This window comes from Bacteroidota bacterium (assembly GCA_013360915.1).
Taxonomy (GTDB): domain Bacteria; phylum Bacteroidota; class JABWAT01; order JABWAT01; family JABWAT01; genus JABWAT01.
Window position 1 is genome coordinate 1 of the sequence record JABWAT010000001.1, and the last position, 57671, is coordinate 57671.

The window sequence follows — 57671 nt, forward strand, 5'->3', positions numbered from 1 at the left end:
GAACGCTCAGGATATCTATGTAAATGGTAACTGGGCCAACACCGGAGGTACTTTCAACGCAGGAACCGGAACTGTTTACTTTGTAAGCTCAGGAACGGTTAACCTGAATGCCAACACCTCTACGAATACATTCAATAATGTTGACATATCGAAATCAAGCGGGGGTCAGGTTACCCTTCTGTCAAACATCAACGTGAATGGGAATCTGGTTGTGACCAGCGGAACGCTGTTTGCAAACGGAAAGACCATCAACTTTGGTGATGCAGCTGCAGATAACTTCACCATCGCTTCGGGTGCTACCATGAACGTGGATGGAGGCTCCTTCCTGAATCTTTATGGCGGAACAACCAATAACGTTAATGGTACCTTCCAATTGGTCGGATCAAGTGCTTCGAATCGTGCTACGATTTCACGGCGCACAACCGGAAACTACACTGTTAATTTCAACAACGGTTCAACTGGTAGATTCCAGTTTGCCACAGTTGACCAGACAGGCGGTAACGGTCTGATCTTCAATACAGGTTCAACCATTGATCCTGCCTATAACTTTGCAACGACCACCTTCCAGAATGGTACTGGTACTGCTTACGTGACTCTGAACAGCAATCAGTCCGTTACCCTTACCGGAACAACCTTCCAGACTGGCCCGACTTACAATGCACAGACGACCAGTGGAAGCGGAGCCTTTGTATTTAATAATTACAAGGGAACAATGGGTGGTGCACGTTTCGAAAATGATGTCGCAGGAAGTCTTGGTCGCGGACGCATCCGGTGGACATTTACTGAAACCCAGGCGATTGGAGCCAACGGTTCGTATACATTCGGAAATGATCTTATTCTGAATTTTGTTGACCGTGGGTCTGTTACCAGTGCAACCGTTCAACTGGTGGATGATTTCCATGATCCGATTAAGAATCAGACCATGATCAGACATTACATCGTGAATGCAACAGGTACTGCAACCACGCTGACTGTTCGCCAGCACTATGGTGTTCATGATCAGAATGGCCAGACCGTTGATGCTACGCTCAATTTCTGGCGTGCAACCGGTAGTGGTTCTCCTTACACCTACTACGGTCCTTACGGAAATACGGCTTTCGATGCAGATCCTGCAGATCGTTATGCGGAATTGGCCTTCGATGGTGTTTCCGGACGCCCGACACCTGCTTCACTTAACGGTATCTGGTTCCTTTCCAACGCTGACACTGAGTCCTCTTTGCCTGTTGAACTTGGTAAAACTGAACTGGTAACCAAACGCGGTGGAGTTGAAATTCTTTGGGAAACAGAATCTGAAACCAACAATGCCATGTGGAGAATTGAGCGCTCTATCTCTATGCCTGGTGTTGAAGAAGAGTATGCTTCTGTTACCACGGTAGAAGGTAAAGGAACCAGTTCATCCAAATCCATCTATAAGTACACAGATAAAATGGTAACCGTTGGTCTGACCTACAAGTACCGTCTGGTTAGCATTGACTATGATGGATCTGAATACTCGTTTGACCTTGAGAGCATTGCCTACGAAGCACCCAAGGACTTTGAACTTGGTTACAATTATCCGAATCCGTTCAACCCGACAACCACCATTCCTCTTGATGTTCCACGCGAACAAAAAGTTACCATCATTGTTTACAACGTGATGGGTCAGGAAGTCAAGACGCTTGTGAATGATGTCTTGAAACCAGGATTCCATGATATCCGTTGGGATGGCAAAAACGGATCGGGTGTTCAGGTTGCCTCCGGTCAGTACTTCGTCCGGGTCATTACTGATGGATTTGTAAAAGTCCGTAAGATGATGATGCTGAAATAAGCACCTGACGATAAAGTAATATGAAAAGGGGTTGCCACAAGCAACCCCTTTTTTATTTGTCTGATTGTATGTACTTAGGGCATTCCGTATTTTCAGGGTCAAAATTTTTCTTATGAATACAACCATCGATCAACTGAAAAATCATGTTGGCCAGACCGTCACGTTGAATGGCTGGCTTTATAACAGCAGACACAGCGGTAAACTTGTTTTTCTCATCCTCCGGGATGGTTCAGGGTTATGTCAGTGTGTGGTTTTTATTAAGAACGTCACTGAGGGTGAGTTTGAACAGGCAAAGTCACTTACACAGGAGAGCAGCGTTTCTGTTACAGGTGTGGTGAAGGCAGAGCCCCGATCACCGGGCGGTTTTGAACTGGATGTTCAATCAGTCCGTATTCATCAACTTGCACACGAATACCCGATCACACCAAAGGAACATGGCGTTGAGTTTCTTGCTGACAGACGGCATTTGTGGGTCCGGTCTCAGCGTCAATGGGCGATTCTCAGAATCCGTCATGAAATTATCCGTTCCATCAGGACCTTTTTTGATGATCGGGGTTTCACCCTTTTTGATGCTCCCATTTTTACACCGAACTCAGTGGAGGGGACGACCACCTTATTCGAGACCCCCTATTTTGATGAGGGATTTGCCTACCTGACACAATCAGGGCAGCTTTACGGGGAAGCAGGGGCCATGGCTTTCGGTAAGGTGTATGTTTTTGGTCCGACCTTCAGGGCCGAGAAGTCAAAAACACGTCGGCACCTGACCGAATTCTGGATGGTGGAGCCCGAAATGGCCTACTATGATCTGAATATGAATATGGACCTGATGGAAGAATTTGTTGAATACATTGTTCAGCAGGTCTTGAAGAACCGCCTTCCTGAACTTGCCATACTTGAACGTGACCTCTCTAAGCTGGAGGCGATCCGCAGACCATTCCCCCGGATATCCTATGATGAAGCCGTACGGATAATCCATTCCAAGGGATTGGAGTTTGAGTATGGGAATGATTTTGGTGCTCCTGATGAAACGGCCATCGGTGAAAATTTTGATAAACCGGTAATGGTACACACATGGCCCAAAGAAGTAAAAGCCTTTTATATGAAACAGGATGAGAATGATCCTACAAAGGCAAAGGGTGTGGATATGCTGGCCTCGGAGGGATATGGAGAAATTATCGGAGGAGCCCAGCGCGAAGACAACCTGGATCTGTTATTGGAAAAAATCAGACACCATGGTCTTCCTGAGGCCGCCTATGACTGGTATCTTGATCTGAGGAGGTATGGGTCAGTGCCTCATGCTGGTTTTGGAATGGGAGTTGAACGAACGGTTTCCTGGATCTGCGGCTTGCACCATGTCAGAGAAACCATTCCGTTCCCCCGGATGATGGGAAGATTGAATCCATAAGTATAGTATGACTAAGTATAATTTTCGTGAGATTGAACCCAAATGGCAGAACATTTGGGAAACAAAGGGTTTTTTTAAAACATCCTCAGCCCCCGGTAAAAAATATTATGTGCTTGAAATGTTCCCTTATCCCAGTGGGGATCTTCATGTCGGGCATCTTAAAAATTACGTGATTGGCGATGTGGTTGCGCGGTACAAAAAGCTACATGGATACGATATTTTGCATCCGATGGGGTTTGATGCTTTTGGTCTTCCCGCAGAAAACGCAGCCATCGAACGAGGCGAAAGTCCGGCTGGTTGGACCTACCGGAATATAGAAACCTATAAAAAAACCATGTCCCTTTTAGGTTTAAGTTATGATTGGGACAGGGAAGTGGTGACGTGCCGTGAAGATTACTACCGGTGGACACAGGCACTTTTCCAATTGTTTTTTGACATGGGTTTGGCATACCGGAAAAAAGCGCTTGTTAACTGGTGTAATGACTGCCAGACGGTTTTAGCAAATGAACAGGTAGAGCAGGGTGTTTGTTACAGGCACGGAACCCCGGTCACCAAAAAGGATCTGGAACAGTGGTTCCTGAAAATCACTGCCTTTGCAGATGAGTTGATTGATGATTTGCAACTTCTGACCCATTGGCCCGAACACGTTAAAAAACAGCAGTTTGACTGGATTGGGAAATCGAAAGGTCTCGAAATTTCCTTTAAACTGAGCAATCCGGAAGCTTCATTGGTGGTATTTACTACCCGGCCCGATACCATTTATGGAGTTACCTTCGTTACCATCTCCCCTGAACATCCTTTGGTTGAAAAAATCAAGGAAACGGTTCCGGCAGAGCGCAGAGAACAAATCGAATCCTATCAAAGGATTACCAAGACCAAGTCAGAAATTGAAAGAACATCAACCGGGGAAAAATCGGGAATATATTCCGGTGTGGATGTAATTCACCCTTTAACTGGTGAGTCTGTTCCATTGTGGATCGGCGATTATGTGCTGGCCTCGTATGGAACAGGGATTGTAATGGGAGTTCCGGCTCATGATGACCGGGATTTTGAGTTTGCCAAAAAGTATCATCTTCCAATAATTGAAGTAATCAGCGAAAAAGGACAAACAGCTTCCAAACCGCTTGAAGCTGCATACACCGAGCCTGGAATGGTCATCAACTCAGGGTCATATTCAGGAATGGATTCTGATTCCTTTAAAGCGGTTATTTCCAAAGTGGTAACAGAAAAAGGGCTTGGACGGGAAACCATCAATTACCGTTTACGGGATTGGTTGATTTCCAGGCAGCGATATTGGGGCGCCCCTATCCCAATGATTCATTGTCCGTCTTGTGGGGTGGTGAAAGATCCCACCCTGCCGGTCCGGTTACCGGATGAATCGTTGGTACAGTTAAAGCCCCAGGGAAAAACTCCCCTTGAAACTGCAGACAGCTGGATTCACACAAAATGTCCCTCCTGCCAGGGTCCGGCCAAACGGGATCCCGATACCATGGATACCTTTATGTGCAGTTCATGGTATTATCTGAGATACGCCGATAATCTAAATGACAAACAGGTTTTTGACTCTACGAAAGTGAATACCTGGTTACCCGTGGATCAGTATATCGGGGGTGCAGAACATGCAGTACTTCATTTGCTGTATTCCCGGTTTTTTACCAAAGCACTGAAAAAAGCCGGATTGGTCAATTTTTCAGAACCCTTTGCTAATCTGTTCACCCAGGGAATGGTTACCATGTTTTCAACGAAAACTGGTAAAGTTGAAAAAATGTCAAAATCCAAGGGAAATGTGGTTCCTGTTGGTGATTTTGTTCGTGAGTGGGGTGCCGACACAGGTCGTGTCATGATCCTTTTCGCAGCCCCTCCCGAGCGGGATTTTGAATGGACCAACGAAGGGGTTGCCGGAGCCAACCGTTTTCTGAATCGCATTTACAATTTCGTAATGGATCATCAGGATCAGCTGGTTTCTGCTCCATTGATCAGTCAGTTTAATCTGGAATCCCTGACGGGTTCCGGCAAATTCATATACCAGCGCACCCATCAGATCATTGAGAAGGTTGGTATTGATTTGTCCGAATTCAAATTCAATACTGCTGTTGCCTCCCTCATGGAGCTGATGAATGAGTTTTATAAGTGGGAAGAGAAGGATCGGTATCCCGGGTTGCTGAAGCATTGTGTGGTCAGGTATCTTGAAATTTTCTCTCCCATTGCGCCACATCTGGCTGAAGAGTTGTTAAATCAGATTGGATTGGATGGGTCCGTTTTTGATCGTTCGTGGCCATCTTTTCACCCTGAAGCCACCAAAACGGACACTGTTACGATTGTCGTTCAGATCAATGGGAAATTGCGTGGTCGGGTAGAGGTGAATCGGGACGCTGATGAAAACCAGGTCCGGCTCATCGCTGAGGCTGATGAAACAATCGCAAGATTTCTGACCGGTACCCAGCTGATCAAGTCGGTTTTCGTTGCAAACAAATTGCTTAATCTTGTTGTGAAGTAAGGAGTGACTGATGAAAAAGTATGGTGAGTTGGTGTTGGAAGAAGGTTTTGCAACCGAAGAACAGATCAGAACGGCGCTTGAGTACCAGAAAACCAGTGACACTCTGCTTGGCAAAGTACTGGTTGATATGGGTATCATTACTCTTGAACAGCAATATGATCTGAATCATTTACATAAACTTCCCGATAATCAGGGCAAGCGTATTGGTGAGTTGGCAGTCCTGAACGGATTTGCAACTGAATCCGACATTGAAAGGGCATTGGCCTTTCAAAAGAAGGTAAAAGGATTCCTTGGTGATATCATGATTGAACTTGGTTATATCACCGCTAAACAGCATGAAATAATTCTGGCGATGCAACGTGACTAAACAAACTGGTGAACCGATAACCTATAAAATGGCCGGTGTGGATATTGATGCCGGCGAAGAAACAGTAGAGCGGATCAAACCGCATGTAAAGAAAACTTTCACTCCATCAGTCCTGAGTGATCTTGGAAGTTTCGGGGCCTTGTTTGATGCCCGTTTTCAGGGGTATCATGAACCTGTTCTTGTATCTTCGGTCGATGGTGTGGGCACTAAATTAAAAGTGGCTCAGGCCATGGGGATTCACTCCACCATTGGACAGGATCTGGTTAACCATTGTGTCAATGATATTTTGGTTTGTGGTGCAAAGCCACTCTTTTTTCTTGACTATTTTTCCACAGGAAAACTGGTTCCGCAGACAGCCGAATCGGTTATTGCAGGCATGGCCACCGCCTGTAAGGAAAATGGGTGTGCACTGATCGGCGGAGAAACCGCCGAAATGCCAGGCATTTATGACGGTGAAGATTACGATCTCGCCGGCACCATCGTGGGTCTTGCTGAAAAGCAGCTTCTTCTGAAAAGGGAGCGGGTCAAAGAAGGGGATGTCATGCTTGCAATCCCATCAACCGGATTGCATACCAATGGGTACAGCCTGGCCCGTCGGGTGGTTTTGAAAAAACATGAATTTACCGATTATGCTCCCGAGTTGGGCACTTCATACGGCGAGGCACTACTGGCTGTTCACCGTAGCTACTTCCATTCCGTTTTCCCGCTTGTCGAACAAAAACTGATCAATGGAATGAGTCATATCACTGGTGGCGGGCTGATTGCCAATACACGCCGGGTGATTCCGGATACACTGGATCTGGATGTGAATTGGAATTCCTGGGAGCGTCCTGTTCTGTTTAAAGTGATTCAGGAGTTGGGATCGGTACCGGAGGAGGACATGCGCCGTACCATGAACCTTGGAATCGGTCTTGTGCTGATTGTTGATCCGCAAAATGCCGGTCGCGTTCAATCCCATCTTGAAAGCGTGGGAGAAAAAGTATTGCGGATTGGCCAGATTACAAAAAAATAAACCAGACAAGAGAGAACCACCATGGCAACATTGGCAATTATCGCAATTCTGGCTTACCTGCTGGGGTCATTTCCCACCGCTATCCTTGTAGGAAAGTGGTCCAGAGGAATAGATATCCGGCAACACGGCAGTGGAAATGCCGGGGGCACCAACGTATTCCGGGTGCTTGGCTGGAAACTGGGCGTGTTTGTCATGCTCGTTGATATGCTAAAGGGACTGGTTGCCACAGTATTTCTTTCTCAGATTTCTCTTGGAGGGGGAACACCCGAACTCAGTGACACCATTCTGAAAATCGTAGCAGGAACCTTTGCCATTATAGGCCATATCTGGACCGTATTTGCAGGATTCAAAGGAGGTAAAGGGGTTGGAACGGCCGCAGGATTTCTGTTCGGACTGATTCCTCTGGCAGCAACAGTTGGCCTGATTGTCTTCTTTACTGTTTTCCTTTTGACCCGGTATGTCAGTCTTGGTTCAATGATTGCTGCCATTTCCATACCATCCACTTTATTATTTCAGCGATTTTTCCTCGCTGAATCGGTTGATCCTATCCTGATTTCAATAACCGTTCTTCTGGCAGCATTAATCATTTTCACTCATCGCTCCAATATCAGCAGACTGATTAAAGGCACCGAGAACCGGATTTCAAACCTGAAGGGGGGAAGCCAGTGACTGATTCAACCAACCGGGCAAAGCTTACTGTATTGGGTGCTGGTTCCTGGGGAACCAGTCTGGCCATTCTGCTGGCGGAAAAGGGATATGAAGTTCAGCTGTGGGAACGAAACACAGAATGGGCAGAAGAACTGAGGACCACTCGTAAAAATGAGCGTTACCTCGGTTCAGACGTAACCTTTCCTGCGCAATTGGAAATTGCCACATCCCTTGAAAGTGCAGTTCAGGATGCAGAGATGATTGTTCTGGCCACACCGTCCCATACCATCAGAAGCCTGAGTTCACAACTCAAAGGAAAATTGTCTGATCGGGTGATACTGTGTAATGTGGCCAAAGGAATTGAGATGGACACCTTTCTGACCATGTCGCAGGTAATCCGTTCAGTTCTCCCCGAAATACCCGACTCCAGAATCTCAGCACTTTACGGACCTTCACATGCAGAAGAAGTAAGCAGGGGACTTCCTACCACCATTGTTGCCGCAAGCCGTGATCTTGAAACATCCAGAAAGATCCGGGATTATTTTACCACACCACGGTTCAGAGTATATTCAAATTCTGATCTTCTAGGCGTCGAAATCGGAGGATCGGTTAAGAATGTGATGGCCATTGCGGCCGGAATCTCGGATGGTATCGGATTTGGTGATAATGCCAAAGCAGCCCTGATGACCAGGGGCATGCATGAAATAACACGACTTGGTATTGCGCTTGGGGCACAAAAAGAAACGTTCGCAGGTCTGACCGGAATTGGTGATCTGATCGTTACCTGTATGTCCCGACATTCCAGAAACAGGCATGTTGGAGAGCAGATAGGAAAAGGGAAGACACTGAAGGAGGTTTTGGATAGTATGATCATGGTGGCTGAAGGAGTGAATACAACCCGGTCAGCCTATGGTCTTGCTAAAAAACTGGGAATTGAAATGCCGATAACCGAAGCAGTTTACCAGATCCTGTTCGAAAACCAATCTCCCAGGGAAGTGGTCAAGGCCCTCATGACCCGGTCTGCCAAGGATGAGGATTGGGGAAATTGATTTAAGCCTCAGAAGGTTGTAAATTTAATAATTACAATCTCTTAATCCCCTGACACCTTTTTTAAAGGGCAACTGAATGTTCAGATTGTTTGTTTTATCCGTTTTTATTCTTCTGATTTCCACGATTACGCTCTCTGCACAAGAGACCGAGTCGCCGATAACCACTACAGTTGTTCCTACCGAAGTAGACACACTTCGTCCACAAATCAACAATGGTCTCAGAATCGCCAAAGAAAAACTGGGTCTCATAGACCGCATGCTGTCGGGGGTTCCTATTCCGGTAGACACCACCGCAACTGGTGAACCCATCCCGCAAAAAGATCTCAGAACCTTAATTAAAGAAGCAGACTCTGTACTTTCTGTACTGAGGCTCCGCATCGAGTTATTGCCCCGTGATGACGATTACACAAAGGCGAATAAGACAGAAATCCAACAGTTTCAGTCTGTTTCAAAATTGTATCTGGTAAGATCATCCGATGCCCACTCACCTGTTTCAAAATTACAGGATGATACCGACAACAAGTTGATTCTTGCACTTAGGATTATTCAGGGAGAGGACACCACAACACAGTCATTGAGTAACCAGGAAAAACTTCAGTTGGCGCGTGGTATGGTTCTTGAAGCAGATTCTCTGCTGCGCAGTTCGGAATTGGCCATCCCCGCACTCGATTCTGCCCAGCGGGAAACGGATTATCTCAGAGAACGACAGATCCGATTGACCCTTTTTATTGCCGATCTCAAAAATCTGACCGCTTCCGCTGGCATGAACTCAACTGTGGCAACCCGGAAATTGATTGAACCAGGTGCGCCCTGGACTTTTGATTCAAAGCCTGCCCTTACCACCGATCCGAGAGTCAATCCGGTAAAGGCTCTTCTTGAACAATCCCTGAACGAGTATGATGAGGTGTTCAAGACCGTGCAGAAGGATACCATGGTGTGCCAGTTCCAGGTTCCGGATAGCTGGTTGGGTTCTGAAAAGTTTAAGGGCACTGTCATTTCATACCGCAGCCCCAACGATAAAATTATCCTGACAATCAATCAACTGACCGCCAGTGTGGATTCCCTCCAATTCTGGGCCAACATTTATGAAGCCTCCTCTTACGGAAAGAATCAGCTTTTAGGGAACTATACTAAAATTCCGGCCCAACGGCTTCAATCTCTCGGCGGAGATCAATCCTACCTTGCCAAGTACCATTTCAGAGACAAAGAGGTTGCCACTCTTTTCATTCAGAAAAATGAACGGATCATTTCAACTTTTGTGGAATATCCGAATGGCAGTCTGACCGAAAAAGAAGCGGATCTGATCAATGTGATTATGAATTCCGTCCGCTTTAAAGAAAGCCTCTGAATCCTTTCCTTTCATGAACCTGTCCGAAGCCACTCTCTCCCGGTTGATACAGCAGGGAGAGGGGGTCAGTCTTGAATTCAAGCGAAAAATAAACCATACCCGCAAAATCGCAAAAAGCATCATTGCGTTTGCAAACACCATTGGTGGAATGCTCATTGTCGGAGTAGATGACAATGGTCGGATCTATGGGGTGGATGATGAAAAATACCCGGCTGACACAATCAGGAAAATGGCTGCTCAGGACTGTTTCCCTGCGGTGAATTGTACCATATCATCCCTGAAACTGGATGGTAAGTATATCATACTGATCAATGTCCCTGAGAGCACCAATAAACCCCACTATCTTCTGGATCGGTCCACTGGTCCGGGGCCTGCGTTTATCAGACTTGGAAGTAAGACCATTGAAGCCAGTCCGGTACAGATTTCAGTGATGCGTCAGAGTAAATCACCAGGTGTCAGCATTGATTATGGAGATGCAGAAAGGCTCTTGTTTGATTATCTGCGGCAGTACGGGACTATCCGGTTTGATAAGTTTGTTCTTCTGAGTGGATTGTCAGAGGAAGAAACCTCACGGCGCCTGGGTCGGTTGATACTGATCGGTATGATCCGCTCCGTCTTTGTGGAATCCAAAGAGTACTTTACACTGGCCTGATCAGTCAATCCTCTTTTGACAGCAGATCTTCATAAATCAGAAGATAACTTTCATATCGTCTCACCGAAATCTCACCATTTTCAACGGCTGCTTTGACAGCACATACCGGTTCATGGGTATGGCTGCATTTGGAATATTTACAACCATCGAGATAAGGAACCATTTCTCTGAAGAAATGGCTGAGTTCCCAGGCTTCAACATCGTGCAGGGCAAATTCACGCAATCCAGGCGTATCAATAATATCGGTTCCTGGGGCCACTTCATGAAGTTCAGCAAAACTGGTGGTATGCTTGCCCTGATCCCATTTAACCGAGGTAATACCAATTTTTACTTTGCTTTCCGGGATCAGTTGTTTGATGAGCGTCGATTTTCCCACGCCACTCAATCCCGTCAGCAGGCTCATTCTTCCTTCAAAAAGGTTTTTAATGGAAATTGGCAGGGGAGAGGACACAAGGTTTACCAGATGAATGGAATCGGCAGACTGAAGGTAGCTGTCCTCAATTTCATCTTGAAGGTCCTGCAGGTTCTTAACCAGATCTGTTTTGGTGAAAATCAGATGAACCGGGATGCGGAATGCTTCAGCACTGACCATACAGCGATCAATAAACTGGTAGCGTATGGTCGGACTCTTAACTGAACTGACAATGACTAACTGATCAATATTTGCAGCCAGGAGTTGTTCCTGGTTTTCATTTCCAATCGCCTTTCTGCTGAATTTATTCTTGCGGTCATGGACCGCCGAGATGGTAAGTACCTCATCATTATCGAGGTCAACCCAATCGCCAACCACCACAGGGTTGGTGCTGGAGCTTTCCAGCAGACGTAATTTTCCACGTAACTGGGCATGTAGAATGCCTTCATTGGTACGGATCGAATATTGGCTGCCGACCGACCGGACAACGAGTCCTTGAATAAGTGTCATTGGTTTACTAACATTGTCAGAATCACTCAGATCAAATACAGATTAACCGGAGAATACATGGCTAAAATTCTTGTGGTCGAAGATAGCATAACAAACCGTAAAGTAATAGTCTCCTATCTGCAGGGACTGGGACATCAGACCGTGGAAGCAGGGGACGGTATTGAAGGAGAGGCCGTGGCTCTGAAAGAAAAGCCGGATTGCATCGTTCTGGATGTGGTCATGCCCAACCGAAACGGATTTGAATTGCTTCGTGATCTTCGAAAGACGCCTGGATTTGAGAAAACGCCGATCATCATGCTTACCAGCAAGGATCAGGACAGTGATAAATTCTGGGGAATGAAACAAGGAGCCAATGATTACCTGACAAAACCATTCTCAGAAGAGGACCTTGGTAAAGCAGTCGGGAAATACGTCAAGTAATAATGCCGGATTTTCCGGCTTATTCATACTTTACATAATATATATTATATGGTATTCAGCGGACCAATGTAAAATCGTATTTTTGGATTTTATTGTATTTTTTATTATTTAAGTCCACCAAACAAATGATAGGAACTGATTATGTCGGTTGTTTTTTCCCGGTCCTGTGAGTATGCACTTCAGGCGGTTATGTATATTGCCATGCAGCCTCCCCGGCAGATGGTATTATTAAAGGATATTGCTGAAAAAGTAAATATTCCAAAACACTTTCTGGGCAAGATCCTCCAGAAGTTGGCGAAGGCTGGATTGCTGGACAGTCAGAAGGGACCCAATGGTGGCTTCTCTCTGATAGATTCTCCCAATCAGATTACCGCCCTGATGATTGTGGAAGCCATCGATGGGACTGAATTGATAAATCACTGTGTGGCTGGCTTCCCAAAATGCGATCGTGAACACCCATGTCCTTTCCATGATGAGTGGTATCCGATCAGGGAAAGCATCAAGACCATGCTTGAACGCGAAACCGTTGATAAGCTGATGATTGATGCAAAAGCAGGTAAACGGGTTCCATTTCTGAAACCAGGATATTTTTCCTGATTATGTAAAGTAATTCACCGGTTATACAAATTGCGGATTCTATTGTAGTATGGATCCGCAATTTCTTCCCAACTGAATTCAGTTTCTCCTGCACGCCACATACCATTCCCGGTCACTTTTCCGATTTCCATACAAGGCACATTGTGCTCGATAAAAAAGCTTCGGACTGAATCTGCCTGAGCAGGAGTTACCTCAATCACCACCCTGCCCTGATCCTCGCTGAACCAAAAGGTAGCCGGCTCCATCGTACCTTGTTGACTCTCGAGTCCGAGTGATCCGGTTTGACGGTTAATGAACATATCGGCAAGACACATAAACAAACCACCATCAGAGACGTCATGTGCCGATTGAATCAGACCTGCTGCTATGGCTTCGAGCAAGGTCTCATGCAGTTTCTTTTCTTCCTGAAGGTTGATATGAGGCGCATCACCCGCCACAACTCTATGTACCACTTTCAGGTACTCGCTTCCGGTGATGGAGGCCTGTGGCCTTCCAACCTGGAATAAGACATTTCCTTCTTTCTTCAATGCAAGAGTCATTGGCGGAGTGGCCTCGACATTTTCGATCAGCCCCAACATGCCGATGGTCGGTGTCGGGTACACAGCGGCTTCAGGACTTTCATTATAGAAACTCACGTTGCCGCCGGTTACCGGTGTATCAAATACCCTGCATGCTTCACCCATACCAGCCAGGGCCTCTGAGAACTGATAGTAAACCTCTGGTTTATATGGGTTACCGAAGTTCAGGCAATTGGTTATGGCCAGGGGGCGTGCACCTGTGCAAACCACATTTCTTGCGGCTTCGGCAACTGCAATCTGACCGCCTTTTCTTGGATTGAGAAAGACATAACGGCCATTACAGTCAGTTTTAACGGAAAGAGCTTTTCGGGTTCCCTTAATCCGGATCACTGAGGCATCAGTGGTTCCGATTTCGGTCATTGTATTTGTCCGGACCATAGAGTCATACTGGTCAAATATCCATTTTCTGGATGCCAGATTCGGACTTTCGAGTAACTGAAGGGCCTCCTTACTGAAATCGTTCAGTTTGTAACCAGAGAGGTCGGCTTTCTGGATGGTATCGAGCCACTCCGGACGTTTTCTTTCGCGGACATAAACCGGAGCTCCGCCTCCCAACACGAGTGAGTGAGCCGGAATATCTGCTTTTTTCGTTCCATCCCTGTAGATTTCAATGCGACCGGTATTCGTTACCTCGCCAATGATAACCGCGTGGAGGTCCCACTTGTCGAAAATCTGAATAATCGAATCTTCCCTGCCCTTTTCAGCAACGATCAGCATTCGTTCCTGTGATTCGCTCAGCATCAGTTCGTAAGCAGTCATGTGGGACTCTCTGGCAGGCACTTTATCCAGATCTATTTTCATGCCAACCGAGCCCTTTGCGCTCATTTCGGAGGTTGAGCAGGAAATCCCGGCAGCCCCCATATCCTGAATTCCGATGACATTGCCGGTAGCTATGGCCTCCAGAGTAGCCTCGAGAAGCAATTTCTCGGTAAAAGGATCGCCTACCTGAACACTGGGACGTTTCGCGTCTGACTCTTCAGAAATTTCCTCAGAGGCGAAGGTGGCGCCATGAATTCCATCCCGACCGGTCGCCGAACCGACGATAAGAACCGGATTTCCTTCACCGCGTGCGATGGCGCTGGCGGTTTTCCCTTTCTCGACAATTCCGACCGACATGGCATTTACAAGCGGATTTCCCTGGTAACAGTCTTCAAAATAAACTTCACCAGCAACGGTAGGCACACCAAAGGAGTTACCGTACATGCTGATTCCCTTAACCACCCCTTCGAGAAGAAAGCGGGTCCGCGGATGATCCGGATTCCCAAAACGAAGAGAGTTAAGCGATGCGATGGGCCGTGCTCCCATGGTAAAAATATCACGGTGAATTCCACCGACACCAGTTGCTGCTCCCTGGACCGGTTCTACCGCGCTGGGATGGTTGTGGCTTTCAATTTTAAAGGCCACGGCAAGGTTATCACCAATATCAACCAATCCGGCATTTTCCTCACCGGCATCAACCAATAACCTTCCACCGCTTCTTGGAAGTTTTTTTATCTCCAGAATCGAATTTTTGTAACTGCAGTGTTCGGACCACATGACCGAAAAAATTCCAAGCTCAGTAAAGCTTGGCGTTCTTCCCAGAATGGAGAGAATTTTTTGGTATTCTTCATCGGTTAAACCGTGTTTTTTAACCAGTTCCGGGGTGATTTCGGGTTCTGTAAAGACTGAGTGACTCATAGGGAGTTCCGTTTGCGGGATAATTGAATAAGATGTGCGGCCGAAGCAATAACTGCAAAAATACGAATGAGGATGGTGATGGTAAAAACCAACAGAATATTGGATTCCCTGTCAGGGCTCCAGGATTCGGTGACAGCGCCCCCGAGCCAGGTTCCCAGAAAATAGGCCAGACCGGATGTGGTTGCATAAACTGCAATCCTGATGTTCCTGAAAGGTTCAGACGGCTTTCCCAGACTGATGGTAGCATTGGTCAGCAGAAAACCGCTGTAACAAACGCCGATCACCACCGCATCAAGAAAAAACAGCCACAGCGTTGATTGGTTGATGAATAGCCAGAGAAAGGATGAAGTCAGCAATCCACTCAATGAGGATAAAAGGCTCACATGGACTCCGAAACGATCCAATATCCGACCGAAAATTTGGTAGGAAATGATGCCGATACCCAAAATCAGGGATTGATACCATGCGAAGGTTGAATAGGAAATTTTTTGCTCCTCAACCATATAAATCGGAATAATCATAATGACCATCCCGACGGATAACAGTCCGGTCGAAGACACAAAAACCGTTTTCATAAACGGGCGATCGGCCAGTACCATTCTGATACTGGCTAAATTGAGGGGCTCCCTGCTCGTTTCCGGTTGTTCCCGATGGGTTTGCCTGGAAAACAGAAAAACCGTTATCAGGCCAAAAAGCACGCTGATGGCAAGCAGAGTGGCATAGCCTGCGGACAAATCGCCATTGGAAGTAAACCGGTCGAGAGTCCAGCCAATCAGCACATGGTAAGCTGCAGACACCATTGCTGTAATTCCCTGCCGGAATCCGAAATACTTACCTCTTACACCCGGGACAACCAGATCGCTCATCCAACTGTTCCAGCCATGTGCAAGGAGCTTATCCAGAATAAAATAGGAAGTGAAAATGAGGACAAACAGCCAACCCATCGAAGCCGGATTTCCAAACAACAGAACCCCGATTGGGATGAGCCACAGTGACCGTGCCAGCAAGGCGAGAACCATCACCCATTTTTTACGGTCAATGCCCCTGTTCAGAATCCAGACATTCACGAAATAAAAAATCTGAAACAGGAAGGAAAAGCTTGAGAGGATGGAAACGGTTGTTTCTGATAGTCCGAACAGGAAACCAAGTCCCATCAGCCAGGCATTCTGCAGCAATAAATACTGGAAATTTGCAAGAACACCTTCAAGCGTCGAAATCTTCAACCCTTGCCGGATGGAGTCGGATGAATGCATGGAAAGTGGCAACGGTTTTGTTACCACTGGTTTGCGGAGAGACAACTGATGGCTATCAGTTAACCGGGGTCGGTGAAATAACCTTTGATTTTTCTTCCGGATTCTTATAGTGATGGAGAAACTCGAGACGATCTTTCAGATCGGAGGCTGGTGTCATGAGTTTCTCCTTGCCGAAAATGGCAGAGTCCCGGTTATTGAACACAATGTCATATTCTTTGCTCATGACAATGGCTTCTTCGGGACACACTTCTTCACAATAACCGCAGAAGATGCAGCGGAGCATATCGATTTCGAAGACCTTTGGAAACCGTTCCTGATTGCGGCTGGTTTCATCGGCTTCCACATAAATGGCCAGAGGTGGGCAGGCACGGGAGCAAAGCCCGCAGGCCACACAGCGTTCAGTACCATCTTCTTTCTCTACGAGCACGGGACGGCCTCTGAAAACAGGAGGGGCAATCCATTTTTCTTCAGGATACCGGAGGGTGACTACCGGTTCAAACATCTGACGGAACGTATACCACATTCCCTTGATGATTTCAGGCAGGTAGATTTTCTCGCTGAAAGTGAGGCGCTGGTCGATGTTTACGGTTTTGTTCATGCCCGATTCCGGTTTTTCAAAAGAATAAACTGTGAGTTCTGTAGTTGGGTTCCGCGAATATCCGGAAAAGCACCGGATCAGTCAATTGAAGATGGGGGTAAAATCTGGCTAACCAGAAGGTCCACGGTTTTATCAACTTCGTTTTCTGGGACCCTGGTGCTTCCAGCACCTTCATGGCCGCCTCCACCCAATGATTTAAGTAGGCGTCCCACATGCAGCTTAGAAGACCGGTTCAGAATACTTTTTCCAAGGCTGATTTTAACAAGGGAGGGATTCAGCCGATCACGGGTCAATTGCAGCTGAATATTGCACGGTTCAAACATGGCAAAAGGCAGAAAGCGGTTCGAAATCCACTCTCTGTCATCCACATTCCGAAAATCAGTAATCAGGAGGTGGTCCTTCATGGAAGAATGAGCAAGAATCGCCTGCCGGTACTTTTCCTGTGAGTTCAGAAAAAAGGCAATCCGATTCATGACTTCCTGATTTTGCAGGCAGGTTTCAGGTTTTCCCGAATCAAGCAAGTCGATCAGGAGATTCCAATACTCATAATCGGTAGATTCCCGGGAAGGAACAACGGTAAAGGAAACCAGGACATAGTCTTTTGGTGAAAGGATGTCATCCCTGTCCAGTAAGGCACCATCGATTTTATCGGTTTCCCGGGTCAGATCGTTAAAGCGTTTCAGTGAAGGGACGGTGGATTTAAAGGCTTCCCAGATAAGACCTGCTGCAGAGGGAGCCACTTCAAAAACCCCTCTGAATTCATCTGGAATGTCATTGGATGCATGGTGATCGAACCACCAGGAGCACGCAGGATGATAAGGAAGGTTTGCGATTATGTCGGATGGCAGCACCGGGAACAAACCATCCTGAATATCCTTTGGTTCTGCGAACAGTACGGACTCGATGGGAAAGATGTGTTTCAGGTAGACCGCGCAAACCAGACCGTCAAAATCGGGTCTGATAATCAGTCGTGGCATCAGCCCTGATTATCCAGATTTTTTTCGGTAACCATATCGATAAACTCCTGAATCAGGCGGGGATCCCAGCTTCCCTGTTGAGTTTCCTTCAGCATAATATCAAAGGTGGTCCGACGGTCAAGTGCTTTCCGGTAAGGTCTTTCCGTGGTAAGTGCATCGTAAAAATCGACGGTTGAAACGACCCTTGCCACCAGGGGAATTTCTTCACCTTTCAGTTTATCCGGGTATCCTGAGCCATCCCAACGTTCCTGATGGTGTCTGATACAGGCAAGAACAGGTTGAAGCGTTTTCAGAGGAGAACAGATTTTCTCGCCTTCTTCCGGGTGAGTCTTCATCACCTCGTATTCCTCAATGGTAAGACGCCCTGGTTTCAGCAGGATTGAATCGCTGATGGCTATTTTGCCAATGTCATGGAGAATACCACCACGGATGACAATTTCAATTTCCTGGGTGGACAAACCGATGCGTTCTGCAAGCAGCCGGCCGTAGTATGCTAACCGGTCGCAGTGTCCTTCTGTATATTCATCTCTGGCTTCAACCGCCCGGGCCAAAGAGAAAATCACCGTTTCTGCATTTTCAAGCTGGTCGGTGAAATACTTGGTTTTCAGCAGGGACCTGACTCTGGTAATCAATTCGGTCCGGTTGAATGGCTTTCCGAGAAAATCATCCACTCCGATATCGATGGCCTTGATTTTGGCATCAAAATCATACAGGCCGGTGAGCATGATGATCGGAATCAGCCGTGTATCGCGGTTACTTTTCAGAACTTTGGAGAGCTCATAGCCATTCATACGTGGCATCATCATATCGACAATGACCAGATCGGGATTCTTCTGGCCGATTTTGACCAGCGCTTCTTCCCCATCCTGAGCGGTTTCCACAAAGTAGTTTTCTTCTTCGAGACAGTCCTTCAACAATGACAAAACCGATTCGTGGTCATCAACCACTAAGATCCGGCTTTGATTTTTCGGTAAAAATTCGAGCACACCTTGTCCCTGTTTTGTTTCTAAAAATAGGTCGTAATTCCCCGAAACTCAACCAATCCGGATTATTGCTTACGGGTGTGGATGATATTTCTGAGAAACCCTTTTTTTCCTCGTCTGATCATGGGGGTTTGTGAGAAGGTTTTTCGGAATCTGGATGAAGACAGGTTTTCAATATGCTGCAGATCCATTGTTTTCCAGATTCCTTCACCGGGCTGGTCAGGTGACTTTAATTGATTGCCAAACTTCTGATTCCACGGACACACTTCCTGGCAGATATCACACCCCCAGATCCAACCGTTCGTATCAAAGCCGTCCGGCAGTGTTTCCTGCTTATTCTCGATGGTCTGATAGGAGATGCAGCGATTTGAATCGATGGTGCCAGGTTTGATGATGGCCTGTGTCGGGCAAGCACTCATACAGGCATTGCAGGTGCCGCAATGATTGGTTTGGTAGGGTTGATCTGCTTCAAGGTCGCGGTTCAGTAAAAGCAAGCCGATGTTAAACCAGGAGCCTTGTTTTGAAAGCAGCAGAGAATGTTTACCAATCCAGCCCAATCCCGCCAGCCGAGCATATTCCCTTTCGAAAACAGGAGCAGAATCAATGGCAATCCGGTATTCAAGTCCGGAATCGGTTTCTTTAAGTCGGCTGGCCATCCAATCCAGTTTCTCACGCATGGTGAAATGGTAGTCCGGACCACTTGCATACCGGCTGATCTTGCCCAGGTTTGTCCGGGGATCCGAACTGGTCTCGGTGAGGTAATTCCACAGTACAACCACCACGGACCGAATGGGAGGAAACAAAAGCCGGATATCCTCACGGAGGTCGGCATGGCGTTCCATATAATCCATTCCGGCATGATGACCCGATTGAATCCAGTCGAGAAGGGACTGACGGTGATTGTTTAGGAGAACGGGGTGGGTGATTCCGCAGGCGAGGAATCCGGCCTGATCAGCCAATTGCTTAATCAGGCCGGCTGTAATCATCGAAACTCTGAGTGTTTACGGTTTGGTGGGAATTTCCACTGTCATCTGAATGCGCTGAAGCGGATTATCTCGCTGATCTCGTTGCTGTTTCACAATCTGATCTGCCACATCCATTCCCTCGATGACCTCTCCAAAGACGGTATATTGTCCATCAAGAAACTGGTTATCGGCCACATTGATGTAAAACTGGGATCCGCTGGATTCCCTTTTTGGATTCACCATGTCTGGTTTTCGGGCTGCAGCAACAGATCCCCTTGAATTCGGGAGTGATATTTCTGCGGGAATGGTGTAATCGGGACCACCCATTCCATGCGAGCTCCGGTCTTCCTTTTTAGAATTCGGGTCTCCGCCCTGGATCATAAACCCGGGAATGACCCGGTGGAAAGTGCATCCATTGAAGTAACCTTCAGTTGCCAGCTTAATAAAGTTTTTTGCATGCAACGGAGCCACATCTTCACGCAGACGGATGGTGATTTTTCCAAAACTGGTGGTTATGGATACGGTTGGAAGAAGCTGGGTCATTTTTTAATCCTCATATTGTACAGCAAAGCCGAAGGCGTACGGACCGGCGTGTGATCCCAGAACCGGAGAAACCTCGGCGGTAGGGATATCAATTTTTGGCATAACTTTCCGAAGGGCGGCTTCCAATTCAATGGCAGATTGAATATTGGCGGCATGGACCACTCCCAAACGCTTGATTTTCCGGGATGTGTTCAACTTTTTCAGGAAATATCCAATGGCCGAACGCCGGGACCTGACTACATCCACCTTTTCAACTTTACCATCCGGTTTAAAAGTAAGGATTGGCTTCATGCCCAGCAGCCTGGCGATAAATCCACGAACTTTCGAGAGTCTTCCCCCTTTGATCAGGTACTCGACCGAATCGAGATAAAAATAAATTTCGAATTTCGTCCGGATGGCATCCTGTTCATTAACGATCGTTTCTACCGGAACCCCGGCCCGAAGTCTTTCAACCACTTCCTCGAGCATGAAGCCGGATGCCAGAGACAGGGTTCGTGTGTCAAAATCGAACACCTGCTTACCGGTCCCGGATGACTCAACCTGTCTGGCAGCGGTCAATCCAGCCTGGTAGGTACCCGAAACAGCAGAACTGAGACTGAACCACAACACTTTGTCTTTCTTCTGAGAAGCAAGGGTGAGGTCTTTCAACAACCGGCCCGGATTTGGTAATGAAGTACTGGGTGTCAGTTTCCGGTCTGCCCTGAGGCGGTTGTAAAACTCTTCTGTTGTAATGGTTTCCTGATCCAGGTACTCTTTTCCACCAAGAAAAACCTGTAAAGGTGTAACAGTGATGTTGTATTGCTTTCGTGTGGACTCAAAGACAGCACAGGATGAGTCAACCACGATGCTGACAGGTAACGGATTTTCATTCTCGCCCCAGGTATCGGCATGCTGAGCCCGCATATCCTCATGTTTTTTCTGAAGCACGGTACCATAGGATTCTGCTATCTGGAATACGTCGTGAGGGGTATTTGTGTGGAGATGAACCCTGATTTTTGTCTTGCTTCCTGCAACAATGATCGAATCGCCATAGGACAGAATCCGGTCCCGTAGTTCATTCTTTTTAAGGTCTTTTCCTTCAAGAAGAAACTCGGTGCAATATTGGAAATGAATTGATTCGGGGTCAAAGACCACATTGGCATGTGCTTCCATCTCCATATCGGAAGCATCCAGTTCGGCAATGGTTTCTTCCTTGACGCTGCCGCTCAGAATGAATGCAGAAACACCCTCTATTATATTCACAAAGCCAGACGCACCAGAATCCACAACATTGGCCTTTTTGAGCACTTCCAATTGGTTTGTGGTCTCTGCCAGGGCCCTTTTTAGATCAACCAGTGAGGATTTGATCAGTTTCCGGTAATCAGCCTCTGCTTTTGCTAATCGGCTGACCGATTCGGACCAACTTCTCATGACGGTCAGAATGGTCCCTTCCCTGGGTTTACTGATGGCATCCATGGCCATCTGAACCGCGTTTTCAATGGCAAGGGCGAAATCACGGGTATCTGCCTTGGACTTTCCCGTGAATCCCTCTGAAAGTCCCTGGAAAAACTGAGCCAGAATAGCTCCGGAGTTTCCTCTGGCTGCCATGAGTGCACTTTCAGCAACGGCATTACTCATTTTATAGAGATGCGGTTCGTAGGAATCATACGCACGCTGAAGAATGGCCCGCATGGTGGCGGCCATGTTGCTGCCGGTATCACCGTCAGCAACCGGGAACACATTGATCTTATTCAGGTGGTCTTTGTGCCGGATCAGATTCAGGGAGCCGGCAATCACAGCCCGGCGTAACCGGTGTCCGTTGAGGTAATGAATAGACATCAGGAATGGTTCCTTTTTGCTTAGTACTTCCCTTCAGCAGGATTTTCCACCGGTAGGTCAGTGCTGAGGATGAATGAGGTTGTAAACATCAAGTGGGTGATTTACAATCAGGCCATGAATGTCATGCTGAATCACTTTTCCGCAGGCATTCAGTTCAGATTCTTTATCAGTATAATGATGCTCTGTGTAGGCCAGAATGGAGGTTTCAAGTTCATCCTTAACCAGAGTTTCAAACTCCTTGTCAACCTTGGATATAGGAACGATGATGTATTGGGCACTGAGTTGTTTAACCTTACTGATCCAACCCCTTTCATCGGGTTGGTCGGTAAGCACGCCCAGTTTCATATCCTGACTGTAATGTCTGAGTAAGTCCAGACTTTCCCAGTTGAAGGAGGAAAACAGAACATGCCGGGGATCGATCCATGAGTCGACCTGCATGTACAGCCGGTTGACGAAGTTTTTCACAAACTCACCCTTCAGAAGCGGACTGATCTTCAATTCTATGTTGAGGAGGAAATCAGCAGAGTCTTCCGGAACCAGACTCAGGATATCATCGAGGGTGGCAATTCCCACTCCCTTGAATTTTTTATTATACAGGACGCCGTAATCGACCTTCTTCAATTCTGCCATGGGTAATGTGGAAATCCGGGCTTTCGGACCTCCGAAACGACTCAGATCTTCATCATGAAAGACGATGAGTTCGCCATCCTTGGTAATCTGAACATCGATTTCAGCACCATCAATGGTGCTTTCATCCAGACAGGAGGCAACCGCGTTAACCGAGTTTTCGGGAAGCAATCCACTGTTTCCCCTGTGACCGATCACCATGATTTTGTGCCGGGGGGCAACGATTCCCTGTTTTGGTTTTTTCGGTGCTTTCTTTGTTTTTTTTGTATCTGTCATTTTAAAAGTTGACGTAATTCCTGGATTGGTCCGTATTGCGGCCGCATCCAATGTTTAAAGTCCGGGCGCAGTTTGCTCCGGAATCTTAATATAAGTCTATTCTGGTACGTGATTCAATAGCTGATATGAAAAATTTTCGCTTCATGTAATCTTCATCTGTATCTGATTATATTTGATAAACAGAGAATGTTGTCAGTTATATGAATCCTTCTGCCCTGCTGACATTGATAGAGGACCCCGATCCTGAAATAAGGAAGGAAATCGGTCGTTTCTTTCAGTCGAATCATGACTTTTCTGCATTGGTTCAATTAGAAGTGATCATGGGAGAGGTCAGTTCTGAGTCCTCTGAATTCATACAGGAACTGTACCTTGAGTGTAAGGAAGCGTGGTTCAGGGAAAGTCTGATCCGGCTGGTTTCTGAGGACAGGTTACTGGACCACCGGCTGCTGGGTGATGTACTGATCGGTATGAATGTCCTGTTTGCCGAACAGAATCAGGCCCTGGATGCCCGGATGGTCCTGGATAACATCATTCAGGAATGTATTGAAAACAGCCATCCGTATGATACCGACTGGGACAAACTGTCTGCAATCAATCAGGTTCTGTATGTAAACCACCGTTTTACGGGAAATCATTCTAATTACTACCACCTCTCTAACTCTGATTTTACTTCGTTGCTGAAGACCAAGCAGGGTATCCCGGTCAGTTTATCCATGTTGTACCTGATCGTCGGACGGGCTTGCGGGATTAATCTTCATCCGGCAGCGCTTCCGAGACATTTTATGTTGTGCCTCACCAATCCGGATCTGGTCTTTATAGATTGCTATAATTCCGGAGCAGTTCTCAACCCGGCCGACATCAGCCAGTTTTTATCAGAAATCAACATTCAGGAGCCCATTGATTCCTTTTTGTTTCCAACATCCTCTGCCGTGATCAGACGCATTTTTCAAAATCTGATCTATTTGTGCAACAGCACCGGTGATGAAAAAATGCTCAGCAGACTCGGGGAATACCTCGCCCTGACCAACCAGAATGCCTGAATCTGATTTACCTGCCTGTTTCCTTTCACCTGACCGTTTTTTCTCTCATTTGTCAGCAATCGAAAAGGATCAGGAATCGGTCTTTCGGCTGGCTTCCAGCATTGAAAAACAATTTGAGGTAACGAATCCCTGGCGTCAGTGGATATCAGAATCCATTCAGTTGAAATCCAGACTTCAGAATAAAAACTTTCCCATGCCGTTCTGGATGATTTCCGGGCAGCGATTAGAAATGGCCACTCACTTCTCACTGGCCCGTTTTCATGCCTCGCTGGTTCCGGAGGTGGTTTCAGAGGTTCTGGATATGACCATGGGAGCCGGCTTCGATACTGTTGCCTTTCTGATGGCCGGCTTACAGGTCAGTGGCTGGGAATCGGATGAAAGCGCCTTTTATCAAATGATGGCCAATCGGGCACTCTGGAAATTGGATTCACTCAACGTCTTTCACGGGGATTCAACCAACCTGATTCCCGACCCCACTGTTTTTGTCTATGCAGACCCTATGCGTCGTTCAGGGACAAAGCGAATGGCGGGTTATCGTCCCGATCCCTCCGGTTTGAAGGTGGCGGAAAAACAACCGGTCCTTATCAAACTTTCCCCGATGGAAGATCCAACCATCTGGATCAATCGTGGGTTTAAAACCATTGCGGTTTCCTATGAGAGGGAATGCCGGGAGGTTCTGATTCACCGGAATCTGAATCCGGAAATTACTGCAAGATCTGTCTGGATTGATGGAGTCTGGTTTCAATCTGATCATCAGCCTGATCAGATTCCATCCCATTCAGAAGGACCCGACTCGATTTACTGGCCAGATCCTGCATTGCTCGTTTCAGGGCTGGCAGGGGTCACAGCAGAAGCTCTCAACCTAAAACCCATTCAGCCGGGGACCTGGCTTTGTCTTGGCAAAACAACTGGCGTGGAACCATTATTTATCCAATATTATTTGCTTGACAATCAATACTATAAACTAAGTTTCCTGGATCGCATGTTAGGAGGGTTGGTCCGGGAAAGACCTTTGATTTTCAAGAAGAAATATAGCCGGGTTGACATTGATTCTTTTCAGGGCAGGTATCAGAACCGGTCGGTTGATTACAGCCAGAAACCCATCATCGTGCTCATTACAGATATTGGGAACAAATCTGTGTTTTATCTGTGTGAGCCAGCTGATCTGTCTCAGAACTCGTTCATCAAGCCCAGGTGAATTTTACCGGTACTGAAGGTATCGCCTTTTCCGAGAGCAAATAAAAACCGGGTAATGCCCACCGGTGTTCTGATCATCAGCCCTATTCCATACCCGATCACTGACATTTCGGTTGGCTTCAGCCCTGCTTTTTCAATCCGTGGGGTCACCAGGTAACCGGCATCCAGGAAAGCCAGCAGGTAGCTTTCTTCTTCGAATGGAAAGCGGAGCTCGTTTACCAGAATTCCCTGCCGGATGGCGAGAAACTGATTCTCACGATAGCCTCGCATGGTGTTGATTCCGCCAGTTCGTATAAGGTCCGATAGTTCTGGTTCTTCCACCGAACGGTGATTGGCTCTGAGGGATCCATACCAGATCAGCTGATTTCCCACCGGTTTCCAGACTGACAGCGTTGCATCAACCTGTAACCACGGGTTTGATTTCCTGACTGAACGGACCGCTACCACGCTATCCGGTCCGGTGATTTGTTTGTTTCCATAACCCAGGGTTGCCGATACAGTGTGTCCGTTGGTGACCAGTGACTTCCCTTTCCGGTCATCATAGGTGATACCTGTCAGGAAAACCAGTTTTCTGCTGTTTAATACGGTTGGGCCTGTTTGTCTGGTCAGGCGATTTGAAAGTCCGGTGGTAAAGCCAGTTTCCAGTCCGGCCGAAATGGACAATTTGTCGATTCCAAAATAGTCGATACCACCCGAATATTGCTGGCGGATAAAGGTGGAATCCTGATTCAGCTGACCGGCTGCGAGTTTCAGGTCGATTGGAAATCCGAGAATCCATGGTTCAGCCAGATTGAGCCGGTATTCCTGCGACCATTTGTCTTCCCTTGACCAGTACAAGTCAAGCCGACGGGCGTTCCCAAGGAAATTTTTCAGCCGGATATCAATCAATCCATTCAGAGAAGCTGGTTTGGATGGGCTTGCAGGCGAGTATCCGATGATCCCATCAAATCTGGAGGACGGTTTTTCCTCAACCTTAACGTACCATTGATAGTTGTTCTCGCCTGTGATCTGAAAAGTTGGTTCTGAAACAGATTTAAATAATTCACTGGCAAGAAGCCGGGAACGGATGGCAGCAGCGGTTTCGGGCGAATAAACCATGCCATCCCTTATCCTGCTGATGCGTTCTATAACCCTGGTGCTTACTTCTTTATTTCCGTCGGCTGTAATGCCGCTCAGACGAACCCTTGAGGTGTCCTCAATCTGGATCAGAATGCTTACCGAAATGGTATCCTCATTGACCTTCCGAAACCTGAATTCAGGACGAAAGGTCATGAAGGGAAAGCCTGCTTCGGTTGCTACCGACAACAGCCTGATCAGGTAGGCCTCGGCTACCGTTTGGGAAAAAACTGAACCTGTTACCAATTTACCGGTTTCTGGCGGTGGAAAAGCAGGTGGCGCAGAAAATGAAACCGGGCCACAAAGGCTGATTGGCCCTTCATCACCCCAAAGCAGCACCGAGTCCGAAAGAAAAGTAATCGAATCAACGCGGCAATGATAATGGCCATATCCGGCCATAAAATCAGACAAAATGGTAAATATTTCGTTTACAGGCTGGTTGCTGAACGGCACAGGAGGGTTTTGGTTCCACGCATGGCCCGGTTCCCCGAAACCAGAAATCTGAATTTTTTGTGAAAAAACAGGGAAAGGTGTGACCAGAAAGATTGTAAAGGTAAAAATGTAAAATAATTTCACTGGTAAGGCTGCGGGGGTCTGTTTCTTGCTTTTACCGGTCAGGTAAAATACTTTTGACATTGACTTTTTTGTCTCAATTTACTTGAACCCAGGGTGTTTCGCAATGACTAAATTTTTCCTGTTCTCCGCTGTCATTACATCGGTGGCAACGTTATCATTTTCTCCGATTCAGGCACAGAAGCCCGGTCCTGGGAAAGGATCTCTCACCTATGTTAAAAGAGGTACTGAGGGGGATGCTACTTACCTTCGGTCGGTAATTGAGTCTGACAAACTATTTGTGGTTTCGCAAAGTAAAGGGGTCTACACCCTGAAAGTCCACAATGGCGACAGCCTGACACAGATTTCGAACAATTCTGCCGAAGTTGGTCTGTTAACAGGGGGCATTGCAAAAAATGGTGATTTCCTCTACATCACTGACAACTTGAATGGAATTCTGGTCTTTGACACCCGTGGTGAAAAATTGGAAAAGCTTTTCAGTTTTAAACCGGTGACAGAAGTATGGGATGTCGCAGTTAAAGGAGATATTCTCTATGCAGCAGAAGCCTCCGCCGGACTGACCAGTTATCAGCTGAATCCGGATGGATCCTTTACCAAATTAAGCAACTATAAAACGGTTTCTCGGTGGTCCTGGGCCTGGAGAACACAGATTGTTAACGATACCCTTTTTGTGGTTGATAAGGAAGAAGGAATCAAGGTATTCGATATCTCCACGCCTGCTTCCCCACGATATCTTTCTTCATTTAAAACCGGTGGTACACCGAAAGATATCATCAAATCAGGATCCCGGCTTTTGGTGGCAGACGGACCGGAAGGATTAAAGGTTTTCACCCTGAATTCCGCAGGATTTGCCCGTTTGATTGAATCAGTTCCAACCCGCGGGGATGCTCAATCGATCCTGCAGTCAGGGAAGTACTTCTTTCTTGCCAGCGGGACCGATGGTATCTATATCCTCTCCTACTCAGCAACTGGAAGTCTGACTGCCGATTTCCGGACAAAGGAAGAGGGTGAAATCATTTCAATCACCAAACTTAACGAGAATGTGTTCGCCTCGAGCAGCGAAGGAATTCTTCTTTACAAGTATAACTCACCTCCAATTATTGAAAGCATTTCGAATCAGGTGGTTGATGAAAACGCTCTTTTAACTTTTGCAAGAAAAGGATTTGATCCTGATGGCTCAAAGGTGATTATCTCTGCAGAAAACCTTCCTGAAGGAGCAGAATGGAACATTGAGCAAGGAACTTTTACGTGGACACCTACCTACGAACAATCGGGAAGGTACCGCATCTACTTTGCTATCACCGAAGATACAGATGCCGCTTTGTATGACGTTGATACAGTCACGGTTGTTGTCAACCATGTGAACCGTTCCCCTTCACTTGCATTGGTTGAACCTGTAACCATTCCTGAAAACAAACCATTTGAATTGGTAATCAGTTCAGGTACAGACCCTGACCGGGAAGACGAAGGAAAGCTCGTTCATTTTGCAAGACAGATGCCACAGGGAGCAGCATTTGACCCTGCCACATTGAAATTTTCATGGACACCTACCTACGAACAATCCGGTAACTACCCGGTTCAGTTTGGTGTAAATGATCCAGCAGGTCTTGAAGCGGTCGTCACCTTTAATGTGACGGTTACCCATGTCAATCGTCCTCCTGTACTGGCTGAGATTGGCCCCAAGACTGTAAATGAAAATGAAGGCCTCCCATTTATCGTTAAGTGGTCTGATCCTGATAAGGAGGATGATGGTAAACTACGGATGTCGACGACTGCTTTGCCCGAAGGAGCCTCATTTGATCTTGTATCCGGTTCGTTTAACTGGACTCCCACCTTTGAACAATCAGGAACTTACACAATTCGTTTTACAGTAGAAGATTCAGATTCGGATGGAGCTGGTATTCAATCAGATTCAGAAGAAATCACCATAACTGTTAACCATGTTAACCGCGCACCGGTGCTTTACCTTGTAAAAGATCAGAGTACTAAGGAAAATGAACTGCTGGAATTCAGGTTAACCGGGGCTGATCCGGATGTTGAAGATCTGGGCAAACTGGTTTTCTCAGGAAAAGACCTTCCGAAAGGATCTGAGCTTAAGGATTCTACCTTTATCTGGACACCAGATTTCTTCCAGGCGGGCACCTATACTCTTAATTTTAAAATTTCCGATCCCAGCGGGCTTACAGCCGCTCAGGACATGAAAATGACGGTTGAGAACGTCAACCGTAATCCGGTAATTGAACCAGTTAATGCAGTTCTTGATGCGAAAGAAAATTCACTCTTCACTTATCAGTTCAGAATTACCGACCCTGACAAGGAAAAATTAACTCTTACCCTGTTACCTCTTCCTGCAGGGGCCACTTTTGATGCAGAAAAGCAGTTATTTACCTGGACGCCAACTTATGAACAATCCGGCACCTATGATTTAACTCTGGCTGCCAAAGACCCTCTTGATGGAACCGACCAGGTTACCTTTGCCATTTCGGTTGCCAATGTGAATCGTTTCCCTGTTTTTGCCGACATCCCTTCCCAACTGGTCGCCGAGAACAAACCGTTAATGCTAACGGTTACCGCAACCGATCCGGACAGACAGCAAGTCACTCTCGACATTACCGGACTGGTACAGGGAATGGACTTTAATGTCATGACAGGTTCCTTAAACTGGACACCTGATTTTGAGCAGGCCGGTTCCTACACCGTTACGGTAACTGCCACCGATGAAGAAGGAGCCAAAACAGATAAGCAGGTTCAGATTACGGTTTCAAACGTTAACCGTCTGCCTGAATTCACTCCTGTTGAACCTGTATCGGTAAACGAAAATGAAGCACTTCGGCTGGTAATTGTTGCCCAGGATCCTGATCGTCAGGTATTGACCTATTCTTCTCAGGATCTACCTCAGGGTGCCCGGCTCGGTTCACAGGATGGGGTTCTGGAATGGACTCCCACCTTCGAACAGGCAGGTCCGTATACCATCCAGGTAAAAGCAACAGATCCGGAAGGCGGATTTTCGGTTCTGCCCGTCAGCGTTTCAGTTCAGAATATTAACCGGAATCCCGTGCTTAGTGATGTGAAGGATATCTCCGGCGATGAGAACCAACGCATTTCGGTAACTTTTAAAGCAGCCGATCCAGACCGGCAAGCGCTCACCATCCGTCTTGATGGCGAATTACCTGCTGGTGCTACTTTCGATGTAAAAACACTGGTTTTCACATGGACCCCTGGATATACTCAGGCAGGCAACTACGGGCCGTTTACACTGACCGCTGTTGATCCTGAAGGCGCCCAGGCTGAGGCCACTTTCAATCTGACAGTGAAGAACATCAATCGTAAACCTGTTCTTGCCGTGAACGGAACAAGAACGGTTATGGCTGGTGAAGCGATTCGCCTTACTGCCACTGCCTCCGATCAGGATGAAGAGACCCTCTCGCTTGGTGTTAAAAACAATCCGGCCGGATCAGGATTTAATCCGGCTAACGGAGAGTTCAGCTGGGATAGCACGCTGCCGGGGACCTATACCATTGATTTCACAGTTAATGATGGTATCGATACTGTTACGGAATCGGTAACCATCACCGTGAATCCGAAGCCGGTTGCACCTCAGGGTGGAGGAAACTGATCTTCCTGAATTGCAAGGGTTGAATTTCAGGATGGGTTTTATATTTTTGTCATGTCGTTCGTCCACCATTAAACTTGTATCGAGGAAGTTATGCCCTATATCATTTGTGAACCCTGTGTAAGCACCTGCGACACGGCATGTGTCGAAGTATGTCCGGTCGATTGTATTCAGCCTGCTGAAGGTTTTGATCAGAAAGAGGGAAAGCAGTTATACATTAATCCGGATGAGTGTATTGATTGTGGTGCCTGCGAACCAGAATGCCCGGTTCAGGCCATTTTCCAGATTGACGAAGTTCCTGATAAGTGGAAAAACTACATTGAGATAAACGCTAACTATTTTAAGTAAGCAAGTGAATCTTCAGTTAACAAAAAAGGCGCTCTGAGCGCCTTTTTTGTTTTTGTCCTAAGGTCTACCAGCTGGCTATCTGTTTTCCTTGGCTTTTACTGCACAAACGGCAGCAACAGTAACAATGTCTTCCGCCTTGCATCCCCTCGACAGGTCATTCAACGGTTTTGCAAGCCCCTGAATAATGGGTCCAATGGCATCGGCCCCACCCACACGTTCGGTGATTTTATAACCGATATTTCCTGCATCGAGGTTCGGAAAAACAAACACGTTGGCCTTCCCTGCTACTTCAGATCCTGGTGCCTTCCGCTGACCAACAGCGGCCACCCATGCCGCATCGAATTGTAACTCGCCATCCACGGCCAGCCCGGGACGCATTTTTGTGACCAAAGCAAGAGCATCGGTAACCTTGGTGACCGCCTCATGAGCTGCACTTCCCTTTGTGGAAAAGGAAAGCATGGCCACCTTGGGGATTTCACCTGTGAGGGCCTGGTGGGTGTCTGCAGAGGCAATCGCAATATCAGCCAGTTGAGCGGCATCAGGGTACGGAACGACTGCGCAATCTCCGTAGGTTACCACTTTTCCACCGGGTAAATTCATCAGAAAAACAGAGGAAACCGTGCGGTTTCCTTCTCTAAGTCCAATGACCTGAATACCTGCACGAAGCACATCTGCTGTTGTTGTGATGGCTCCTGCAACAGCACCGTCTGCATCACCCCGACGCACCATCATGGCTGCAAAGAATAAAGGATCCTTCATTCTCTCACGGGCCTGTTCATGCGTCTGCCCTTTTGCCTTTCTTAGGTTAAAGAACTCATTAGTATAATCGGAGTTTCGATCGCTTGAAGACGGATCAATAATGGAAATCCGGGAAGACAACTGGATGCCATTTTCAGTGGCGGCCTTCTGAATTTCATTATGGTTGCCGACCAGAATGCACCTGCAAATCGATTGGTCTGTGAGAATGGATACTGCCTTCAGTGTTCGCGGTTCGGTGGCCTCAGGAAAGGCGATTCGCTGATTGTAACCTTTGGCTTTTTGGGTGATCTGATCTATAACTGACATGTGCTTCCTATTCTGTTACAGCGATGGTGGCAACGGACAATTTTGAGGCAGGCAGCGCATCAGACAGCAGTTTGCCAACCTGCCCGATGGTGGCCCCGGTAGTGATAATATCGTCAATAATGAGGAAATGCGGACTGTCAAATTTGGCCAATGATTCGATTGAATTCAATTCCATATCCTGTTGTTTGTTTTTCCAGCGGGATAAACGGTCCAACCTGGTTTGTGAAGTGCGCAATGACGATTTGAGAATCAGATTCTCGAGCAAAACAGAGTTCTTCAGTTGGCGGCAGACTCCCCGGGCGATCAGACCAGCCTGATTATAACCACGTTCAATCTTCTTCAGCGGATGGATGGGGACCGGTATCAACCAAAGTGGACCGGTCATACCTGCAGAAACCAATTGTTCTCCCAGCATTTCACCCAGCCATTCCCCAATGCCCGGTCTGTATTGATATTTTAAAGTGTGGAGCAGAGTCTGAATGGCCGCATTTTTTTGAAACCAGTATAAGGTGGTGATACTTTCTGTTTTTAATTTACCCGCTAACCGGGTTGTGAGGACCGAATTCAGATCCCCTTCTTTTCGGTAGACTTTCATGCCCGTCAGGCAGGAAATACATAAAAACGGGTATTCAGAAGTGGTAAGCACCTTACAGTGGTAACACCTGGATGGTAATACCAGATTCAGTGCTGAGTTGGCGTACCGTCGGATTGGATTCATCTTGTTATGTCTGAAACGGGATCGGCAATAAAAATACGATTCTGAACGCGGGTTTTCAGACTTTTTCAGAAAATGGCCCGTACTTCGGCCTTCAACGTATGAATTACCGGTTCCTCATTGATTTTCCGTCCATCGTAGGTAAAAAATGCGGTCACCATCTGACTAACCTGATAGTCGAAAAAGAAACTCCAGCGCAGCAATCTTCCACCCGGATTCCCATTGGTTAGTTCATATGGAACCTGATTCACACCTTCAGGTGATTTTAAAGAGGTTTGGCTCCATTCCCCTTCGGCTCTGAGGCGACCTTTTTGCGGAATGGACCAGATTAACCGGCCGGTTTCGCTGAGAATGAATGCATTTTGATCCTTCCGGCCGGACTGCCACCGGTAATCGGCATTTGACTTCAGGCCCGCTTCCCACCCTGCCAGAAAACGGTAGCTGACATCGGGGACAACTGACAGGCTGTTTATCAGGAAGTCAGGTCGTAAGCCGGATGCACTCTCGTATCCGGTGACAGAAAAACCGGCATCGGTTCTGGTCGTCCAATTCTGCCAGGGACGGGCATTTAACCGGATGGAATACTCCTCATAGCGTCGTTTTTCGCTGTCAATTGAATATTGCACCAGACTTTTTCTGGTCTCATAACGGAACCGCCAGTTCATCAGCCGGTTATTTGGATCGAGATAGAAATCCTGAATCAATTGCCGGAGTCCGGAAAGTGTATTGGGTTCCTTGAAAAATGTACTCAGATTTAAAAAGTAGATATCAGTTACCCGGGAGGTTTTTGATTTTTCCTCGATTCGAAGAACCGTTTCTGATGTCCAACGCTGACGGATTTCATCGGGTAAAACAGAAAACACCGGATGAAGAGAAGGATTCAGGTTTAGTCTCCACTGTGTTTTAAGATCCACGATTGGTTCGAGTGTTTCTCCGGGGTAGGTCCTCAGGATATAGTCTCCGTCATCGAAACGGGTCAATTCAAATTCATTGTCTTCCGGTATCCCATTCTCATTCCTGTCTACCCAGATGTAGTTACCATATCCTGGCTGCACCTTCACAAAAAACCGGTCCATCCTCGACGTTTTCTGGGTGTTAACCTGGTAATCCCAGTCAAGCACTACGGCTTCATCAAAAGGTGCCCACCGGGCAGACATATCCACCAGAGTTGCTTCTGTGTTCTGGTTCCCCTGTTCACGAAACGGTTTAGTAAAATATTTCCGGTAATGGGTTACCATAAGAGATCCGGTCAGGGGGTCATCAGAAAGGGTTCTTGCCTCCAGTTTTCCAGTCCAGGCCGAGGCAGAAGGAGTCAGACTTCCGGCCACGGGTTCCGATTCGTTCCTCACCTTTAATGATGAATTGGCTGAATAACCAGAGGTCGTGAGCCTGAGGCCTCCGGTTCCTTCAACTGCTCTGAATGAACCAGTCAGCAATGAATCAACGGGGCCCCGGTTTTCTCTGTTTTCATATAATCCCGAGAAAAATGGAGACAGATGCTCAAACCTGAAATCGCCATCCAGGGCATGTTGGGTCCACCTGGTTGAAGCACGGGAAAGGGACTGCCTGGATTTGGAAACGTTAACCCGGTAATCAGTAAAGAGCGGATTAAACAGGTACTGACTGATCTGACCCTTTATCTGGTCGGTCGATAAGTCATTACCCCTGGAAAACCGGCTGTAAGAGGTTTGAAGAGTCAGCGTTTTTGATTGCCAGCTGGTTCCTGCTTCCCATTGTCTTTCCAGGGAGGATTCGAGCGGGTCCACGCCCAGATTGCGGTAAAAATCAACATCCTGATTCCGGTCAGGTGACTGATAACCGGCTCCCTGGTATCTCTGAAATCCGGAAACAGACCACACCCCGCGTGCTGCAGTCAAGCCGGGGAAAGACAAGGAATCAGAGTTCCATGACAGCCTGTTAATGACCGCTCCGTCATTGGATTGCTCGTTGCTACCTTCCGAGAGCAGGTTTCGGTCCACGGAGGAAACAGACCATTCATTAATCCACTTTAAACCGGCAATGGGTGTCCAGATGGTCCGGGAATTCACCGATTGTGAAGAGACGGGAACCGGTAGGAAATAAACTGGTTCATAATTCCCACCCGATTGTGTCCATTCATAGACACCAATGCTCCGACGGATGTAGGACCCCCTGCCTTGCTCCACTTCGGAAAACCGTATGTTATACAAGGCCATCGGATGTCCTGGTGCATAGCGATAAACCGCGATCAGTCCCTGAGTGGTTAATGTATCTGCCTTCAGGTAAAATCCAAGGCTTTTGCCGGTCACAGGTTCCCGTCCCACCGAATCAATACCTGACCTGAACGCCTTTGTTTGATCATTTCCTGCCTGCCGGATGATGTCCCTGTCGGCCCGGGTTAATTCTGCCTCAACCGGAGTATTTGGATTGTCGGCTTCACGAAGGAAATGTATGGTTGATTGAAAGGCCCCATCAGACAGCCGGATCCCCGCTTCACCCGAATAGAAATCCCGGGCGAACTGCCGGTCGGAATATTCAAAATCCACGGTGACACGTGAAGCTGAGGTTATTAGATTGGCAGGAGTAAAGCTGATCTCGCCTGAGGCATAGTCAATCACATAATCGTTGCTTTCACCCCGTGTGAGCTGAACACCATTCAGATAGACCCTTTCTGAACCTGCCAGAACCAGGATGAATTTTTCCTGCTTTTTACCCCTCAGCCGGTAAGGTCCCTGACTCCCATCTGTTCCATTGAACGTATTTGATGTCCAAATTCCCTTCATGTTTGCAAATCCTAATCCCGTCCGGAAAGTGGACCAATCGGCCTGCAAATCCAGGCCCTGTAATTTTCGGGTGTAGGAGGAAAGTTCATATCCTGCACGTGTGACCTGATAGTCCCCCAACGTCATCTGGTAAATGGGATGTTTGAGCCGGATATATACCTGGTCTATTTCCTGAAGGGTTTGCGTGTTTCCCTCCGGTTGAATCGGTAAGTTTTCGTCGGTCAGGATCGCTGCGATTTCTACATCGTCGGTCAGTTGTCCTTCCAATTCAAGCCTGAATCCGCTGTTGACGGCCAGATCGCGGTTCGATCCCAGGGTCACACCCCGGACGAAGGAACCCGATTTACGCAACTTTCGGTCACTTCTCCATTGCTGGAAGAAATCGGGTCCGGTTGGTTGTTCAGAAACAGCCAGATTGGCATCGGTGGGTGTTTTCCCAAGGGCATACCGACGGTATTCCTTCTGGAAAACAAATGGATAGTACCGGTAACGAAGGTATAGGGTGTCTGCCGGATGGTTTTTCAGCCAATCATCTAACCCCCTTACAAGCAATGTACCTGTTACCTGGTCATACAGAACCGAGAGGGTGGTGTCTGTAACTGAAAGTGAAAAGGAATCGGGAAGAAGTAATTCGGACCGGCCGGTTGAGACCGGATTACCAACCTGACCATGTAATGCCACTGAATCCTGATTAGCCACCCAAAGCTGCGAGTATGCATTAAATGGGCAAATTATCCCTATCAGGAAGAATATATTACTCCATTTCAAGCAAATACGTCAATAATAGTCGGTTAGTGAGGATAAAAAGCTGATTTCCCTTTGATACGACATCGAGGACCTGTGATCCTTCGGGAAGACTCAATTGCTGCCACTCACCGGTTGATTTTTCCCTGAGGATTCTTCCATCCTGACGAACGAAACAGAGGGTTGATAAAACAGAAGCAGGAGTGCCAAGCGAATCTGGAAAGGATTGAAGCGTATTTCCGAACCCATCAAATTCCTGCCAGGTTGCACCTGCTTGGTCATGAACAAACAACCGGTTCTCTGTCAGAATCAACCGGTCAGGTTGAATAAGTCGTCCAAGTCCAGCATCAATATCACCAAGTAAAGAAGTAATGGTCTGGCGCGGATTCAACCGGATGATTCGTTTGTTTCCTGTATCCAGAATAAACCAGTCTCCGCCCGGAGTGACCACGACACCTCCCGGATATCTGAACCGTTCTTCCTGTCCGTCAAACGGGATTCCTTCCATCTGCCCAATCAGGCCCAATTCCCGGCTGAGTGTGGTAATCCGATGATTATTCCGGTCGGCCACATGAATCAGAAGATCATTGCTGCACCACAAGGAAACCGGCTGATTTAAAAATTGAGCCCCAGTTCCCTTTCTTCCATATTGGCCGATCAATTGCCCGTCTGCGGATAACCGGTAAATGGTATTTGCTGTTGAGGAGAGCAAATACAAATCTCCCGTCACAGAAATTCCGACTTTTTCGGAATGGTCCGGGACTGTTACAGTCCGGACGGGATGGATGAGCAGACTCTGAAGAATCAGAAACAGACAGATCATGACCGATAAGTTTCTGAAAACCAGCGAAGGGTTTCAGGCAAACCATCTTTAAGCGTGGTGGATGGGGCCCACCCCATTTCCGATTTGATTTTTGCACTGGAAAGCACGGATCGGCGCTGTTCTCCGGCCTTTGTTTCAGCATGAACCTCGTTGGCACCGGTTCCAAGACCGCTGTTGATCAGATGGAACAATTCGTTAACCGTGGTCTCATGACCCGTGCCTACATTGAACACTCCGGACCCCTGATGATTCAGAGCCAGGAGGTTTGCTTTCACCACATCGCCAACAAATGTATAGTCTCTTGTCTGCAGGCCGTCGCCATTGATAACCGGTTGTGCTCCTGCCAGCAATTTTTTCGCAAAGATGGCAATCACACCAGCTTCACCATGGGGATTTTGCTTCGGACCATAGATGTTGCCATATCTGAGTGAAATGTAGGAAAGTCCGTAGACGGTGTGATAGTAGAAAAGGTATTTTTCAACGGTCGCCTTGCAGATACCATAGGGCGAAACGGGTCGGAGCGGATGGTTTTCATCGGCCGGAAAGTAATCCTGCTCTCCGTAAATGGCCCCACCAGTCGAAGCAAACAGAACCTTACGGACTTCGTATTTTCTACATGATTCCAGCAGGTTGATGGATCCCAGAATGTTAACCTTTGCATCAAACATCGGGTCGGACACACTTTTCCTGACATCCATCTGAGCCGCCTGATGAACCACAACCTCCGGACGGAAATCGAGAAAAATCGTCTCGATGGCTCTGTCGGCAATGTCCATCTCAATAAACCGGGCTGAAGAATTAACCTGGTGACGAAATCCGGAGTACAGATTATCGACCACACAAACCTCATGTCCGGCTGCGATAAATGCATCGGTCAGGTGACTTCCAATAAATCCGGCACCGCCGGTCACTAAAATTCTGCTCATATCAGCCTGTTTAATCCTTTTTTTCCAATGTCATGACGAAAGTGCATTCCCTCAAAAGAAACCGTTTTAAGGTGGTCATAGGCAGCTTTCAGACTTTCCTCCAATGTGGGACCATACGCACAGCTGTTTAAAACCCGGCCACCCGAGGTGACGACTCCGTTGTCTGAAAGTTGGGTACCTGCGTGAAAGATAACCCGATGGTCAGAATCTGCCCCATCGAACCTGATACGATTTCCCTTTTCATACTCATCAGGGTAACCAGCAGCGGCAGCCACAACCACTGAAGCATAGCCAGGTTTGATCTGAATCTGATCTGGCAAGGAAAAGTTTGCAATTCCGGTCATGACCGGCAACAGGTCAGATTCTACCAGCATCATTTCAACCTGGCATTCCGGATCACCAAACCGGACATTGTATTCGACCACTTTCGGTCCCTCCGGCGTGATCATCAACCCGACATACAATATTCCATTGTAAGGGTGTCCTTCACTTGCCAGGCCTTCAATGGTAGGCTTCACGATGGTTTGCTCTATCTGTTTCAGCAAATGATCATCAACGACCGGAGCAGGTGCATAGGCTCCCATTCCACCTGTGTTTTTGCCTGTATCTCCATCGCCAATCCGTTTATGGTCCTGAGCCACAGGAAGCAATTTCCACCGGATTCCATCGGTCAGAACAAATAAAGTGGCCTCTTCCCCCGCCATAAACTCTTCAATCACAAGGGTGGTACCAGCTGAACCGAACTGACGATTATCAAAGTAAAGCCTAACCGCTTCGGAAGCTTCTTCGTAACTGGTTGGGATTATCACTCCCTTGCCCGCGGCAAGACCATCTGCTTTCATGACCAGCGGATAGGCAGAGGCATGTAAAAACCGCTCGAGTTCCTGCCGGTCCTGGTGATAAAAAATCCGGTAGCCGGCTGTGGGAATCTGATGTCGCTGCATGAATGCCTTAGCAAAGGATTTACTACCTTCAAGCTGAGAACACCATGAATCGGGACCGACGGCCGGGATTCCCTTTTTCCGCAATTCATCTGCAAGACCGAGGACCAGAGGCTCTTCGGGACCAATTACAACCAAACCGATTCCGAGATCCCTGATGGTTTCGACCAGTCTGCTTATTTCGTTCACTTTAACCGGAATGTTGGTCCCCAGTTGTGAGGTCCCCCCATTTCCTGGTAAAAAATACAGACCGGTGCATCCCGGTGACTGACTGAGTTTCCAGCCGAGGGCATGTTCACGACCACCCGATCCGACGATTGCAATTTTCAATGGATCACCCTGTTTGAATCTGATGTATAATTTGTCCGCTGATAGTATGTCTATCTGCAAGATAGTCTATGATATAAATGGAACCTGTTGGAACCGGAACCCGCTTTCTGCACCACTGCCAGATCAGGTCACCGATGAGGGGCTGATGACTGACAACCATCATCAGGTCACTGTCAAAGGCTAACAGATCCAGGGCGGCAGCAGCCGGATGGCTGTTGTAGTGCCAGGCCATGGAATCGGTCCGATTGTGAATGGGGCTTTTCTGATACAGACAGTCCATCATGAGGGCCGCCGTTTCCCGGGCTCTTCTGACCGGACTGCTGATCATGAACGAGGGAAAAATTCCGGTTTTAATCAGTTCTGAGGCAGACAAGGCAATTTCCTCTGTTCCCCTGACACTGAGTCCCCTTTCAGAATCGGAAACCCCGTTTGAAAACCCGGCATCACCATGTCGCATCAGGATGAGAATTCGCCCCACTCTTTAATCTTTCATTAATCACACTAAATTGATTTTGAACCGGAAGATAAAGATTTTTGTATTCCATTTGAATTTTTAACCATGTAAAAAGGAGCCTCCATGAACGCCCACCTGATTTCCCTGATTGACGAAATCATTGCCCGGGAAGTGCTGGATTCCCGCGGGAATCCGACTGTTGAAGTAGAAGTCATTACCGAGAATGAAATCGTTGGCCGTGCCATTGTGCCCAGCGGTGCGTCGACCGGTGAGCATGAAGCTGTTGAATTGCGCGATGGTGATCCGCTGCGTTACATGGGCAAAGGAGTCACTAAGGCAGTTGAGAACGTTGAAGATGTCATTTCACCTGAACTGGTTGGAGCCAATGTTTTTGATCAGGTCGGAATTGATAATCTGATGATTGATCTGGATGGGACCGATAATAAAGCCAAATTGGGTGCCAATGCCATTCTGGCTGTTTCAATGGCCTGTGCCCGTGCAGCTGCCAATGAATTAGGTGTTCCCCTCTATCGGTACCTGGGTGGATTTAACGCCAACACTCTGCCGGTTCCGATGATGAACATTATCAATGGTGGTGCCCATGCCGACAATAACGTGGATTTTCAGGAATTCATGATTATGCCTGTTGGTGCACCGACTTTTGCAGAAGCGCTCCGCATGGGTGCAGAAACCTTCCACACGCTGAAATCCATCCTGAAGAAAAAGGGATACTCCACCGCCGTTGGCGATGAAGGTGGCTTTGCTCCCAACCTGAAGGCCAATGATGAGGCTGTTGAAGTAATTCTGGAAGCCATCGAGAAAGCCGGATACAAAGCAGGTCAGGACATTTTCATTGCATTGGATCCTGCTACCTCCGAATTGTGGGCAGATGGCAAGTACATCTTCAAGAAATCGGATAAGCGTGAACTGACCAGTGAACAAATGGCCAAATACTGGGAAAATTGGGTAAATCAGTATCCGATCATTTCCATTGAGGATGGACTTGCTGAGAACGACTGGACAGGCTGGAAATATTTTACCGACCTCGTTGGCAAGAAAGTTCAGTTAGTGGGTGATGACCTGTTTGTTACCAATCCGGAAATTCTTAAACGTGGTATCCAAAAAGGCGTTGCCAACTCCATTCTGATTAAAGTTAACCAGATCGGCACGCTTACCGAAACGTTTGAAGCCATTCAGATGGCTCATCGTGCTGGATACACCACCATCATTTCCCATCGCAGTGGTGAATCTGAAGATACCACGATTGCTGATATTGCTGTGGCCACAAATGCTGGTCAGATTAAAACGGGTTCAACAAGCCGGACCGACCGGATTGCCAAGTATAATCAACTTCTGCGCATCGAGCAGGAACTTGGTGATTCTGCCAACTACCCCGGACTGGAAGCCTTTTACAATATCCGTAAATAATCACAAACGGATGATGATAAAAAGGGGTCTGCAAGGACCCCTTTTTTTGTTTTTATACTTTTCAGTACCTTTACCAATTCATGAGAATACCTGACTACCTTCAGAAAACCCTGACTGCCATTGCCCGGCAATTCAAATACCGCCCTGTCCTGTCAACTGTCGTGGTTGTGTCTGTTCCCCTGACATGGAGTTTGTTATTTGGTGACAGTGGTATTTACAGGCGGATTGACCTGGAAATTGAAAATCGTAAGCTGCGTGATGCGATCACCCTCGAGATAAAAAGGCAGGACTCACTGAAGGTGGTAATCAGAAAACTGAAATCCGATAAAAGATACCTTGAAGAAGTGGCCAGGAGCCGCTATGGCATGGTTAAACCAGGGGAGACGCTCTATAAAATTCAGGTAGAGGAAGAAGACTGATTCCATTACACAAAAAAAAGCCCCCGGGTTTTCATGGAATTTCCATCGACCCGGGGGCTTTTTTATTTAACAGAGTCTAACCGTTTGCTGCAACCAGTGTATCCAGTTTATCGAGGATCTGTTTGACATAATCCTGCGACTCCGGATCGGGTGCGAAGGACTTATCAATCAATTGAATAAACTCAACAGACTTAGCGTAATCCTTGAGTTTAAACTGTATCTGGGCGCCAGTCAATGCCCCATCACTGTGATTGATTGAGTTGTCATACTGGAAAACGTAACTGGGCCTTTCTGTTGTGAGAAATGTTTTCAGTTTGGCCAGCATGTCGGATGTTGGCATGATTGCATGATCGACGGTGTTATCCAGATCGTACAATTCAATAAAGGAATACGGTATGATCGCTTCCTTTTCATCGTTCATGCACATGGTGAGATATTTTACAGCTGAATCGGGTTGATTCAGGCGATAGTATCCCCATCCCAGAGCCAATTCTGCATTGGGCAACCGCTTACCATCTTTTATCAGTTCGAGGTAGGCCTGTTTAAAGGTTTCCAGGGCACTTGCATAGTTCCCGGATTTAAACTGGGCCCAGCCATCATCGACCTTATCCTGAATGGTCGGATCAACTTCTTCTTCTCCGCAAGAGATGATTCCGGCAGCCAGAGTGATTCCGACAAGTAAACGGAGAATGTATTTGGTGATTACAGTAGAAAACATGGTACTCTCCTTACTTCACAAGAGTCATTTTTAAAGTTTTGACCACATTACCAGCAATGATCTGGTAGAAATAGACTCCGGAGGAAGCCACTCCTTCTGTGGTTTTTCCATTCCAGGTAGCCGTATGGAATCCGGCAGGTTTCAGTTCATTGTTCATCAGAACAGCAACTTCCTGTCCCATCACGTTGTAGACCCGGATGGTGACTGCCGTTTCAGCCGGCAGCGAAAATGGAATGACCGTTGTTGGGTTGAACGGATTCGGGTAGTTCTGGCTCAGAACCACTTCGGTTGGTAACTCGGGGCGGTTCTCGTTGTAGAACAGTGCAAGCGTTCCTGTACGATTAATGGAGGCAGTAACCTTTCCATTTTTGCCCTGTCCAGGCAGCCAGTTCCATTCTTTGGTCTCCTCATTCCACTGGTAAGCAGACACAAAGCGTTCATCCTTCCATTCAGGCTGATGAGCATAACTCATTGAAATCTGCACTGATTTGTTAAAGGTCAGGTTCCTGTTAAACTGAACCATTCCTCCTACCGGCTTCATATCCATGTCAAAGGCATACTTATGATCCAGATCTGCATAATCAAGTGCCAGATAGCTCGTGGTGTTCACCACTCCTGATGGAAATTCGAGCTGGATTTTGAAATCTTCCAGAGGAACGGTATGCTTTCCACCCGGCGAGAGGCGAAGAATATGCAAACGTTTTTCTGCAAGCCCGGTATTTCCTGCTTCATCCTGTCCTGAAACACTGAATATGAACAGACCCGTATCAAGATCGTGGAAATAGGTCATGTAGATCCGGTAACCCGAATCAAAGAGCATATGTTCTTTCGGATTGACTGTCTCTCCGGACAAAGTGGCCGTAACAGCAGGCTCTCCAACCAAATCAGTGCCATATGAATAAGCCAGTGAAAGGTTGTTGCCCAGTGCATTATCAGTTGAATGAAGCATCCAGGCAGTTACTGCTGGTGCAATACCATCGACAACAAGAGTCCTGCTGGCCGGATTGGAAACACGGGTTCTTCCGGTCTGATCACGTGCGGTAACCCGCCAGTACACCGTTCCATCTGGTAATCCATCAGTAAATGTATGGTTCAGACCTGTGACTTCGGCCGTTTTCAGGATGTTGCTGAATTCGGAATCTGAAGCAATCTGGATCGTGTAGGTAATGACCTCATTTTCATCGGGATTAAGTGCATTTTGCCACGAGAAAACCACATTCTGACCAGGTACTTCTGCGTGATTGGCCGGTGCAATTAGCCCGAACGAAACCGGGCCAACAACTTTCACCGTGATTTTTATCGGAATTTCGACCAGCTCACTTGAAGGGTCATTGCTGTAAACGCGAATGGCAGACTGATGAACCGTTCGTGAAGGACCGGCGGTAAAAGTCAGGGTTATGTCCTGTGAGGCTTCCGGACTGAGGGTACCACTCGAAGGATTAGCTGTAAAAGTGGTACCGCCATCATCTACATATAAAAGCATGTTAGCAAACAGGCGGTTTGTCGATGCATTATGACTTGTGGACATGCCAGGGTAAATAACAGCACCAATCACATTTCCTGCAGGATTCACAGCAATAACCCGGTTACCATTCCCATCCGAGGCAAGCAGGGTTCCTCCTGCATTGAGTTCCGGATTGGAATAATTGGAGTTCCACCAGTAACTGGGTGTTCCATCCAGTCCACTGAATATCGGGTGACTTGGAAATGGCAAGGTGGACATGTTCAGTGAACCACTTACATTTTGCTGCGGTCCGGGAGTAAATGGCAAATACCCACCGGCAAGGATTCCTCCCTGAATTTTCCAGTTGTTACTTAAGGCATAGGTGCTGATCACAACCCCTCCGCCCTGATCCACATAGGCCTTCAGAGCATCACCAATGGCAACAGGGTTGGAAAAGTTGTTGTTGGTCCAAACAAATACTCCTGCATAAGGGGTCAGTTGTTCAACCGTCAGGGTTGAAGGACTCGAAAGTAAATCGAACTGATCGGATGTAAACTGGCTGGTGGCCACCAGATTATTCCTCATATTCTCAAGTGCGCTTTGACTATCGGCCGCAAGAAGAAGGTATCGCTTACCGGATACCTGCCGTTTTGGAGAATCCAGTCCGGATACAAAGGTTTCTCTCCAACCTGCCGGAGATTGACCCGTAGCAGTTATTCCATCCGGAACCGGTTCACCCGGTCTGGATAGTACCTGAATCGGCCCATTGAGGCTCCATAAAAGGTCAGTTCCGCCGGTATTCTGAATGGTAAGTATTTTATTTGCCGTTTCGCCAGCAATCATTTCGAAAACCAGAGAATCCGGCATCACCTTAATGACCGGCGGGTTAAAGGCGATTCCACTGAGGGAAACCGTTTTTTCAGGAAAGTCCTCATCATTCGAGAGAATGGTCAGAGAACCAGAAAACTCACCAATTTCAGTAGGTGCAAACATAACATCAAGAACTTTTGATGAATCCGGATCCAATGAAAAGCTCTCGGTGAAACTGGTTTGAAATACCGACGATGATGAATTTACAGAAGTAACCTGTAAGGGTTCATCTCCTTCGTTTTTAATGGTCAGCGATGCAGAATTGATGGTTCCGACTTTGGTCTGAGAAAACTGGAATGAAGTGGGATTAAGAGACAGCACTGGTCCGCCCAGGACATGGAGATCGACCGTAATGGTTTCGACTTCATTCTCAGGATCATTGCTGAATATAGACAGGGTGGAAGTATAATCACCTGCCTGTGAGCCAGCTTTTATTTTCAGATTGACCACCTGACTTTCACCAGGTAATATCTCACCTGAAGCTGGTTCAAGAGAGAGACGTCCTCCGGATCCTCCTGCCACATGAAGCAGCATATGGGCAAACAGCCGTTGTGCTGGCTCATTGGCCTGGTTCAGAAATCCTGGGAAAATAACTGCGGCTATTACCGATTCGTCATCATTGATACCAACCACTCTGTTTCCGTTGGTATCAAAGGCCAATACTCTTCCCCCTTGGTTTAGTGACGGGTTTGAATAGGAAGAATTCCACCAGTAAACCGGATTGACTTCAATTCCGTTAAACACAGGATGATCTGGTTCTGTTAAAGTGCTCAAGTCAATGGTACCGGAAACACTGGTTGTCGCCGACGGAATAAAGGGCAGATATCCTGCATTCAGAATACCACCCTGAATGGACCAATTGGTTGACAATGCATAGGTGCTGACGATAAGCCCACCACCCTGATCCACATAGTCTTTAAGCACATCGCCAAGGGCGGTTGGATTGTTAAACGATCCATCAGACCACAATAAAATGGCATCATAGTCTTTTAACTGATCCAGGGTCACCGAATTCGGATAGGCAAGAAAATCGATGTCTTCAGGAGCAATCAATCCGGTAGCGGTTATGGAATTCTTTGCATATTGCATATAAGTCTGGTTTTCGGCAGCCATGAAGAGAAAACGGTTCCCGGATGAGGCTTTTTTCCGGTTCGACCCCATGACCCATTTTTCAATACCGTCACCCGCCGCCAGCCCGGATGCGGTTCCATCAACCGCATTAAATACCGGTTCATGATACTGCTTACCCATGTCTTCAAGAACCGGTGGGGTAATGCTCCATGTAAGAGGTGCCAATCCTTCGTTCTTAATGGTAACTTCAACAATACTGGAATCACCAGGATACAGCTCAGCCTGTATGAAATCAGGATTAATCATAATTGCAGGTGTATAAAGTCCCAACCCTTCGAAAGCTACCTGATAGGAACCACTGTCAGGATCGTTGCTGAATAGGGTGAAGAGACCGGAGACCAACTGATCATCTGTTGGAATAAACCATGCATTCAGGACTGTATCCTCATTTGCTTCCAGGTTAAAGGAGCCGGAAAACATGATTCCGGCCAATTCTGAATTGGAACCAACATCGGTCACAGAAAGTGTTTCTTCCCCTTCATTGGAAATGGTTACCAATGCATAGGAAGTGTCTCCCACATAGGTGTTTGGAAAATATACCGTCGAAGGAGTCACTGTTATATCCGGATACCCGATCACATGAAGGCTGACTGTCAGCGTTTGCGATTCCATTTCAGGATCATTGCTGTAAATCCGGAATGTTGGAGAATAATTACCTGGCTGAAGTGAACCGGTCTTCAATTTCAATTCCACGGTTTCACTTTCATCGGGTTCCAGAATTCCTGCCGTGGGATTCAGACTGAGAAGACCACTGTTTCCGCTGACATGCAACAACATGTTTGCAAACAGCCGATGAGTATTCAGATCCGAACTGCTCATAAACCCGGGAAATATCACTGCAGCCATGATGTTTTCTGAGTCATTGATACCAACCACCTTGTTTCCATTGGTATCGAAAGCAAGTACCCTTCCTCCAGTATTAAGAGAAGGATTTGAGTAATTCGAGTTAGACCAATAAGCGATATTGCTGGTGATTCCTGTGAAAACCGGGTGGTTGGGTTCTGAGATTGAACCTTCTGAAATGGTGCTGGAAACACTGGTCGTTGATGATGGAAGGAAAGGCAGATAACCGCCGTTCAGAATTCCACCGGCAATGGCCCAGTTCGTTGTGAGCGCGTAGGTGCTGACAATGACCCCTCCGCCGATATCGGCATAGTTCTTCAGAACATCACCGATTAAAGTCGGATTTGAAAATGAACCATTGGACCATACCAGAACTGCGCTGTAGGGCACCAATTGTTCGATGGTCAGCGTGGACGGATTTGATAACAGATCGATCTGATCTGACCCAATCAGTCCGGTGGCTGTAATATTTGATTTGGCATTTTCCATGTCTGTTTGGCTGTCAGCAGCAATAAACAGGTACTTTTCTGAAGCCATCGATTTTGAGTTCCGGGCAGATCCGGAAATAAACATATCCGTTGGGCCTGCAGCAGAGAAACCGGAAGCGGTGGTCCCTGTGGCATCGGGAACCGGGAGTGGAATCGTTCTCCTTTTTTCAGAATTCAGATCATCCTGATCAATGCTCCAATGAAGCGTTCCGAGTCCGTTATTGGTGATGGTCACTTCAAATGTGGTAGAATCACCTGAAAAGAGATCTGCAGAGAAGGAAGTTGGGTCAACGTTGAATACCGGGTTGTGGTATCCGAATCCAATCAGTTCAACCCCATATTCCGGACTTTTTGGATCATTGCTTATAATGGTCAAAGCTGCAGACACTTCCCCGGCAGTAAGCGGATCAAAGGTGATTGCAAGCTGAGCGGTGTCATCCGGAGGCAACAGGAAGGGCTCAAAGCTTTCCGGGATAAAAACATCGGGCAAGGAGCTGCTTGCCGAAGTCACAGAAAGTGTGTCAGTTCCGGCGTTCATCACATCCAGATATAAAGTAAGCGTCTGCCCGACCAGAACTTCACCAAAATTAAGCAGACTGGTTCCTGTCTGAATATTGGGTACTCCGGGAATTTCCATGCTGACCGGGACGGAAACCGTCGGATTCATTGCATCATTGGTATAAATCTGAAGAGAACCCTCATAAAGTCCGGGTTGACGGGTTCCGGATTTGAATTTTACTTCGAAGTCATATGAATCGCCAGGATTAATGGATCCTTCTTTAGTAAGTGCGCTGAACCAACCGGAAGCACCGCCAACCTGAAGCAGCGAATTGGCCAGAAGGCGGTAAGCTTTTGTATGGGTCTCACCGAGGAAGCCCGGATAAATAACAATACCCATCACATTGCCAGCCTGATTAATTCCAACGGCCCTGTTGCCATTGGTATCGGTGGCCAGCAGGATTCCATCTCCGTTCATGGCTGGGTTTGAGTGATTTCCGTTCACCGGGAAAGTGATGGTTCCTGTAATTCCTTCAAAAACAGGGTGCCCGGCATTTTGCTGCAGGCTGAGATCGATCGTGCCAGACACACCCTGGGAGGGACCGGGGGTGAATGGAGATTTTCCGCTTTGAAGAATTCCACCGGCAATGGCCCAGTTATTTGTCAGGGCGAATGTGCTCAGCACCACTCCACCACCCATGTCTACATAGTCATTCAATGCATTTCCAATGGTGGTTGAATTACTGAATGAGTTATTGGACCAAACAAGAATGGCCGTGTAAGAACCAAGATCAGTTGCCGAAAGGGTCGAGGGCGGACTGGCAAGCAAATCGAACTGTTCAGTGGTAAAGAAGCCGGTTGCAACCAGATTGTTCCTCACCGTTTGGATAACAGACAGTCCATCTGAGGCCATTAACAAATAACGGGGGCCTGCAGACACACGGGCACCTGGTTTGAGACCAGATTCAAACTGGGTGGTTACCAATTCTGCCCCACCCCCTGTTGCCTTGACTCCGCTGTTGTACGTATCGCCCGACTGCCTGAGTAATTTAAATGGCGCTTCGAGATTCCAATGAAGAGTGTCATCTCCATTATTGGTCATTTTAATGATTTCTGTGATGGAATCACCGGGAGAAAGAATAACACTCAGTGAAGTGGGTGTAATGCTGATCCCCGGGCCCTGAGCTTCTGATTTCCGCAGAATCTGGTCACCAGGGGCGGAGGCTGCAGACAGAAGAGGTAGCAGCAAAACAAGTACTGCACTTATGACTCGGTAAAATGGAGTTTTCATGTTTCTCTTGTCTTTCGTATTGGTTAATAGGTGAAAACACTGCCTGATCATCGGGTGATCAGGCGGTTCTAATTTATCTCTAATCATAAAGTAGGTTCTTATTTACCTAAGAATCAAGATTGGCATGGAATAAGTTGACCTGCATCAAAGTGTATGGATCATTCACTTTTCAGGGAATCGATCAATTCATCAGCCAACAGCGGGTGGTCGGTAGCAAGAATCCGATAGCCTGAACTTAACAGACTCACCCAGGACTTCCGCCGGGTTGAATCTTGCAGAAGGTCTGCAGAACGGAAGGTGCCGATGATGGATGCAATGCCATTCCGATGCAGGGTATCGAGTAATTCTGCAGGTGGTTCCTCAAGTCCGGTAAATGCCATTACCTGCCCGACCGGAATCCCGGTTTGCCTGAACTGGTACCATTCGTCCAGGTTTCTGATCGTAACGGACAGATGCAGATCGGGGTTTTGCTGGTGAATATAAACCGCATCCTCACCACGGTAGGTAATTATCGTTGCACGATCCGCTGCACGATAATTTCCGAGTACCCTTAGGACTTGATCAATGGGTACCGTTCGTTTGATATCAACGGCCAGGAGTGTACGGTCTTTTGCCCAAACAAGAACAGAATCGAATCTTGGAATCCTCAATCCGGTTTCAAAGCCCAGAGGATCAATCAGATTAACTGACTGAAGACTATCCCAGGTCCACGTGCTGATCAGCCCCTTTCCAGTCGATGTGCGGCCCAGAGTATCATCGTGATAAAGGACCAGCACACTGTCGCTGGTCATGGCCACGTCACACTCAATCAGCATGAGTCCTGCCGATGATGAAACACGGAATGTTTCCAGCGCATTTTCCGGCAACCCTTTGGCGGGTCCTCCCCGGTGTGCACTTACGATGGGATATACGGGTGAATCTGCACTCAGTAACCGGTGAAGGTCGGCTGCCTGATCCGGAAATCTATCATCAGTTCCCTGACAGGAGACCATTGAAAGAACCAGAAGAATGATTCCAACTGATTTCATATTATTCCTTTCTGTCGATTCCCATTCAGGAAGTTCCTACTTTTAATTTATGTCTTCCAGTCTGATACCACTTTATATTTTTACCGGATTTCTCGGTGTTGGAAAAACATCGGCAATCCTTCATGCCCTCCGGCTTACTCCTCCTGGTCAGAAAACGGCCGTTGTAGTCAATGAATTTGGCGATATCAGTATAGATGGACCAACCATTTCCAGTGAAGGCCTTCCCTTTGCTGTTGCCGATGTTCCCGGCGGGTGTATCTGCTGTGCAGGAATGGAAATGCTGACTGAGCAACTTTCCTGGCTACTGAGGGAAAAAAAACCGGACCGGATTCTCATTGAACCCAGCGGAATCGCCCGTCCATCGGATCTGCTAATCAAAATCCGGTCATCAGATCTTTCGTCCAAATTCGATTACAGACCGGTCATTGGCATTTTTGATCCTGAGTTGGTGGCTGATGACTCGATGCGGGATTCTCTGCTCTTCGATGATCAGGCCGGAATGGCCGATCTGATCTTTCTCAACCGGACTGATCTGTCATCATCAGATTCCATCGAATTTTCACTGAATTGGTTCAGGGACCATTACCCTGATCGACCTGAACCCGTTTCTGGGGTTCATGGCCAGTTCCCCTCTGACTGGCTGGAAAAAACCTTTGCGTCGACCTATCCGGTTAAGCACCAGTCCGGACACCATCCTGAGTCGCAGGTAAAAGGGCTGGGATGGTATTGGAATCAGGCGATTTTTGATGAACAGTCACTTTCAGAAGTATTTGAATCTCTGCTGGCCCACAGACAGACCAATGGCCTGATCAGGGCAAAAGGTATTTTTCTGACACCGGGCGGGCCGGTACTTTTTGAAATTGCGGGAAAAACAATGCATCGCCGTGCATCAGACTACCGTGTGGAAAACCGGGTTGAATTGCTGTTTTCCGCCCCTTCTATCGCTGATGAAGCCAGCCTGAAAGACCAATTCGATTCCTGCATCCGGCATGTCTGATCAAAAGGGATTCTGGCGTTTTACCGTGCTTTTCCGGCAGCCGGTCCTGAGAGCGTATTTTTCGGGACAGCTGTTATCACTGACGGGAACCTGGATGCAGCGGGTTGCCGAATCCTGGCTGGCCTGGGAATTGACCCATTCGGCCTGGATGCTTGGATTGGTGAGCTTCTGCGGATTGTTTCCTGGCATTTTCACCAATTTCCTGGCCGGTGCCCTCCTGGACCGGTTCAATAGGCGGCTGATTATTCTCACCACCCAATGGTTGCTTTCCATTCAAGCCCTCAATCTTGCCTTTCTCACGTGGCAGGATCTGATAACCGTCCCGCTTCTGATTATGCTGACCATCACCCAGGCGGTGATTTCGGGGGTGGATATGCCCGCCAGACAGTCCTTCCTGGTATATCTGACGAACCGGGAGTACCTGCCGCAAACCATCGCAATGAACTCGGTAACTGTCAATATCGGACGCATTGCCGGACCAGCCTTGTCGGCAGTGGTGATTCCCTGGTGGGGGCTTGAAGGGGCCTTCCTGCTGAATGGTCTTTCCTTTATCTTCCTGATTGTGGTCATACACAGGCTCAACCTTTTATCAGAACAACAGGAAAAAGAACCCACGTCCTTTTTCAAATCGATCAGGGAAGGTCTGGTATATGTTTTCCGCCATCCGGTCATGGGTCCCTACCTGGTTCTGTTTGGTGCGTGTAATTTTCTGGCCATGTATTATGCATCCCTGCTTCCGGTTTTTTCTGATGAAAAATTTGGTGCAGGCTCACACGGACTTTCGATCATGCTGGTATCGGCTGGTGCCGGGGCCCTGGCAGGTGCTGTCTTTATTGGTGGCTGGGTCTCTTCGGATCGGGTGGCCACCGTTCTGCGATGGTCATCGCTCGTGCTGGCCCTTTCAGTGATAGGAATGGCGGCAGCACCCTTGTTACACCTGGCTGTTATCGCCCTTTTCGCAGGTGGGTTTTCCATGATGCTCCAGATTTCGGGTACCAATATGCTCCTTCAGAATCAGACCACCGATGAGTACCGTGGTCGGGTGATGAGTCTGTACACTTTTACTTTCACATTGGGCACTCCGCTCGGGAATCTGTGGGCTGGTGCACTTGCAGAGGCTGCTTTTCCCGAACTTCCCTTCTATACAGGTGGTGTATTGTTGATTATCGTATTTTTTCATCTTAAATCGGCTCTGAAGAGGAGGACTCACCATGCTTGAACCCGAGGAATTCGAATTTTATGAATTGCTTCAGGCTTACAAAGACCGTTTTGGTGACTTCCCTCCCACTCACCATTTGCCCGAAAAGCAGGTCATGCTTCTTTTAAAAGAAGCCATCAGGGAAAATCAACCAATTACCACTGAATTTCTTGGAAGCAAAGGCTTAGGTGTTTCCGAATTCTAATGCCTATTTAACTGAACGTAATTCATCGGAATAAAAGACATTCGTATCTTTGTACTGTCTTTAGAAGTAATTGAAATTAAAGAACTTAGCGAGTAGACAAGTACCAATAAAGGAGTAAGGAGATATGCAAGTACCATCCTACGTGAAAAACGAGAAACTCATTGAATGGGTTAAAGAAGTTGCTGCTTTAACCAAGCCTGACCAGGTTTACTGGTGCGATGGGTCTCAGGAAGAATATGATCGTCTCTGCAACGAGATGGTCGAAAAAGGAACCTTCAAACGCCTGAACCCTGCAAAAAGACCAGGAAGTTTTCTTGCTTTCTCCGATCCGAGCGATGTGGCCCGTGTAGAAGACAAGACGTTTATCAATTCCATCCGTAAGACCGATGCCGGTCCCACCAACAATTGGGTTGAACCTTCAGAAATGAAGCAAACCCTCAATAAATTATTTAATGGCTGTATGAAAGGTCGCACCCTGTATGTGATTCCTTTCAGCATGGGTCCGATCGGTTCCCCGATTTCTCATATCGGCGTTGAACTGTCTGACTCGGCCTATGTGGTTGTGAATATGCGGATTATGACCCGTATGGGCCGTTCAGTCGTGGAAGCACTTGGAAACCAGAATTTTGTAAAAGCACTTCATTCGGTTGGTGCTCCGCTTGAGCCAGGTCAGAAGGATGTTCCGTGGCCATGTAACCCAACAACCAAGTATATCTGTCACTTCCCCGAGGAAAGCACGATCATGTCTTACGGATCGGGTTACGGTGGAAATGCCTTGCTTGGCAAGAAATGTTTCGCACTCCGTATTGCCTCCACCATGGGCCGTGAACAAGGTTGGCTGGCCGAGCACATGCTGATTCTCGGTGTTGAAGATCCAAAGGGTGAAAAGACCTACGTTTCTGCTGCATTCCCCTCTGCCTGCGGAAAAACCAACTTTGCGATGCTGATTCCGCCCAAAGAAATGAATGGCTGGAAAGTAACCACAGTCGGTGATGACATTGCCTGGCTGAAACCGGATGCAAACGGCACCCTGCGCGCCATTAATCCTGAAGCCGGATATTTCGGTGTGGCACCAGGTACCAACTATGATACCAATCCGAATGCCATGCGGACCATTGAAAAGAACACCATTTTCACCAATGTGGCCCTCACACCCGATGGCGATGTCTGGTGGGAAGGCATGTCAAAAGAAGTGCCGGATGGCCTCATTGACTGGACTGGAAAACCCTACGACAAGGCTTCTGGTAAACCTGCTGCCCATGCCAATGCCCGGTTTACAGCTCCTGCTTCCCAATGCCCGTCCATCGACCCGAAATGGGAAGATCCGGCCGGTGTGCCTATCAGCGCCATCATCTTTGGCGGTCGTCGTGCATCTACCATTCCTCTGGTATACCAGGCATTTAACTGGAACTTTGGCGTTTACATGGCTGCTACCATGGGTTCTGAAACCACTGCTGCTGCTTTCGGGCAACAAGGGGTGGTTCGCCGTGACCCGTTCGCCATGCTTCCCTTCATGGGTTATCATGCTGGTGATTATTTCAATCACTGGCTGAATTTCGGACGGAAACTTCCTAATCCTCCGCGGATCTTTGGTGTAAACTGGTTCCGTAAGGATGAAAACGGAAAATTCCTGTGGCCCGGATTTGGTGAAAACATGCGGGTTCTCCGCTGGATCGTGGAACGCGTTCACGGACGTACCTATGCCATCGAAAGCCCGATCGGATGGGTTCCTAAATATGAGGATATTGACTGGAACGGACTCAACTTCACCCGTGAAGATTTCAATAAAGTCATGGGAATCGATGCTGAACTCTGGAAACAGGAAATCGCCTCTCATGAAGAGCTCTTCATGAAACTCTATGATAAACTCCCGAAAGAGTTTACCTGGATGCGCGAACTCATGATGTCCAGTCTCTGGAGATCCCCTGCTCATTGGGAACTGGCTCCTGAACGTCACTGATCAGATCAATGACATAAAAGCCCGGTAAATGCCGGGCTTTTTTTTTATCTTTCAGTATGAAACCTTTTTTTGGATCCGATCCGGATGTATTCCTGAAACAGGTCTGGCAAACCAGACCGGCCTTTTTTAAGGGAGGCCTCGGCAATCCCGCCCTTCCATTCGATCGATCCGGATTCATTAAACTGTCCTCGGACAAACGCCTGGTGAGCAGACTTGTTCTGGCAGACACCCACTTCATTGTCGATTATGGCCCGTTTTCACCGCGACGTTTTCGCTCCCTTCCTGAAACAAACTGGACCCTTCTGATTTCTGAAACGGACCGGATTTACAGGGAGATCCACCAACTGAAATCCCACTTGCCCTTCATTCCGGGATGGCGTATGGATGATATCATGATCAGTTATGGGGTTCCAGGCGGAACGGTTGGGCCACATATCGATGAATATGATGTGTTTCTGATTCAGATTGGTGGTGAAAAGCGATGGAGAATCACCGACTCACGTATTACTTCACCGGTTTACCGCCGCAATGAGGAACTCAGAATCCTCGAACAGTTTAAACCAGATCGTGAATTTATCTGTAAAACCGGTGATGTGCTTTATCTGCCTCCCGGTATAGGCCATGAAGGGACAACACTTGAGCCTGGCTTTACAGTTTCAATCGGTTTCAGAGCCCCTTCACTGAAGGAAGGTTTACCGGTACTGGCCGATCTTCTTCTTGCTTCCGGTTCAGACTGGAGATTCGGTGATAAAGGTCGTCAGCCTGACCGTGACCCGCATCTTCTGTCGGAAACTGATCAGGCCAGGATGAAGAATCTGATGGCTGAATTCAGCGGATCCGATGTTTTCCGGCATTGGGCAGGACGAATGGTAACTGAATCGAAGCGGGGATTCGTCTATAAAAAGCCAAGGCTGAAATCGACCGATCTGCTGAAGGTGAAAAACCTCACGTGGGCACCGGGAGTACGCAGGGTTCTGATAGAAGGCCAGCCGTTATTACTGTATATAGAGGGAACCCACTTTCCGTTACCGGGTCATCCGCTCTTAAAACAGCTGATCGGCGAGGACTCCCACTCTGAAGCCATTGTGGATGCAGTTAAAAGGGATAAGGACCTGACCACTCTGGTCAAAACGTGTATCCGTAATGGATGGCTGATTCCGTCTTCTTCCTAAAAGTCATCCATCTCCTGCTGCTGACGTTCGCGCTGTTGCTGTCTGGCTTTGTAGTTTTCGCTGATGCGCCATGAAAGTCCGACAAAAACAGATCGGGACTGCCACCGGTTGAAGGACTCGCTCCGGACAACAGGTGACTGGGTCAGTACGGTACGGGAGCGGGAGTCAAAGACATCATTCACTCTTCCAGTCACAGCCAGGGCCCCATCGAGGAATTCCCTTCTCAGAGACATATCGACTCCCCAGCTTTCACTGACCTCGCGCTGGGGTTCAATGGTTGGTGCATCATAATTGCCAGAAAGCTGCAACTGAAGGTTCAGTGGCAGGGTTGTAAACAGATTCAGACGGGTCATCCAGGTAAAAGCCTCCGCATCAGAACCGTTTTGAACTCCGAAGATGCGGTTTCTGAAACCGGTCCAGCTTCCATTCCATCTGAATGCAGGGCTGATCGAACCGGAAAGACTCCATTCAATGCCGGTGTTTTCCCGGGTTCCTGAATTCACTGGCCTGGTAAGCAGCACCCCTTCAGAAACTGTGCTGGTGATATCGGATATCAGATCGGTTGTTTGCCTGAAAAAAACGGTGGTTGTGGCCGTCACCCATTGACTGTTCAAAGAGTAACCTGCCTCCCATGAGTTAATAAACTGGGGTTGAAGTGCAGGGTTTCCTGAACGAAGATTCAACGAATCGGCATAATCGACTGCAGGCAGGAGCGTCCGGTTGCCGGGCCGGTCAATCCGCCGCGAATAACTGATCAACACCTCATGTGCCGGAGAGAAGGAACGGGAAACATGTAAAGACGGAAACCAGTTCAGATACTGGTTCACCACTGGATCTCCGGCAGATCTTAGCGAGAAATCGGTAATTTCTCCCCGTAACCCAAATAAAACACTCCATTCGGACCATTTCAGATTATAACTTGAGTAGCCTGCGTAGATCCATTCATGATAGGTATAAACATCATCCGGCCCGACCTGAAGCCAATCATCTGCTTGGGTGATTCTTGAGAAATTCCGGTTGAGAGGTTTCATTTGTCGTCCGGAAACCGATGTCCCGGCCTGAACCACATCGGTCCGAAGGACAGAGGAAGACCAGTTTCCTTCTAAACGAAGATGGGTCCCATCGTTAGAAGAAAAGGCTTTCTGGGACGCAGTCAGCTTCTGAACCGGGAAGAGGTCATTCTGGTCGATGATTTCGTTCCGGTCGAATCCGAACTGTCTTAAACTCAGGTCCAGATTCCAGTTATTGTCGGGGTTCTTATCACGATGAGTGAGTCCGACGGCGTACTGAAACATCAGCATTTCCCGCACTGCATCAGATTCCCTTGTGAAACTCCGGATCAGGTTCCGATCATCATCAGACAGGCTGTTTTCAGATAAAGAACGGTTGTCAAACGAAAAGGATCGCTGATTCATAGAAACCGTCAGCGTTTTAGTTTCTGAAAATGTCCAGTCGGTCCCGATCCTGAAAGACTGTCCGGCCATGATATTCCGGTTTCGTGCAGACTGATCCAGAAAGGTGGTGCCAGTATTACCGGTTGTTTCCCGGGCAAGGGTTCCTGTTGATCTGAACGGATTGTACCTGCCATCAAAGGATCCGTAAAAATTCCAGCTGTCCCACCGGTAATTGCCATTCGCCGATCCATTGAAGCGTCCTTCATTTCCGGCATTGGCCTGCACGATGGTCTGGTAACCCGATTCCTGTTTATGTTTCAGAATAATATTCACAATTCCTGAAGTTCCCTGCGGGTCATACCGGGCGGAGGGATTGGTGATAATTTCAACGGTTTCAATGGAGGAAACCTGTATGCTGTTCAGGATATCACCTGTACTCATCCCTTCCACCTGAGAGGGACGTCCATCAATCAGAATGGTCACATTGGGATTTCCTCTGAGAGAAATATTGCCTTCATTATCAACAGACACCGAGGGAACCTGCTGCATGACATCGACAGCCGTACCATTCCCGCCTGGGATCAGGGCTGCAACGTCTACCACTTTTTTATCGAGTTTGTTCACAATCGGAGGCCGTTGACCGCTGACCACCACTTCCTGAAGATTTATTCCGGTTGGTCCCAACCGTATATCTTCCAACCGGACTTGTGGTTCTTTTGGGTTGACCCGTATTTCGTTAATCGTAGCAGGATCATAGCCAATAAAGGAAACTTTAAGCTGATACCGGCCATAGGGAACCTCGGACAGGATAAATTCACCTGTCTTATCCGAAATGGTACCTGACTGCATAACCGAGTCCCGAACCCGGATCAGGACGATGTTGCTGTATTCCAGAGGATCACCACTTTCAGAATCAAGTAT

Annotated in this window: 44 protein-coding genes (1 of these 44 running past the window's edge); 22 read left to right on the forward strand and 22 right to left on the reverse strand. The window is 47.6% G+C overall.

Annotated features, from left to right (window positions below; all coding sequences use genetic code 11):
- From HUU10_00005 to HUU10_00045, 9 genes are all read left to right on the forward strand, one after another.
- Positions 1–1807, forward strand: a 1807-nt coding sequence (locus HUU10_00005; GenBank protein ID NUQ79964.1) for a T9SS type A sorting domain-containing protein, incomplete at its 5' end; no start/stop codon positions are given.
- A 112-nt stretch (positions 1808–1919) separates the two neighbouring features.
- Entirely contained in the window at positions 1920–3212 is a 1293-nt protein-coding gene (asnS, locus tag HUU10_00010; protein ID NUQ79965.1) for an asparagine--tRNA ligase, read from the forward strand.
- A 7-nt stretch (positions 3213–3219) separates the two neighbouring features.
- Entirely contained in the window at positions 3220–5709 is a 2490-nt protein-coding gene (locus HUU10_00015; protein ID NUQ79966.1) for a leucine--tRNA ligase, read from the forward strand.
- Between the two features lie 10 nt (positions 5710–5719).
- Positions 5720–6076 carry a hypothetical protein gene (locus HUU10_00020; GenBank protein NUQ79967.1) on the forward strand — a complete coding sequence of 119 codons (357 nt, stop codon included), beginning with the start codon at positions 5720–5722 and terminating at the stop codon, positions 6074–6076.
- A 16-nt stretch (positions 6077–6092) separates the two neighbouring features.
- Positions 6093–7088: a phosphoribosylformylglycinamidine cyclo-ligase gene (locus HUU10_00025; GenBank protein ID NUQ79968.1), complete on the forward strand. Its 996-nt coding sequence runs from the start codon at positions 6093–6095 to the stop codon at positions 7086–7088.
- Positions 7089–7109: 21 nt separating this feature from the next.
- Entirely contained in the window at positions 7110–7757 is a 648-nt protein-coding gene (gene plsY / locus HUU10_00030) for a glycerol-3-phosphate 1-O-acyltransferase PlsY (protein ID NUQ79969.1), read from the forward strand.
- Complete coding sequence (locus HUU10_00035; protein NUQ79970.1) at positions 7754–8785, forward strand: NAD(P)H-dependent glycerol-3-phosphate dehydrogenase; 1032 nt, start codon at positions 7754–7756, stop codon at positions 8783–8785. Before plsY ends, HUU10_00035 begins: the two co-directional genes overlap by 4 nt.
- Before the next feature lie 76 nt (positions 8786–8861).
- Entirely contained in the window at positions 8862–10133 is a 1272-nt protein-coding gene (locus HUU10_00040) for a hypothetical protein (protein ID NUQ79971.1), read from the forward strand.
- A 13-nt stretch (positions 10134–10146) separates the two neighbouring features.
- Positions 10147–10785: an ATP-binding protein gene (locus HUU10_00045; GenBank protein ID NUQ79972.1), complete on the forward strand. Its 639-nt coding sequence runs from the start codon at positions 10147–10149 to the stop codon at positions 10783–10785.
- 4 nt (positions 10786–10789) lie between these two features.
- On the opposite strand, the gene rsgA is transcribed toward HUU10_00045, so the two are convergent.
- Positions 10790–11707, reverse strand: coding sequence for a ribosome small subunit-dependent GTPase A (gene rsgA, locus HUU10_00050; protein NUQ79973.1), 918 nt, complete (start codon positions 11705–11707; stop codon positions 10790–10792).
- 57 nt (positions 11708–11764) lie between these two features.
- Between rsgA and HUU10_00055 the strand changes: the two genes are divergently transcribed.
- On the forward strand, positions 11765–12127 hold the full coding sequence (locus HUU10_00055) for a response regulator (protein NUQ79974.1): 363 nt from the start codon (positions 11765–11767) through the stop codon (positions 12125–12127).
- Positions 12128–12268: 141 nt separating this feature from the next.
- The gene (locus HUU10_00060) at positions 12269–12724 is read left to right on the forward strand and encodes an Rrf2 family transcriptional regulator (GenBank protein ID NUQ79975.1); all 456 of its coding nucleotides are present in this window, start codon (positions 12269–12271) and stop codon (positions 12722–12724) included.
- Between the two features lie 14 nt (positions 12725–12738).
- Here the strand turns inward: HUU10_00060 and purL are convergent, their stop codons facing one another.
- From purL to HUU10_00105, 9 genes are all read right to left on the reverse strand, one after another.
- Complete coding sequence (gene purL, locus HUU10_00065) at positions 12739–14979, reverse strand: phosphoribosylformylglycinamidine synthase subunit PurL (protein NUQ79976.1); 2241 nt, start codon at positions 14977–14979, stop codon at positions 12739–12741.
- A complete protein-coding gene (locus tag HUU10_00070; protein NUQ79977.1) occupies positions 14976–16244 on the reverse strand; it encodes an MFS transporter in 1269 nt (422 codons plus the stop codon). The genes purL and HUU10_00070 overlap by 4 nt, the downstream gene beginning before the upstream one ends.
- Before the next feature lie 43 nt (positions 16245–16287).
- Positions 16288–16830, reverse strand: coding sequence for an NADH-quinone oxidoreductase subunit NuoI (gene nuoI, locus HUU10_00075; protein NUQ79978.1), 543 nt, complete (start codon positions 16828–16830; stop codon positions 16288–16290).
- A 77-nt stretch (positions 16831–16907) separates the two neighbouring features.
- Entirely contained in the window at positions 16908–17807 is a 900-nt protein-coding gene (locus HUU10_00080) for a hypothetical protein (protein NUQ79979.1), read from the reverse strand.
- Positions 17807–18793 carry a response regulator gene (locus HUU10_00085; protein ID NUQ79980.1) on the reverse strand — a complete coding sequence of 329 codons (987 nt, stop codon included), beginning with the start codon at positions 18791–18793 and terminating at the stop codon, positions 17807–17809. Before HUU10_00085 ends, HUU10_00080 begins: the two co-directional genes overlap by 1 nt.
- A gap of 62 nt (positions 18794–18855) precedes the next feature.
- On the reverse strand, positions 18856–19776 hold the full coding sequence (gene queG / locus HUU10_00090) for a tRNA epoxyqueuosine(34) reductase QueG (GenBank protein ID NUQ79981.1): 921 nt from the start codon (positions 19774–19776) through the stop codon (positions 18856–18858).
- Positions 19777–19791: 15 nt separating this feature from the next.
- Positions 19792–20298, reverse strand: a complete 507-nt coding sequence (locus HUU10_00095; GenBank protein NUQ79982.1) for a peptidylprolyl isomerase — start codon at positions 20296–20298, stop codon at positions 19792–19794.
- Positions 20299–20301: 3 nt separating this feature from the next.
- Positions 20302–22116 (reverse strand): DegV family EDD domain-containing protein, encoded by a 1815-nt coding sequence (locus HUU10_00100; protein ID NUQ79983.1) that lies wholly within the window; start codon positions 22114–22116, stop codon positions 20302–20304.
- A gap of 57 nt (positions 22117–22173) precedes the next feature.
- A complete protein-coding gene (locus HUU10_00105) occupies positions 22174–23019 on the reverse strand; it encodes a hypothetical protein (GenBank protein ID NUQ79984.1) in 846 nt (281 codons plus the stop codon).
- 200 nt (positions 23020–23219) lie between these two features.
- Here HUU10_00105 and HUU10_00110 point away from each other — a divergent pair, with 200 nt between their 5' ends.
- The gene (locus HUU10_00110; GenBank protein NUQ79985.1) at positions 23220–24059 is read left to right on the forward strand and encodes a hypothetical protein; all 840 of its coding nucleotides are present in this window, start codon (positions 23220–23222) and stop codon (positions 24057–24059) included.
- A complete protein-coding gene (locus HUU10_00115) occupies positions 24052–25257 on the forward strand; it encodes a hypothetical protein (GenBank protein NUQ79986.1) in 1206 nt (401 codons plus the stop codon). The genes HUU10_00110 and HUU10_00115 overlap by 8 nt, the downstream gene beginning before the upstream one ends.
- On the opposite strand, the gene HUU10_00120 is transcribed toward HUU10_00115, so the two are convergent.
- On the reverse strand, positions 25230–26783 hold the full coding sequence (locus tag HUU10_00120; protein ID NUQ79987.1) for a BamA/TamA family outer membrane protein: 1554 nt from the start codon (positions 26781–26783) through the stop codon (positions 25230–25232). The two genes, HUU10_00115 and HUU10_00120, sit on opposite strands and share 28 nt — an antisense overlap.
- Before the next feature lie 268 nt (positions 26784–27051).
- Between HUU10_00120 and HUU10_00125 the strand changes: the two genes are divergently transcribed.
- Both HUU10_00125 and HUU10_00130 read left to right on the forward strand, forming a co-directional pair.
- A complete protein-coding gene (locus tag HUU10_00125; GenBank protein NUQ79988.1) occupies positions 27052–30561 on the forward strand; it encodes a putative Ig domain-containing protein in 3510 nt (1169 codons plus the stop codon).
- A gap of 90 nt (positions 30562–30651) precedes the next feature.
- Complete coding sequence (locus tag HUU10_00130) at positions 30652–30906, forward strand: ferredoxin family protein (protein NUQ79989.1); 255 nt, start codon at positions 30652–30654, stop codon at positions 30904–30906.
- A gap of 75 nt (positions 30907–30981) precedes the next feature.
- On the opposite strand, the gene pta is transcribed toward HUU10_00130, so the two are convergent.
- The 7 genes from pta to HUU10_00165 form a co-directional block, all read right to left on the reverse strand.
- The gene (pta, locus tag HUU10_00135; GenBank protein ID NUQ79990.1) at positions 30982–31971 is read right to left on the reverse strand and encodes a phosphate acetyltransferase; all 990 of its coding nucleotides are present in this window, start codon (positions 31969–31971) and stop codon (positions 30982–30984) included.
- A 7-nt stretch (positions 31972–31978) separates the two neighbouring features.
- Positions 31979–32566, reverse strand: coding sequence for a ComF family protein (locus HUU10_00140; GenBank protein ID NUQ79991.1), 588 nt, complete (start codon positions 32564–32566; stop codon positions 31979–31981).
- 188 nt (positions 32567–32754) lie between these two features.
- The gene (locus HUU10_00145) at positions 32755–36129 is read right to left on the reverse strand and encodes a hypothetical protein (protein ID NUQ79992.1); all 3375 of its coding nucleotides are present in this window, start codon (positions 36127–36129) and stop codon (positions 32755–32757) included.
- A 73-nt stretch (positions 36130–36202) separates the two neighbouring features.
- Positions 36203–37015: a hypothetical protein gene (locus tag HUU10_00150; GenBank protein NUQ79993.1), complete on the reverse strand. Its 813-nt coding sequence runs from the start codon at positions 37013–37015 to the stop codon at positions 36203–36205.
- On the reverse strand, positions 37012–37941 hold the full coding sequence (locus HUU10_00155; protein NUQ79994.1) for an NAD-dependent epimerase/dehydratase family protein: 930 nt from the start codon (positions 37939–37941) through the stop codon (positions 37012–37014). Before HUU10_00155 ends, HUU10_00150 begins: the two co-directional genes overlap by 4 nt.
- On the reverse strand, positions 37938–39212 hold the full coding sequence (gene purD / locus HUU10_00160; GenBank protein ID NUQ79995.1) for a phosphoribosylamine--glycine ligase: 1275 nt from the start codon (positions 39210–39212) through the stop codon (positions 37938–37940). Before purD ends, HUU10_00155 begins: the two co-directional genes overlap by 4 nt.
- Positions 39213–39216: 4 nt before the next feature.
- Positions 39217–39669, reverse strand: a complete 453-nt coding sequence (locus tag HUU10_00165; protein ID NUQ79996.1) for a hypothetical protein — start codon at positions 39667–39669, stop codon at positions 39217–39219.
- A 135-nt stretch (positions 39670–39804) separates the two neighbouring features.
- Between HUU10_00165 and eno the strand changes: the two genes are divergently transcribed.
- A complete protein-coding gene (gene eno, locus HUU10_00170) occupies positions 39805–41094 on the forward strand; it encodes a phosphopyruvate hydratase (GenBank protein ID NUQ79997.1) in 1290 nt (429 codons plus the stop codon).
- Between the two features lie 80 nt (positions 41095–41174).
- Positions 41175–41513 (forward strand): septum formation initiator family protein, encoded by a 339-nt coding sequence (locus HUU10_00175; GenBank protein ID NUQ79998.1) that lies wholly within the window; start codon positions 41175–41177, stop codon positions 41511–41513.
- Between the two features lie 76 nt (positions 41514–41589).
- On the opposite strand, the gene HUU10_00180 is transcribed toward HUU10_00175, so the two are convergent.
- From HUU10_00180 to HUU10_00190, 3 genes are all read right to left on the reverse strand, one after another.
- Positions 41590–42231, reverse strand: coding sequence for a hypothetical protein (locus HUU10_00180; protein ID NUQ79999.1), 642 nt, complete (start codon positions 42229–42231; stop codon positions 41590–41592).
- 10 nt (positions 42232–42241) lie between these two features.
- Positions 42242–48754, reverse strand: coding sequence for a choice-of-anchor D domain-containing protein (locus HUU10_00185; GenBank protein NUQ80000.1), 6513 nt, complete (start codon positions 48752–48754; stop codon positions 42242–42244).
- Between the two features lie 200 nt (positions 48755–48954).
- On the reverse strand, positions 48955–49824 hold the full coding sequence (locus tag HUU10_00190) for a glycerophosphodiester phosphodiesterase family protein (protein NUQ80001.1): 870 nt from the start codon (positions 49822–49824) through the stop codon (positions 48955–48957).
- A 49-nt stretch (positions 49825–49873) separates the two neighbouring features.
- Between HUU10_00190 and HUU10_00195 the strand changes: the two genes are divergently transcribed.
- The 5 genes from HUU10_00195 (at position 49874) to HUU10_00215 (ending at position 55356) form a co-directional block, all read left to right on the forward strand.
- A complete protein-coding gene (locus HUU10_00195) occupies positions 49874–50821 on the forward strand; it encodes a GTP-binding protein (protein ID NUQ80002.1) in 948 nt (315 codons plus the stop codon).
- Complete coding sequence (locus HUU10_00200; protein ID NUQ80003.1) at positions 50814–52040, forward strand: MFS transporter; 1227 nt, start codon at positions 50814–50816, stop codon at positions 52038–52040. The genes HUU10_00195 and HUU10_00200 overlap by 8 nt, the downstream gene beginning before the upstream one ends.
- Positions 52033–52224, forward strand: a complete 192-nt coding sequence (locus tag HUU10_00205; GenBank protein NUQ80004.1) for a hypothetical protein — start codon at positions 52033–52035, stop codon at positions 52222–52224. Before HUU10_00200 ends, HUU10_00205 begins: the two co-directional genes overlap by 8 nt.
- A gap of 124 nt (positions 52225–52348) precedes the next feature.
- Positions 52349–54184, forward strand: a complete 1836-nt coding sequence (locus tag HUU10_00210; GenBank protein ID NUQ80005.1) for a phosphoenolpyruvate carboxykinase (GTP) — start codon at positions 52349–52351, stop codon at positions 54182–54184.
- Positions 54185–54240: 56 nt separating this feature from the next.
- Positions 54241–55356, forward strand: coding sequence for a hypothetical protein (locus HUU10_00215; protein ID NUQ80006.1), 1116 nt, complete (start codon positions 54241–54243; stop codon positions 55354–55356).
- Here HUU10_00215 and HUU10_00220 read toward each other — a convergent pair.
- Positions 55353–57671, reverse strand: the 3' portion of a protein-coding gene (locus HUU10_00220; GenBank protein ID NUQ80007.1) for a TonB-dependent receptor. The gene runs 105 nt beyond the window's last position; only the last 2319 of its 2424 coding nucleotides appear in the window; its start codon lies off the right edge, out of view; its stop codon occupies positions 55353–55355. The genes HUU10_00215 and HUU10_00220 overlap by 4 nt on opposite strands.

Coding starts and splice junctions, on each gene's coding strand:
- HUU10_00125 (NUQ79988.1), top strand. CDS start 27,052: ATGACTAAATTTTTCCTGTTCTCCGCTGTCATTACATCGGTGGCAACG.
- HUU10_00110 (NUQ79985.1), top strand. CDS start 23,220: ATGAATCCTTCTGCCCTGCTGACATTGATAGAGGACCCCGATCCTGAA.
- HUU10_00140 (NUQ79991.1), bottom strand. CDS start 32,566: ATGAAAGTCTACCGAAAAGAAGGGGATCTGAATTCGGTCCTCACAACC.
- HUU10_00190 (NUQ80001.1), bottom strand. CDS start 49,824: ATGAAATCAGTTGGAATCATTCTTCTGGTTCTTTCAATGGTCTCCTGT.
- HUU10_00040 (NUQ79971.1), top strand. CDS start 8,862: ATGTTCAGATTGTTTGTTTTATCCGTTTTTATTCTTCTGATTTCCACG.
- HUU10_00045 (NUQ79972.1), top strand. CDS start 10,147: ATGAACCTGTCCGAAGCCACTCTCTCCCGGTTGATACAGCAGGGAGAG.
- HUU10_00060 (NUQ79975.1), top strand. CDS start 12,269: ATGTCGGTTGTTTTTTCCCGGTCCTGTGAGTATGCACTTCAGGCGGTT.
- HUU10_00115 (NUQ79986.1), top strand. CDS start 24,052: ATGCCTGAATCTGATTTACCTGCCTGTTTCCTTTCACCTGACCGTTTT.
- pta (NUQ79990.1), bottom strand. CDS start 31,971: ATGTCAGTTATAGATCAGATCACCCAAAAAGCCAAAGGTTACAATCAG.
- HUU10_00095 (NUQ79982.1), bottom strand. CDS start 20,298: ATGACCCAGCTTCTTCCAACCGTATCCATAACCACCAGTTTTGGAAAA.
- HUU10_00100 (NUQ79983.1), bottom strand. CDS start 22,116: ATGTCTATTCATTACCTCAACGGACACCGGTTACGCCGGGCTGTGATT.
- HUU10_00130 (NUQ79989.1), top strand. CDS start 30,652: ATGCCCTATATCATTTGTGAACCCTGTGTAAGCACCTGCGACACGGCA.
- HUU10_00215 (NUQ80006.1), top strand. CDS start 54,241: ATGAAACCTTTTTTTGGATCCGATCCGGATGTATTCCTGAAACAGGTC.
- HUU10_00155 (NUQ79994.1), bottom strand. CDS start 37,941: ATGAGCAGAATTTTAGTGACCGGCGGTGCCGGATTTATTGGAAGTCAC.
- HUU10_00180 (NUQ79999.1), bottom strand. CDS start 42,231: ATGTTTTCTACTGTAATCACCAAATACATTCTCCGTTTACTTGTCGGA.
- HUU10_00175 (NUQ79998.1), top strand. CDS start 41,175: ATGAGAATACCTGACTACCTTCAGAAAACCCTGACTGCCATTGCCCGG.
- HUU10_00150 (NUQ79993.1), bottom strand. CDS start 37,015: ATGATCTGTCTGTTTCTGATTCTTCAGAGTCTGCTCATCCATCCCGTC.
- asnS (NUQ79965.1), top strand. CDS start 1,920: ATGAATACAACCATCGATCAACTGAAAAATCATGTTGGCCAGACCGTC.
- HUU10_00020 (NUQ79967.1), top strand. CDS start 5,720: ATGAAAAAGTATGGTGAGTTGGTGTTGGAAGAAGGTTTTGCAACCGAA.
- rsgA (NUQ79973.1), bottom strand. CDS start 11,707: ATGACACTTATTCAAGGACTCGTTGTCCGGTCGGTCGGCAGCCAATAT.
- nuoI (NUQ79978.1), bottom strand. CDS start 16,830: ATGAACAAAACCGTAAACATCGACCAGCGCCTCACTTTCAGCGAGAAA.
- HUU10_00195 (NUQ80002.1), top strand. CDS start 49,874: ATGTCTTCCAGTCTGATACCACTTTATATTTTTACCGGATTTCTCGGT.
- purL (NUQ79976.1), bottom strand. CDS start 14,979: ATGAGTCACTCAGTCTTTACAGAACCCGAAATCACCCCGGAACTGGTT.
- HUU10_00165 (NUQ79996.1), bottom strand. CDS start 39,669: ATGCGACATGGTGATGCCGGGTTTTCAAACGGGGTTTCCGATTCTGAA.
- HUU10_00205 (NUQ80004.1), top strand. CDS start 52,033: ATGCTTGAACCCGAGGAATTCGAATTTTATGAATTGCTTCAGGCTTAC.
- HUU10_00015 (NUQ79966.1), top strand. CDS start 3,220: ATGACTAAGTATAATTTTCGTGAGATTGAACCCAAATGGCAGAACATT.
- queG (NUQ79981.1), bottom strand. CDS start 19,776: ATGATTACAGCCGGCCTGATTAAGCAATTGGCTGATCAGGCCGGATTC.
- HUU10_00080 (NUQ79979.1), bottom strand. CDS start 17,807: ATGCCACGACTGATTATCAGACCCGATTTTGACGGTCTGGTTTGCGCG.
- plsY (NUQ79969.1), top strand. CDS start 7,110: ATGGCAACATTGGCAATTATCGCAATTCTGGCTTACCTGCTGGGGTCA.
- HUU10_00055 (NUQ79974.1), top strand. CDS start 11,765: ATGGCTAAAATTCTTGTGGTCGAAGATAGCATAACAAACCGTAAAGTA.
- HUU10_00210 (NUQ80005.1), top strand. CDS start 52,349: ATGCAAGTACCATCCTACGTGAAAAACGAGAAACTCATTGAATGGGTT.
- HUU10_00105 (NUQ79984.1), bottom strand. CDS start 23,019: ATGACAGATACAAAAAAAACAAAGAAAGCACCGAAAAAACCAAAACAG.
- HUU10_00200 (NUQ80003.1), top strand. CDS start 50,814: ATGTCTGATCAAAAGGGATTCTGGCGTTTTACCGTGCTTTTCCGGCAG.